This window comes from Enterobacter sp. AG326, from assembly GCF_004362415.1.
Taxonomy (GTDB): domain Bacteria; phylum Pseudomonadota; class Gammaproteobacteria; order Enterobacterales; family Enterobacteriaceae; genus Enterobacter; species Enterobacter asburiae.
Genome location: NZ_SNXG01000001.1, coordinates 698,201 through 755,871, shown reverse-complemented (window position 1 = coordinate 755,871; position 57,671 = coordinate 698,201). Strand labels below are relative to the sequence as shown.

49 protein-coding genes (1 of these 49 cut by a window edge) are annotated in these 57,671 nt (G+C 57.6%); 34 read left to right on the top strand and 15 right to left on the bottom strand.

Going from position 1 to position 57,671, the window contains the following annotated elements:
- The 3 genes in view from minE to minC are tightly spaced (at most 23 nt apart) and all read right to left on the bottom strand, a layout consistent with a single transcriptional unit that may run on beyond the window.
- On the bottom strand, positions 1-199 hold the 5' portion of the coding sequence (gene minE / locus DFO52_RS03570) for a cell division topological specificity factor MinE (RefSeq protein WP_008500504.1). The gene continues 71 nt to the left of window position 1, outside the view; only the first 199 of its 270 coding nucleotides appear in the window; its start codon is at positions 197-199; its stop codon lies beyond the left edge, outside the window.
- Between the two features lie 3 nt (positions 200-202).
- Positions 203-1,015: a septum site-determining protein MinD gene (minD, locus tag DFO52_RS03565; protein ID WP_023312187.1), complete on the bottom strand. Its 813-nt coding sequence runs from the start codon at positions 1,013-1,015 to the stop codon at positions 203-205.
- Positions 1,016-1,038: 23 nt separating this feature from the next.
- On the bottom strand, positions 1,039-1,746 hold the full coding sequence (gene minC, locus DFO52_RS03560; protein WP_059346912.1) for a septum site-determining protein MinC: 708 nt from the start codon (positions 1,744-1,746) through the stop codon (positions 1,039-1,041).
- Positions 1,747-1,869: 123 nt separating this feature from the next.
- Here minC and DFO52_RS03555 point away from each other — a divergent pair, with 123 nt between their 5' ends.
- From DFO52_RS03555 to DFO52_RS03545, 3 genes are all read left to right on the top strand, one after another.
- Complete coding sequence (locus DFO52_RS03555) at positions 1,870-2,145, top strand: YcgL domain-containing protein (protein ID WP_029742143.1); 276 nt, start codon at positions 1,870-1,872, stop codon at positions 2,143-2,145.
- A gap of 47 nt (positions 2,146-2,192) precedes the next feature.
- Positions 2,193-2,852 carry a fumarylacetoacetate hydrolase family protein gene (locus DFO52_RS03550; RefSeq protein ID WP_121932080.1) on the top strand — a complete coding sequence of 220 codons (660 nt, stop codon included), beginning with the start codon at positions 2,193-2,195 and terminating at the stop codon, positions 2,850-2,852.
- A gap of 93 nt (positions 2,853-2,945) precedes the next feature.
- A complete protein-coding gene (locus DFO52_RS03545; protein WP_047652292.1) occupies positions 2,946-3,386 on the top strand; it encodes a YcgN family cysteine cluster protein in 441 nt (146 codons plus the stop codon).
- Positions 3,387-3,509: 123 nt separating this feature from the next.
- On the opposite strand, the gene dsbB is transcribed toward DFO52_RS03545, so the two are convergent.
- Together dsbB and nhaB are read right to left on the bottom strand one after the other, a co-directional pair.
- Positions 3,510-4,040, bottom strand: coding sequence for a disulfide bond formation protein DsbB (gene dsbB / locus DFO52_RS03540; RefSeq protein ID WP_024909807.1), 531 nt, complete (start codon positions 4,038-4,040; stop codon positions 3,510-3,512).
- A gap of 143 nt (positions 4,041-4,183) precedes the next feature.
- Positions 4,184-5,722, bottom strand: a complete 1,539-nt coding sequence (nhaB, locus tag DFO52_RS03535; protein ID WP_059346911.1) for a Na(+)/H(+) antiporter NhaB — start codon at positions 5,720-5,722, stop codon at positions 4,184-4,186.
- Between the two features lie 200 nt (positions 5,723-5,922).
- Between nhaB and fadR the strand changes: the two genes are divergently transcribed.
- Positions 5,923-6,642 (top strand): fatty acid metabolism transcriptional regulator FadR, encoded by a 720-nt coding sequence (gene fadR / locus DFO52_RS03530; RefSeq protein WP_023312180.1) that lies wholly within the window; start codon positions 5,923-5,925, stop codon positions 6,640-6,642.
- Between the two features lie 70 nt (positions 6,643-6,712).
- Here the strand turns inward: fadR and DFO52_RS03525 are convergent, their stop codons facing one another.
- Positions 6,713-8,245, bottom strand: a complete 1,533-nt coding sequence (locus tag DFO52_RS03525) for a SpoVR family protein (RefSeq protein WP_023293929.1) — start codon at positions 8,243-8,245, stop codon at positions 6,713-6,715.
- Positions 8,246-8,566: 321 nt separating this feature from the next.
- Between DFO52_RS03525 and DFO52_RS03520 the strand changes: the two genes are divergently transcribed.
- Together DFO52_RS03520 and dadX are read left to right on the top strand one after the other, a co-directional pair.
- Positions 8,567-9,865, top strand: a complete 1,299-nt coding sequence (locus DFO52_RS03520; protein WP_133549344.1) for a D-amino acid dehydrogenase — start codon at positions 8,567-8,569, stop codon at positions 9,863-9,865.
- 9 nt (positions 9,866-9,874) lie between these two features.
- A complete protein-coding gene (gene dadX, locus DFO52_RS03515) occupies positions 9,875-10,945 on the top strand; it encodes a catabolic alanine racemase DadX (protein ID WP_133549342.1) in 1,071 nt (356 codons plus the stop codon).
- A 92-nt stretch (positions 10,946-11,037) separates the two neighbouring features.
- Here dadX and DFO52_RS03510 read toward each other — a convergent pair whose 3' ends face one another.
- On the bottom strand, positions 11,038-12,771 hold the full coding sequence (locus DFO52_RS03510) for a potassium/proton antiporter (protein ID WP_047647471.1): 1,734 nt from the start codon (positions 12,769-12,771) through the stop codon (positions 11,038-11,040).
- A gap of 97 nt (positions 12,772-12,868) precedes the next feature.
- Positions 12,869-13,783 (bottom strand): muramoyltetrapeptide carboxypeptidase, encoded by a 915-nt coding sequence (gene ldcA, locus DFO52_RS03505; RefSeq protein WP_133549340.1) that lies wholly within the window; start codon positions 13,781-13,783, stop codon positions 12,869-12,871.
- 107 nt (positions 13,784-13,890) lie between these two features.
- Between ldcA and emtA the strand changes: the two genes are divergently transcribed.
- A complete protein-coding gene (gene emtA, locus DFO52_RS03500) occupies positions 13,891-14,502 on the top strand; it encodes a membrane-bound lytic murein transglycosylase EmtA (RefSeq protein WP_023312175.1) in 612 nt (203 codons plus the stop codon).
- Between the two features lie 37 nt (positions 14,503-14,539).
- Here emtA and DFO52_RS03495 read toward each other — a convergent pair whose 3' ends face one another.
- A complete protein-coding gene (locus tag DFO52_RS03495; RefSeq protein ID WP_109845078.1) occupies positions 14,540-15,271 on the bottom strand; it encodes a flagellar brake protein in 732 nt (243 codons plus the stop codon).
- Positions 15,272-15,479: 208 nt separating this feature from the next.
- On the opposite strand from DFO52_RS03495, the gene DFO52_RS03490 reads away from it, so the two are divergent.
- Positions 15,480-15,734 (top strand): GlsB/YeaQ/YmgE family stress response membrane protein, encoded by a 255-nt coding sequence (locus DFO52_RS03490; RefSeq protein ID WP_008502662.1) that lies wholly within the window; start codon positions 15,480-15,482, stop codon positions 15,732-15,734.
- Positions 15,735-15,846: 112 nt separating this feature from the next.
- A complete protein-coding gene (locus DFO52_RS03485; protein ID WP_133549338.1) occupies positions 15,847-17,949 on the top strand; it encodes a TonB-dependent siderophore receptor in 2,103 nt (700 codons plus the stop codon).
- A gap of 64 nt (positions 17,950-18,013) precedes the next feature.
- Here DFO52_RS03485 and DFO52_RS03480 read toward each other — a convergent pair whose 3' ends face one another.
- Both DFO52_RS03480 and DFO52_RS03475 read right to left on the bottom strand, forming a co-directional pair.
- Positions 18,014-19,699, bottom strand: coding sequence for an alpha,alpha-trehalase (locus DFO52_RS03480; RefSeq protein WP_133549336.1), 1,686 nt, complete (start codon positions 19,697-19,699; stop codon positions 18,014-18,016).
- A gap of 102 nt (positions 19,700-19,801) precedes the next feature.
- Positions 19,802-20,758, bottom strand: coding sequence for an AraC family transcriptional regulator (locus DFO52_RS03475; protein WP_029740088.1), 957 nt, complete (start codon positions 20,756-20,758; stop codon positions 19,802-19,804).
- Between the two features lie 115 nt (positions 20,759-20,873).
- On the opposite strand from DFO52_RS03475, the gene DFO52_RS03470 reads away from it, so the two are divergent.
- Positions 20,874-22,061, top strand: a complete 1,188-nt coding sequence (locus DFO52_RS03470) for an MFS transporter (protein WP_047647475.1) — start codon at positions 20,874-20,876, stop codon at positions 22,059-22,061.
- 41 nt (positions 22,062-22,102) lie between these two features.
- Here DFO52_RS03470 and gap read toward each other — a convergent pair whose 3' ends face one another.
- Both gap and DFO52_RS03460 read right to left on the bottom strand, forming a co-directional pair.
- On the bottom strand, positions 22,103-23,113 hold the full coding sequence (gene gap / locus DFO52_RS03465) for a type I glyceraldehyde-3-phosphate dehydrogenase (protein ID WP_133549334.1): 1,011 nt from the start codon (positions 23,111-23,113) through the stop codon (positions 22,103-22,105).
- 78 nt (positions 23,114-23,191) lie between these two features.
- On the bottom strand, positions 23,192-24,172 hold the full coding sequence (locus DFO52_RS03460) for a helix-turn-helix domain-containing protein (RefSeq protein WP_054830275.1): 981 nt from the start codon (positions 24,170-24,172) through the stop codon (positions 23,192-23,194).
- 149 nt (positions 24,173-24,321) lie between these two features.
- Between DFO52_RS03460 and DFO52_RS03455 the strand changes: the two genes are divergently transcribed.
- On the top strand, positions 24,322-25,293 hold the full coding sequence (locus DFO52_RS03455; RefSeq protein ID WP_133549332.1) for a fatty acid desaturase: 972 nt from the start codon (positions 24,322-24,324) through the stop codon (positions 25,291-25,293).
- Complete coding sequence (locus DFO52_RS03450) at positions 25,286-26,044, top strand: PhnD/SsuA/transferrin family substrate-binding protein (RefSeq protein WP_133549330.1); 759 nt, start codon at positions 25,286-25,288, stop codon at positions 26,042-26,044. The genes DFO52_RS03455 and DFO52_RS03450 overlap by 8 nt, the downstream gene beginning before the upstream one ends.
- On the opposite strand, the gene DFO52_RS03445 is transcribed toward DFO52_RS03450, so the two are convergent.
- Both DFO52_RS03445 and DFO52_RS03440 read right to left on the bottom strand, forming a co-directional pair.
- Positions 26,023-26,919, bottom strand: a complete 897-nt coding sequence (locus tag DFO52_RS03445) for a LysR family transcriptional regulator (RefSeq protein WP_054830277.1) — start codon at positions 26,917-26,919, stop codon at positions 26,023-26,025. The genes DFO52_RS03450 and DFO52_RS03445 overlap by 22 nt on opposite strands.
- Before the next feature lie 22 nt (positions 26,920-26,941).
- The gene (locus DFO52_RS03440; protein WP_133549328.1) at positions 26,942-29,230 is read right to left on the bottom strand and encodes an FdhF/YdeP family oxidoreductase; all 2,289 of its coding nucleotides are present in this window, start codon (positions 29,228-29,230) and stop codon (positions 26,942-26,944) included.
- Positions 29,231-30,231: 1,001 nt separating this feature from the next.
- Here DFO52_RS03440 and DFO52_RS03435 point away from each other — a divergent pair.
- From DFO52_RS03435 to DFO52_RS03330, 22 genes are all read left to right on the top strand, one after another.
- Positions 30,232-30,726 (top strand): hypothetical protein, encoded by a 495-nt coding sequence (locus DFO52_RS03435; RefSeq protein ID WP_029740098.1) that lies wholly within the window; start codon positions 30,232-30,234, stop codon positions 30,724-30,726.
- Between the two features lie 23 nt (positions 30,727-30,749).
- The gene (gene tssJ / locus DFO52_RS03430; protein ID WP_023312162.1) at positions 30,750-31,253 is read left to right on the top strand and encodes a type VI secretion system lipoprotein TssJ; all 504 of its coding nucleotides are present in this window, start codon (positions 30,750-30,752) and stop codon (positions 31,251-31,253) included.
- A gap of 28 nt (positions 31,254-31,281) precedes the next feature.
- On the top strand, positions 31,282-32,625 hold the full coding sequence (gene tssK / locus DFO52_RS03425) for a type VI secretion system baseplate subunit TssK (protein WP_029740099.1): 1,344 nt from the start codon (positions 31,282-31,284) through the stop codon (positions 32,623-32,625).
- 17 nt (positions 32,626-32,642) lie between these two features.
- Positions 32,643-33,881, top strand: a complete 1,239-nt coding sequence (locus DFO52_RS03420; RefSeq protein ID WP_029740100.1) for a DotU family type VI secretion system protein — start codon at positions 32,643-32,645, stop codon at positions 33,879-33,881.
- 2 nt (positions 33,882-33,883) lie between these two features.
- A complete protein-coding gene (tssM, locus tag DFO52_RS03415) occupies positions 33,884-37,504 on the top strand; it encodes a type VI secretion system membrane subunit TssM (RefSeq protein WP_133549326.1) in 3,621 nt (1,206 codons plus the stop codon).
- A gap of 16 nt (positions 37,505-37,520) precedes the next feature.
- Positions 37,521-38,237: a type VI secretion system-associated protein TagF gene (gene tagF, locus DFO52_RS03410; protein WP_133549324.1), complete on the top strand. Its 717-nt coding sequence runs from the start codon at positions 37,521-37,523 to the stop codon at positions 38,235-38,237.
- An 11-nt stretch (positions 38,238-38,248) separates the two neighbouring features.
- Positions 38,249-39,265, top strand: coding sequence for a type VI secretion system protein TssA (tssA, locus tag DFO52_RS03405; RefSeq protein WP_047647486.1), 1,017 nt, complete (start codon positions 38,249-38,251; stop codon positions 39,263-39,265).
- Between the two features lie 75 nt (positions 39,266-39,340).
- On the top strand, positions 39,341-39,865 hold the full coding sequence (gene tssB, locus DFO52_RS03400; protein ID WP_008502644.1) for a type VI secretion system contractile sheath small subunit: 525 nt from the start codon (positions 39,341-39,343) through the stop codon (positions 39,863-39,865).
- A gap of 3 nt (positions 39,866-39,868) precedes the next feature.
- Positions 39,869-41,368 carry a type VI secretion system contractile sheath large subunit gene (gene tssC / locus DFO52_RS03395; protein WP_014884232.1) on the top strand — a complete coding sequence of 500 codons (1,500 nt, stop codon included), beginning with the start codon at positions 39,869-39,871 and terminating at the stop codon, positions 41,366-41,368.
- Between the two features lie 338 nt (positions 41,369-41,706).
- Positions 41,707-42,126 carry a T6SS amidase immunity protein Tai4 family protein gene (locus DFO52_RS03390; RefSeq protein WP_243737935.1) on the top strand — a complete coding sequence of 140 codons (420 nt, stop codon included), beginning with the start codon at positions 41,707-41,709 and terminating at the stop codon, positions 42,124-42,126.
- A gap of 179 nt (positions 42,127-42,305) precedes the next feature.
- A complete protein-coding gene (locus DFO52_RS03385; RefSeq protein WP_008502640.1) occupies positions 42,306-42,788 on the top strand; it encodes a type VI secretion system tube protein Hcp in 483 nt (160 codons plus the stop codon).
- A gap of 593 nt (positions 42,789-43,381) precedes the next feature.
- Positions 43,382-44,371: a hypothetical protein gene (locus DFO52_RS03380; protein ID WP_058841364.1), complete on the top strand. Its 990-nt coding sequence runs from the start codon at positions 43,382-43,384 to the stop codon at positions 44,369-44,371.
- A complete protein-coding gene (locus tag DFO52_RS03375) occupies positions 44,365-44,781 on the top strand; it encodes a hypothetical protein (protein ID WP_081051425.1) in 417 nt (138 codons plus the stop codon). The genes DFO52_RS03380 and DFO52_RS03375 overlap by 7 nt, the downstream gene beginning before the upstream one ends.
- Before the next feature lie 86 nt (positions 44,782-44,867).
- Positions 44,868-46,631, top strand: coding sequence for a type VI secretion system-associated FHA domain protein TagH (gene tagH / locus DFO52_RS03370; RefSeq protein ID WP_133549320.1), 1,764 nt, complete (start codon positions 44,868-44,870; stop codon positions 46,629-46,631).
- The gene (locus DFO52_RS03365) at positions 46,628-47,425 is read left to right on the top strand and encodes a protein phosphatase 2C domain-containing protein (RefSeq protein ID WP_023336024.1); all 798 of its coding nucleotides are present in this window, start codon (positions 46,628-46,630) and stop codon (positions 47,423-47,425) included. The genes tagH and DFO52_RS03365 overlap by 4 nt, the downstream gene beginning before the upstream one ends.
- A 16-nt stretch (positions 47,426-47,441) precedes the next feature.
- On the top strand, positions 47,442-48,440 hold the full coding sequence (locus DFO52_RS03360; protein WP_047647488.1) for a hypothetical protein: 999 nt from the start codon (positions 47,442-47,444) through the stop codon (positions 48,438-48,440).
- Positions 48,441-48,449: 9 nt separating this feature from the next.
- On the top strand, positions 48,450-49,262 hold the full coding sequence (locus DFO52_RS03355) for a type VI secretion system accessory protein TagJ (RefSeq protein ID WP_047647489.1): 813 nt from the start codon (positions 48,450-48,452) through the stop codon (positions 49,260-49,262).
- Positions 49,255-49,818 carry a type VI secretion system baseplate subunit TssE gene (gene tssE, locus DFO52_RS03350; RefSeq protein WP_023312148.1) on the top strand — a complete coding sequence of 188 codons (564 nt, stop codon included), beginning with the start codon at positions 49,255-49,257 and terminating at the stop codon, positions 49,816-49,818. Before DFO52_RS03355 ends, tssE begins: the two co-directional genes overlap by 8 nt.
- A gap of 2 nt (positions 49,819-49,820) precedes the next feature.
- Positions 49,821-51,692 carry a type VI secretion system baseplate subunit TssF gene (gene tssF / locus DFO52_RS03345; protein WP_047647490.1) on the top strand — a complete coding sequence of 624 codons (1,872 nt, stop codon included), beginning with the start codon at positions 49,821-49,823 and terminating at the stop codon, positions 51,690-51,692.
- Positions 51,689-52,732 (top strand): type VI secretion system baseplate subunit TssG, encoded by a 1,044-nt coding sequence (tssG, locus tag DFO52_RS03340; RefSeq protein WP_047647491.1) that lies wholly within the window; start codon positions 51,689-51,691, stop codon positions 52,730-52,732. The genes tssF and tssG overlap by 4 nt, the downstream gene beginning before the upstream one ends.
- A gap of 34 nt (positions 52,733-52,766) precedes the next feature.
- A complete protein-coding gene (gene tssH / locus DFO52_RS03335) occupies positions 52,767-55,382 on the top strand; it encodes a type VI secretion system ATPase TssH (protein ID WP_133549318.1) in 2,616 nt (871 codons plus the stop codon).
- A 24-nt stretch (positions 55,383-55,406) separates the two neighbouring features.
- Positions 55,407-56,828, top strand: coding sequence for a serine/threonine-protein kinase (locus DFO52_RS03330; protein WP_133549316.1), 1,422 nt, complete (start codon positions 55,407-55,409; stop codon positions 56,826-56,828).
- Positions 56,829-57,671: the final 843 nt, after the last annotated feature.

Here is a 57,671-nt window from a genome sequence, read left to right as displayed (position 1 = left end):
GTTCCAGCTGCACCGTGACCATCTCCGGGTCAATCTGCACATACTTACAGATCACTTCCAGGATGTCCTTGCGCAGCTGCGGCAGGTAGTGAGGCTCGGCGTCGCTACGACGACGCTCCGCAACGATAATTTGCAGACGTTCTTTTGCGATGTTGGCGGTGTTCTTTTTCCGCGAGAGAAAAAAGTCCAGTAATGCCATAACTTATCCTCCGAACAGGCGTTTGAGGAAACCTTTCTTCTCTTCTTCAATGAAGCGGAAAGGACGTTCTTCTCCCAGCAGACGGTCAACGGTATCGGCGTAAGCTTTACCTGCATCTGCCATTGTATCAAGGATCACTGGCTCGCCCTGGTTAGACGCGCGTAACACGGACTGATCTTCCGGGATAACGCCTACCAGCTTAATGCGCAGGATCTCCAGCACGTCTTCCATGCTCAGCATGTCACCTTTGTTCACGCGGCCCGGATTGTAGCGGGTGAGCAGCAGGTGTTCTTTAATCGGGTCTTCGCCATTCTCCGCACGACGGGATTTAGAGGCGAGGATGCCCAGAATGCGGTCTGAGTCACGCACGGATGAAACTTCAGGGTTGGTGGTGATGATCGCTTCATCAGCGAAGTAGAGCGCCATCAGGGCACCGGTTTCGATGCCCGCAGGGGAGTCGCAGACAATGAAGTCGAAATCCATTTTTTTCAGATCGTCGAGCACCTTTTCCACACCTTCACGGGTCAGGGCGTCTTTGTCACGCGTCTGAGAAGCCGGGAGAATGTAGAGGTTCTCGGTGCGCTTGTCTTTGATCATCGCCTGGTTAAGCGTGGCATCGCCCTGAATGACGTTTACAAAGTCATACACGACGCGACGCTCGCATCCCATGATGAGGTCGAGGTTACGCAGACCGATATCGAAGTCGATAACGATGGTTTTCTTTCCCTTCTGGGCCAAACCAGTAGCGATGGCCGCGCTGGAGGTGGTCTTGCCAACGCCTCCTTTACCCGAAGTAACAACAATAATGCGTGCCATAGAAATTCCTTGTTAAAAAGGGATCAATTCAACGGTTGAACGGTCAACGCGTCGTCTGCCAGAAGCAGGCGAGCCGCTTTGCCATAAAATTCGGCTGGGATCTTGTCGCTCAGCCAATATTCACCTGCGATGGACACCAGTTCCGCCGTCAGGTGAGTACAAAATATTTGCGCATCTCGATCGCCACTTGCACCTGCGAGCGCACGTCCACGCATCATACCGTATACGTGAATATTGCCATCTGCAATCAGCTCAGCGCCAGCACTGACGTGGCTTGTAACAATCAGATCACAGTTTGGTGCATAAATGCGCTGACCGGAACGAACCGGCACATCAATCATTCGCGTTTTTGTGACGGTAGTAACGTTTTGCACCGCAGGAGGGGGCGTTTGCACGGCAGCGGGTGCCGCACGCGAGGCTTTTTCTTTGCCCTCATTCAGAAGGGGCAGCCCCGCACGCTCAATTTCCGCTTTCAGCTCAGCATCTTTGCAGCCGCTGATGCCCACGATTCGCAGTCCGGTCGAGGAGACGGCCTGCTGGAGAAGTTTCCAGTTAACCGGAGCCTCAAGACCGCTGACGTTGATAACAACAGGGGCGTGCTTCAGAAAGGCGGGAGCCTGGGCGATTTTGTCTTCTAACGCCTGACGAATAACCTCGGGTTTTGCATCATGCAAATGTACCACTGATAAGGTGAAGCTACTGCCTTTAAGCTCGATGGGCGTGTTTGACATCCTGGCCTTACTCAATTTGCTATTAACCGCAACCACTCGCTGCGATATTCCGAAGAGTATCAGGCATGTTATAGTCAGGAGTATATTGAGGCAAGCAACCACCCATTAATTCAGAGTAAAAACATGTTTTGTGTGATCTACAGAAGTACAAGCCGTGACCAGACCTATCTTTATGTCGAAAAGAAAGACGATTTTTCACGCGTGCCTGAAGAATTAATGAAGAACTTTGGCCGACCACAGCTGGCGATGCTGCTGCCGCTTGATGGTCGTAAGAAACTGATTAATGCCGATCTGGATAAAGTGAAAACGGCCTTAGCCGAGCAAGGCTATTATTTACAGCTTCCACCGCCACCCGAGAATTTATTAAAACAGCATCTTGAGGCGAACGGTAAAAAATAGTCTCAACTGTTTTTGGGCACAACACATCAACCGTTTAGGGGTCGACCATGTATCAACATCATAACTGGCAAGGTGCATTACTGGATTATCCCGTCAGCAAAGTGGTTTGCGTGGGCAGCAACTATGCAAAACATATTCAGGAGATGGGCAGCGCGACGCCAGAAGAGCCGGTCCTGTTCATTAAGCCTGAAACGGCGCTTTGCGATATCCGCCAGCCGCTGGCGCTGCCGCAGGGGCTGGGCTCGGTGCATCACGAAGTTGAGCTTGCGGTGCTGATCGGCGCGACGCTGCGCCAGGCCTCAGAAGAACATGTTAAAAAAGCGATTGCCGGATACGGCGTGGCGCTGGACCTCACCCTGCGTGACGTGCAGGGCAAAATGAAAAAAGCAGGGCAGCCGTGGGAAAAAGCCAAAGGGTTTGATAATTCCTGCCCGATTTCGGCGTTTGTGCCGGTGAGCGAATTTACCGGCGATCCGCAGGACACGCCGCTCAACCTGAAGGTCAACGGCGAGATCCGCCAGCAGGGCACCACGGCAGACATGATCCATAAGATTGTGCCGCTGATCGCCTACATGAGCCGCTTCTTTACCCTTAAACCAGGCGATGTGATCCTGACCGGGACCCCAGAAGGCGTTGGTCCGCTACTCAGCGGTGACGAGCTAGAGGTCGGTTTTAACGGCCTGTCGCTGAAAACCCGCGTGCTGTAACCCCATCTTGCCGCCTGAAGAGGGCGGCAAAACTTGCAACAACGTGCCAGACTCGTTATAAGGTGCGCTTTCTTTTGACGTGTGGACATCCTGATGAACGACATCCCTTTCTGGCAAAGCAAAACTCTCGACGACATGACTGACGCGGAATGGGAATCATTGTGCGACGGCTGCGGGCAGTGCTGCCTGCACAAGCTGATGGATGAAGATACGGACGAAATCTACTTCACCAACGTTGCCTGCAAGCAGTTAAACATTAAAACCTGCCAGTGCCGCAACTATGAGCGCCGGTTTGAATTTGAGCCTGACTGCATCAAGCTAACCCGGGATAATCTGCCAACGTTTGAATGGCTGCCGCATACCTGCGCGTATCGCCTGCTGGCGGAAGGGAAAGATTTACCGAACTGGCACCCGCTGCTGACCGGGTCAAAAGCGGCGATGCACGGTGAACGTATTTCTGTGCGCCACATTGCGGTGAAAGAATCCGAGGTGCGTGACTGGGAAGATCACATCATGAACCACCCGACCCGTTGAGAATAAAAAACCCGCCGAGGCGGGTTTTTTTGTGCTTGTGCGGCCTGATGCCCTCACCCCAACCCTCTCCCATGGGAGAAGGCGCAAACGCTAAAAACGGCAACCGAGGTTGCCGTTTTGCTTTTACCTTCCGAACAGATCGCGTTTCTTCGGTTTGAACGGCTGGGCAATCAGCACCAGCAGCGCCACGACGAAGTAGGCGGCAAAAATACCCACCAGCCACTGCGGCATCTCCAGCGTCAGGAATTCCCACTGACGAACGGAGCAGTCACCGGATGCGACAAACACCTGCGGCAGCCATTTGTCCAGCGGCAGCCAGCTCGGGAAGCGGGCGGCGAAATCACAGGTCATAAACGGTGACGGATGCAGTTGCATCATGGTGTGCTGCCAGGAGAGTTCAATTCCTTTCCAGGCGCTGTAGATCCAGATGGCAATACCGGCATAGCGAAGCGGCGATTTTGGGGCAATCGCGCCGACGAGGCCCGCACCCATAATGCCGAACAGCGCGCAGCGTTCGTAAATACACAGCACGCAAGGTTTCAGTCCCATTACGTGCTGGAACCACAGCGCGACCATTTCCAGCGCAAAGGCGGTCAGGGCCATTAGCAACCACGCTCCACGACCGCGGGAGCACTGGTTTAAAAATCTCAACATAATCATTTCCCTGGAACATGCTTAGAAAGCGCAGTGTAAACGAATTCGTTTTTCGCGCCACCTGTACCTGGCGAAATAAAACGTAATTGGATGTTTATCGTGCGAAAAGGCAAACGGGCAGCGAACTGCCCGAGATGCATAGTTTACTGCGCCGCAAGTATACCCGCTTGTACCAGCCATTGCGTACAGGGAATGAGGGTAATTTTGACGCAAAGCAATCCGACGATCGTGAGCACCAGCGTATAGGGCAGCGCCATCCACACCATCCTGCCATAAGAAAGACGTATGAGCGGCGCGAGGGCGGAGGTCAGCAGGAACAGGAAGGCGGCCTGGCCATTTGGCGTCGCTACCGACGGCAGGTTGGTGCCGGTATTGATCGCCACGGCAAGCAGCTCAAACTGTCCGGCGCTGATAACGCCTTGCTCCATGGCCGCTTTGGCCTCGTTGATGTAGACCGTCCCGACGAAGACGTTATCTGAGATCGACGAGAGCAGGCCGTTAAACAGGTAAAACAGCGAGAGCTGAGCATCCGGTGATGCCTGTAGTACAAAGGCAATAATCGGCGCGAAAAGGTGCTGGTCGATAATCACCGCCACGACGGCAAAGAACACCGCCAGCAGGGCGGTAAACGGCAGGGCTTCGGTAAACGCCTTGCCGATGGCATGTTCGTCCGTCACGCCGGTAAAGGTGGTGGCGAGAATAATGACTGACAGGCCAATCAGCCCCACTTCGGCAAGATGGAACGCCAGCGCCGCGATAAGCCAGACGCCAATGATCCCCTGAGCAATCAGTCGTAGCGTCTCCTGGCGCGTCCGCTGGCTTCGGCTCTGCACATCGAATTTATGCAGTTCCTGACGTACCGGCTCCGGGAGCTGCGCTCCATAGCCGAAGAGGCGAAACTTCTCCACCAGCAGACAGGTCGCCAGCCCGCAGATCAGCACCGGTACGCTCACCGGGGCCATTCTCAGGAAGAACTCACCGAAGTGCCAGCCCGCCGCTTTGGCAATGATCAGGTTTTGCGGCTCGCCCACCATGGTCATCACGCCGCCCAGCGCGGTACCCACGCCGGCATGCATCATCAGGCTGCGCAGAAACGCGCGGAACTGTTCCAGCACGTCACGGTTATGCGCCTCGACATGGCTGTCATCCTGCAGGTCCTCATTTGGGCGAGAGGAGGCCACGCGGTGATAAATACCGTAGAACCCAACCGCAACGCTTATCACCACCGCGACGACCGTCAGCGCATCCAGGAAGGCCGACAGGAAGGCGGCGGCAAGGCAAAACGCCAGAGAGAGGAACATTTTCGACGGAATGCTGAGCAGCAGGCGCGTGAAGATGAACAGCAGCAGCTGTTTCATAAAGTAGATGCCCGCCACCATAAAGATCAGTAGCAGAAGCACTTCGAGATTTGACGCCAGCTCTGCTTTGACATGCTCGGCGCTGGTCATACCGATGACGACGGCTTCAAACGCCAGCAATCCGCCCGGCAGCAGGGGATAACATTTCAGCGCCATGGCCAGGGTGAAGATAAACTCCGCCACCAGCAGCCAGCCGGCGATAAAGGGATTCACGCTAAAAATGATGGGATTTACGACCAGGAAAACCAACAGTATCAGTTTATACCAGTCAGGAGACTGACCTAAAAAATTGCGCCACAGCGCGCGCCCAAAAGAAATTTCCACAACAGACGTCCTTCCCGTCAAGTAAGACAAAACATCAGTATACGCAAAAATCGCGGCCTGGAGGCGGATAAGGCTGCATTGTAAATTTCACAAAAATGAAACGGCGATCCCTCTTTTCTCTCTTTGCCGCGCTACCTGCCACTGCGTGCCTCTGGTATGATGAGTCCAATTTGCTAAAGCTGTGTAATGGAAATCTCACTATGGTCATTAAGGCGCAGAGCCCGGCGGGTTTCGCGGAAGAGTACATCATTGAAAGCATCTGGAATAATCGTTTCCCTGCGGGGTCCATTCTTCCGGCTGAACGCGAACTCTCTGAACTGATTGGCGTCACTCGCACCACGCTGCGTGAAGTGCTCCAGCGGCTGGCGCGCGATGGCTGGTTGACGATCCAGCACGGTAAGCCTACGAAAGTGAACAACTTCTGGGAAACGTCCGGGCTGAACATTCTTGAAACGCTGGCGCGTCTCGACCATGAAAGCGTGCCGCAGCTCATTGATAATCTGCTCTCCGTTCGCACCAACATCGCGACGATCTTTATTCGTACCGCTTTCCGTCAGCATCCTGAAGACGCCCTTGCGGTGCTGGCCACAGCGAACGAGGTGGAAGATCATGCCGATGCTTTTGCCACCCTCGATTACAACGTGTTTCGCGGCCTGGCGTTTGCCTCCGGCAACCCGGTGTACGGCCTGATCCTCAACGGTATGAAGGGGCTTTACACCCGCATTGGCCGCCACTACTTTGCCAATCCGGAAGCGCGTAGCCTGGCGCTGGGCTTCTACCATAAGCTGAGCAAGCTCTGTACCGAAGGCCTGCACGATCAGGTTTATGAGACGGTGCGCCGCTACGGTCACGATTCCGGTGAAATCTGGCACCGTATGCAGAAAACGCTGCCGGGTGATTTAGCGATTCAGACCCGCTAAAAGAAAAAACCTCTCATACGAGAGGTTTTTTTTCGTCCGGTAAGCGTAGCGCCACCGGGCAAAAACGTCACTAAAGCGTATTCAACCGCGCCGGGCAACGTTCCAGCAGCTCAACGCTCCCGTCTTCATTCTGCTGCTCCAGCTGCACGTCAAAACCCCACAGGCGATGCACGTGCTTCAGCACCTCTTTACGCCCTTTATCCAGCGGCGCGCGATTGTGCGGGATATAGCGCAGCGTCAGGGAGCGGTCACCGCGCAAATCGACGTTCCACACCTGAATATTCGGCTCAAGGTTGCTCAGGTTGTACTGGGAAGAGAGGCGAGAGCGGATCTCACGGTACCCCTCTTCGTTATGGATCGCGGAAATCTCCAGATAGTTGTTGCGGTCGTCGTCCAGCACGGTGAAGAAGCGGAAATCACGCATGATCTTCGGCGACATAAACTGGCTGATGAAGCTCTCATCCTTAAAGTCGCGCATCGCAAAGTGCAGCGTTTCCAGCCAGTCAGAACCGGCGATATCCGGGAACCAGTACTTGTCTTCTTCCGTCGGCGACTGGCAGATGCGCTTAATATCCTGGAACATGGCGAAGCCAAGCGCATACGGGTTTATTCCGCTGTACCACGGGCTGTTGTAGGGCGGCTGGAAAACCACGTTGGTATGGCTGTGGAGGAATTCCATCATGAACCGCTCGGTAACTTTCCCCTCGTCGTACAGATGGTTGAGAATGGTGTAGTGCCAGAAGGTTGCCCAGCCTTCGTTCATCACCTGCGTCTGTTTTTGCGGGTAAAAATACTGGCTCACCTTGCGCACGATGCGCAGGATCTCACGCTGCCACGGCTCCAGCAGCGGGGCGTTCTTCTCCATAAAATAGAGCAGGTTTTCCTGCGGCTCGGACGGATAGCGACGCGCTTCGGCGATCGTTTTTTCCTCCTCACGCTTCGGCAGGGTACGCCACAGCATGTTCACCTGGCTTTGCAGGTACTCTTCTCGGCTTTTCTGCCGGGCTTTCTCCTCCTGCAGGGAGATTTTCTGCGGACGTTTGTAGCGATCCACGCCGTAGTTCATCAGCGCGTGACAGGAGTCGAGCAGTTTTTCCACTTCGTCCACGCCGTAGCGCTCTTCGCAGTCGGTAATGTATTTGCGGGCGAAGATCAGGTAATCGACGATGGAGCTGGCGTCCGTCCAGCTGCGGAACAGGTAGTTATTCTTGAAAAAGGAGTTGTGCCCGTAGCAGGCGTGCGCCATCACCAGCGCCTGCATGGTAATGGTGTTCTCTTCCATTAAATAGGCGATACACGGATTGGAGTTAATCACAATCTCATACGCCAGCCCCTGCTGGCCGTGCTTATACAGCCGTTCCGTTTCAATAAATTTTTTACCAAACGACCAGTGCGGATAGTTAATCGGCATCCCGACGCTGGAGTAGGCGTCCATCATCTGCTCGGACGTAATGACTTCAATCTGATGGGGATAGGTATCCAGACGATACAGCTTTGCGACCCGGTCGATTTCGGCGAGGTAAACATCCAGCAGCTCGAAGGTCCAGTCGGGTCCATCGCTCAGACGTGTGTTGTCCTTGTTCAGGGAATCAATAGTAGCCATTAGCGCGCCCTCGTTGTGGGTGCTCTCTCTGTCTGGAGAGCCTCCTTTCAAGCATAGATCAACGTGTTAAAAAGCGTGCTGGGGCAGAAATTTTTTCTTTGCGATTTCGCGTTTTTGATACGGCAAAAAAACAGTATGTCTCAGCAGATTATGCTGGTTAAAAATAACGCGCAGCAGGAGATCCCAAATTAGCACTATCCCCTGATGCTGGGGGATGTGTGAGGTAAGTCACCATAAAAAAGTCGTATGTTGAATAATATTTTTAACTAGGTTATCAATCTGTAACTAGAAGATTGTTCTTTTGCACATAATGGAGTGGCTATGCGTGTTGTCATACTGGGAAGTGGTGTCGTTGGGGTAACCAGCGCCTGGTATTTAAGTCAGGCGGGACATGACGTAACCGTTATCGATCGTGAATCCGGTCCCGCGCTTGAAACCAGCGCGGCGAACGCCGGGCAAATCTCTCCGGGGTATGCGGCGCCGTGGGCTGCGCCGGGCGTTCCGCTGAAAGCGATTAAATGGATGTTCCAGCGCCATGCGCCGCTGGCCATCAGCCTTGACGGCACGCAGTTCCAGCTGAAGTGGATGTGGCAGATGCTGCGCAACTGCGACACCCGCCACTACATGGAGAACAAAGGGCGCATGGTGCGCCTGGCGGAATACAGCCGCGACTGTCTGAAAGCGCTGCGCGCGTCGACGGGGATTGAGTATGAAGGCCGCCAGGGCGGGACGCTGCAGCTGTTCCGCACCGAACAACAGTACGAAAATGCCACCCGCGATATCGCCGTGCTGGAAGATGCCGGCGTACCGTACCAGCTGCTGGAAGCCAGCCAGCTTGGCCAGGTTGAACCGGCGCTGGCGGAAGTGGCGCATAAGTTGACGGGCGGCCTGCGCCTGCCGAATGACGAAACCGGCGACTGCCAGCTCTTTACGCAACGTCTGGCGCAAATGTGCGAGCAGGCGGGAGTGAAGTTCCGCTTTAACACCTCCGTCGACAAGCTGCTGTCGGAAGGCGAAAAAATTTACGGCGTGAAGTGCGGCGATGAGGTGATCAAAGCCGATGCCTACGTGATGGCGTTTGGTTCGTACTCCACCGCCATGCTGAAAGGTATTCTCGACATTCCGGTTTATCCGCTGAAGGGCTACTCGCTGACCATTCCGGTGAAAGAAGAGAGCGGCGCGCCGGTCTCGACCATTCTGGATGAAACCTACAAAATCGCTATTACCCGCTTCGACAACCGCATTCGCGTGGGCGGCATGGCGGAGATCGTGGGCTTCAACACCGAACTGCTGCAGCCGCGTCGAGAAACGCTGGAGATGGTCGTGGGCGATCTCTTCCCGCGCGGAGGTTTTGTTGAGCAGGCAACGTTCTGGACCGGCCTGCGTCCGATGACCCCGGACGGCACGCCGATCGTAGGCCGCACGCCGTACAAAAACCTGTGGACCAATACCGGACACGGCACGCTCGGCTGGACGATGGCCTGCGGATCGGGCCAGCTGCTGTGCGACCTGATTTCCGGGCGCACGCCGGCAATTCCGTTTGACGATTTAAGCGCCGCGCGCTATCAATCGGGGTTTACGCCTTCGCGTCCACAGCACCTGCACGGCGCGCATAGCTAAGGAGTTGTCATGTCCCGTCCTGTTCTGGCCCAGCTGAATCTGCAGGCCCTGAAGGATAATCTGCAAATTGTTCGTCGGGCGGCACCGGGTTCGCGCGTCTGGTCGGTGGTGAAAGCGAATGCCTACGGCCACGGTATCGATCGTATCTGGAGCGCGCTGAGCGCGACCGACGGTTTTGCGCTACTGAATCTGGAAGAGGCCATTCTGCTGCGCGAGCGCGGCTGGAAAGGGCCGATTCTACTGCTGGAAGGGTTCTTCCACGCGGACGATCTGCCGCTGCTGGACAAGTACCGTCTGACCACCAGCGTTCACAGCAACTGGCAGATTAAGGCGATCCAGGATGCGAAGCTCCATGCTCCGCTGGATATCTACCTCAAGGTGAACAGCGGCATGAACCGCCTGGGCTTTCAGCCTGAGCGAGTGCATACGGTCTGGCAGCAGCTGCGCGCGATGAAGAACGTGGGCGAAATGACGCTGATGGCGCATTTTGCCGACGCGGAAAAACCCGACGGTATTGCCGATGCCATGGTTCGCATTGAGCAGGCGGCAGAAGGGCTGGATTGCCCGCGCTCGCTGTCGAACTCGGCGGCCACGCTGTGGCATCCCGAGGCGCACTATAACTGGGTGCGTCCGGGGATCGTTCTCTACGGTGCGTCTCCCTCAGGCCAGTGGCAGGACATCGCCAACAGCGGCCTCAAGCCGGTCATGACCCTGCGCAGTGAAATCATTGGCGTGCAGACGCTGAAGGCCGGGGACACGGTGGGCTACGGCAGCCGCTACCGGGCACAGGGCGAGCAGCGGATTGGCATCGTGGCGGGCGGCTATGCCGACGGCTACCCGCGCATCGCGCCGACCGGCACGCCGGTCTGGGTCGATGGGGTCCGCACGGGAACGGTGGGCACCGTATCTATGGATATGCTGGCCGTTGACCTGACGCCATGCCCGCAGGTGGGCATTGGTTCACCGGTCGAGCTGTGGGGTAACGAAATCAAAATTGATGACGTGGCTGCCGCGGCGGGCACGGTGGGGTATGAATTGATGTGCGCGCTGGCACCAAGAGTGCCGGTTGTGACGGTGTAACCTATGTTCGCCGGGTGGCGCTAACGCTTACCCGGCCTACGTTCGAGGGTTTTGTAGGCCGGGTAAGGCGAAACCGCCACCCGGCAAAAAAACTACTCCGCTTCCTCTTCCATCGGCCTTAAACCGACTTTCCGCACCGCGTTATCTTCTTTTTCGGCAACGGTCCAGATCATCCCGGCAAACTCAACCTGATCGCCCACGACCGGGGCTGCGCCAAGCCGCTGCTGGATGATTTCACCCAGCGTTTGCGGGTTTTCACCGTCTTCAGCCCCTTCATCCAGACCGTAAATCAGCGCCACATCCGCAAACTTGGCGCTGGCTTCCAGAATAAAATCGCCGAAGAAACGCTGATCCAGCGCCACCGGAGGCGACTGGCTGAACAGCTTGCCCAGCGCGGGCAGGTCGCGCTCGCGGCCAATCACGCAAAGAATATCCCCCTCGCGCAGGCGGGTGCTGCCGGTAGGGTGCAGCAGGACATTATCGCGGAACAGGGCGGCAATGCGCGTTTCGGTCGGCATGTGCAAATCGCGCAGCGAGGCTCCTACGCACCATTTGTCGGCGCTCAGCTGATAGACAAACTGTTCCCATGGGTTCTCCGGATGAATATCGAGCCCCACGCGGGAGACCGGCCAGCCCACGGGCGGGACCACCACTTTGGCTTTTTTCGCCGCCCACCCGAGCGAGGTTCCCTGGAACAGCAGGGAAATCAGCACCACGAAGAACGCCACGTTAAAGAACAGCCGCGCGTTATCCAGACCGGCCATCATAGGGAACACAGCAAGGATAATCGGCACCGCGCCGCGCAGGCCCACCCAGCTGATAAAGACCCGCTCGCGCAGGTTGAAGCCGCGAAACGGCAGCAGGCCTGCAAATACCGACAGCGGACGGGCGAAGAAGATCATCCACGCGGACAGCAGCAGCGCCGGAACGGCGATCGGCAGCAGGTCCGATGGCGTAACCAGCAGGCCCAGCACCAGAAACATGCCGATTTGCGCCAGCCAGGCCAGACCGTCAAAGTTCTGCAAAATGGCATGCCGGTTGCGAATAGGGCGGTTGCCCATCAGGAACCCGCAGAGGTAGACCGCGAGGATGCCGCTGCCGTCAAGCGCGGTGGTGACGGCAAAAATGAGGATACCGCCGCTCAGCGCCAGCAGGGGGTAAAGCCCCGCGGGCAGCGAGATGCGGTTGATCGTCTGCTGTAGCAGATAGCCTCCCGCCAGTCCGATGACAATCCCCAGACCGAACTGCTGCAGGATATGTAACGCAAACATCCAGCTCAGCCCGCTTTCATGCTGCTGAATCATCTCGATAAGCGTAATGGTGAGAAATACCGCCATCGGATCGTTACTGCCGGATTCAATCTCCAGCGTGGAGCCAACGCGTTCGTTAAGCCCTTTTCCGCCGAGCAGGGAAAACACCGCTGCCGCATCGGTTGAGCCCACGATGGCGCCAATCAGCAAACCTTCCATGATATTAAGATGGAAAAGCCACGCGGCCATCATCCCGGTGAGGCCAGAGGTAATCAACACGCCGACCGTGGCGAGCGACAGCGCAGGCCCTAAGGCCACGCGGAAGGAGCTTGCCTGGGTGCGCATCCCGCCGTCCAGCAGGATCACCGCCAGCGCGAGGTTACTCACCATGTAGGCGAAGGGGTAGTTATCGAATGGGATACCACCAATGCCATCAATGCCGGCGAGCATGCCGATGGCGAGAAAAATGACAAGAATAGGTATGCCGAGACGCGATGAAAATGAACTTAATAAAATACTGCTGGTTACAAGGACGGAACCCAAAATGAAAAGGCTGATTATCGCTGCGGCATCCAATGTTCTCTTACTCCCACCTCAATGTTAACGCTGTTACTAAAACCCTAACATATTAACAACGGCAACAGCGTTTTATTAAGGGGGTATAACGGCTTTTTTATGCCTTTATGACAGGATGACCGCTGATGGTCAGCCGACTGCCGGAATCATTGTGGATCAGGGTGGCGTGCGCCCCCAGCGCCAGGGTCACGGTTTGCTGCTCATGGCCGAAATCGAGACCGGTGATGACCGGAATATCCAGCCGCGAACGAACGAAGTCGACCATGGTCTCCAGGGAGTAGCCCGCGTCATAGTCATTCGGAGCAGAGCCGCTGAAGCTGCCCAGCACAACCGCGGACTGGCGTTCAAGAATACCGGCATGATAAAGCTGCAATAGCATGCGTTCGACGCGGAACGGATGTTCGTTGATATCTTCCAGCACCAGAATGCCGTCCTCGATTTGCGGCATCCACGGCGTGCCGATGAGCGACACCAGCATCGCCAGATTGCCGCCCCAGAGCTGACCTTCACATTCCCAGTGCGGTCCATTGCCTTGCCACTCCACGCTGTAGGTGGAATTGCGCAGCGCGCGCCAGAAATGTTCCACGGTAAACGCATCCAGCTCCGGTGCGCCAAAATTACCGGCCAGCATCGGACCGCTGAAGGTGATGACGTTATGCAGGGCCAGCAGCCCGAGCTGGATGACGGTGAAATCGCTGTGACCGCAGATCAGCAGCGGATCCTGCTGCTGGCGCAGTGCCAGCCCCTGCCAGTCAATGCTCTCCAGCAGCCGGCTCGCACCATATCCGCCGCGTACCGCAAGCACAATCTGGTTTTCGCCCGTCAGGTTCACCAGGCTATTGATATCATTCAGCCTCTGCGCTTCGGTACCGGCAAAACGCTGCTGGCGGCGGGGGATAATCGTCTGATTTTCTACCTGATGGCCAGATTCCAGCAAACGCTGAACGCCCCGCTGCGCCGCGTCCTGGTTAATGCAGTAGCCCGACGGCGCGATAAGATGAAACTGAGACATGGCAATTCCTTGCTGAATGAGAAACTAATTGTCTATATCATGCCGCTTATACGCTGCCTGCTTCAAGTGGCGGCGCACCGCGATGACCGGCTATAAGGATAGATGACGTGAAATTGAGATGGTTTGCTTTTTTGATTGTGTTACTCGCTGGCTGTAGTTCAAAACATGATTATCAAAACCCGCCCTGGAACCCGGAAGTGCCGGTGAAACGGGCCATGCAGTGGATGCCGATCAGTGAGCAAGCCGGGAAGGCCTGGGGCGTCAGCCCGCGTCTCATCACGGCGATCATTGCGGTGGAGTCCGGCGGTAATCCCACGCTTGTCAGCAAATCCAACGCGGTGGGGCTGATGCAGCTTAAAGCGTCAACGGCGGGGAGAGAGGTTTATCGCTACATGGGCTGGAGCGGCCAGCCGTCGACCAGCGAGCTGAAAAACCCGGAACGCAACATTTCAATGGGCACGGCCTATCTGAGCATTATGGAGCATGGCGTGCTGAAGGGGATTAAGGATCCAGAGGTGATGCAGTACGCGCTGGTGGTGTCTTACGTTAACGGTGCCGGCGCGTTGCTCAGAACCTTCTCCTCTGACCGCAAAGAGGCGATAGAAGAGATTAACGACATGGACAAAGACGAATTCTTTGAACATGTGGCGAAAAATCACCCGGCACCACAGGCGCCTCGTTATATCTGGAAAGTACAGAAAGCGATGGATGCCATGTAATGCCGCAGACGGGCGGCGGTCACGCTGCCCGATTTATTCACAGGACTTTATTTGCGCGTTCCCGCGCCTCCCTCTCCAGGGAGTAGATAATACGCTGAAGCTCACGCTCTGCGCCGGGCCCGACGTTCAGGAAACGGAAGCTCAGACGCGGCGTGGTGATGGTTTCATTTTTGCTGTCCACGACGGTGCGGTCGCTGATGGCAATCAGCTGCGCATCGAAATAAAAACGACCCCAGCCCCCCATATCCAGTTCAATTTGCGTAAACCGCATGCCCTCTACCAGCCCGTCAGGTTTCGGCGTATCCATCAGCGCGCCCATGCCGCCCAGCGACAAATCGAAGAGGCGGAAACGGATCTCTTTTTTGTCCGGCATTTTGGCCTTACAAAAATAGGCGGGGTGGAGCGGGGCGCTGATGCGGAAATATTCACGACGCTGAACAAACCAGAGATTGGTCGGAAGCGGGGTAACAAAAGCCGGCAGTCCCTGATATTCGCTCAGTTCCAGGCGCGACAGGACAAACTCTACTTTGGCGCCCTGCGTTTCGGCCATCACCGCGATATTCTCCGCTTTCAGCGCCGCGCGGTTTTCATACTCCTGACTGCCTAAATCAATCACCAGCCGCTCCTGCGAGGCATCAAGGATCTTGCTGATGAACTGATTATTCGACCAGCTGATGCGCAGCGGCACTTCACCTTTTTGCAGGTCGCGTAACACCCCTAATACAGCCAGCGGATTTTGCTTGAGGAACTGCTCACTGTAATGACTCACGCCGGATGGCTCCTTGATAGATGACAGACTGTCTTAGCGTTATCGGCAATCTGCAATGAAACTTAATACAAACCGGTGAGTTTTTTTTGCCTGTTTAAGCAAAGATAAGTCGGTGAGATGAAAATGGTTTTACGGCGATGACCTATACTTAAGTTAGCTGTGCAGAAGGTTTTCTGCGCACGCGTTAAACCTGCAAGAGGGCATCGCTATGGGTATCATCGCCTGGATTATCTTTGGTCTTATTGCTGGCGCTATCGCTAAACTGATCATGCCGGGAAACGATGGCGGCGGCTTTATTTTGACCTGTGTACTCGGGGTCGTTGGTGCGGTTGTGGGCGGCTGGCTGGCGACGATGTTTGGCTTTGGAGGCAACATAAGTGGTTTCGACCTGCACAGTTTTCTGGTCGCTGTCGTGGGTGCCATTGTGGTGCTGGGCATATTCAGGTTACTGCGACGAGCATAAATTGACGTGAACGGCTCTCTGCGGAGGGCCGTTTTTTTGCCGGAGTATTGATTTGTTAATCTAAATGATAATAATTGTCGTTCCGTATTGCATCTAACAACAAGACGACATTATGAATACCTCACGTTTTACGCTTTGCGCCCTGGCAGGGGCCGTCACGCTGGCATTGCAGGTCCCGGCGCTCGCCGAAGAATCCACCATCGTCGTCACAGGTTCAGAGCAGGGCAGCGCGCTGCCGGCCTGGACGAACAGCGCCACGAAATCGGCCGTTGCCGAAAGTAAAACGCCGCAGGTCATCACGACCCTCTCTGCGCCGGAAATTGAAAAGCGTCACGCGAATTCGCTGAATGAAATCCTGCGCTATGCCCCGGGCGTCTCAACCGAGGTGCGGGGCAATACCTCCTACATGAGCGAATATAAAATTCGTGGCTTTACCGTCGACCAGGAGTTCTACAACGGGCTGCAGCTGCCCTATAACGTCACCGGCAATACCAAAGCGCGCATCGATCCGCTGCTGATTGACAGCGTTGATATCCTGAAAGGCCCCTCATCGGTCCTTTACGGCGGCGGTTCGTCGGGCGGGCTGGTGAATATTCAAAGTAAAAAACCGCAGCGGGAAGCCCGAACCGAAATCGGCGTTAACACCGGAAACCGTAATCTGAAAGAGGGCTATCTCGATTCAACCGGGCAGATTGCCGACAGCGACTGGAACTACCGTCTGCTGGGCAAAGCCACGGAAAACGACGATCAGCCGCACACCACCCGGTATGAAAACTACCTGGTTGCTCCGTCCGTCACCTGGCAGCCGGACAGCAAAACCCGCCTTACCCTGGACGCGCTGGCGCAAAACACCCCGAGCCTGACGCCGTCTAACCCGCTGCCGCTCGCCTACCTGCGCTCGAAATATGCGGGCAAGCGCGATTACGCCGGAGACGAGTGGAGCGGGTTTAAGCAGCGTCAGTGGATGCTGGGCTACAGCTTTGAACATGAATTTGACAGCGGCTGGGGCTTTAACCAGAAGGCGCGCTATTTCGACGTCGATACCCACCAGCGCAGCGTCTACGCCACAGGGACGGGAAGCGAGGTGTATCAGCTCAACCGCTTTGCCTACACCACCGATGAAGACCTTAAGAGCTTTAACATCGACAACCAGGTGACTAAAACCGTTGCGCTGGGCGAGTGGAAACACCATCTGCTGGCCGGGTTTGACTATCAGAAGCTGAATTCCCATTTCCACTATCGCTACGCGTCGGCCACGCCGGGTATCGATATGCGGCATCCTGACTATTCGCAGATCCAGGAAAGCGCGCTGGGGCTCTATACCGCCCAGAAAAATCGTCTCAGCTATCAGCAGAACGGCTATTACTTACAGGATCAGGTAGAGTTTGGCGGCCTCAACCTGCTGGGCAGCCTGCGCTACGACGATTACCGCTTCGTCACCACCAACTACCTGCAAAACGGTGATAAAGCCTGGGTATCGCAGGACCGCGTCACCAAGCGCCTGGGCGCGCTTTACGCCTTCGATAACGGGATTTCGCCGTTTATCAGCTATTCAGAAGGTTTTGCGCCGGTGTCACCGCAGGGCACGCTCGTGGCGAAAGACGTCAAGCCGACCACCAGCAGGCAGGTGGAAGGCGGGGTGAAATATCTGCTGGCCGACTACGCCACCACCTTTACCGCTTCGGTGTTTAACATCCGTCAGAAAAATGTCGTCACCTCCGATCCGGGCTTCCTGAACTATCGTCAGACCGGGGAAGTGGAATCCAAAGGGGCAGAGCTCTCCGCCATCAGCCGTCCGACGGACAACCTGACGCTGATTGCCAACTATGCGTACACCCACGCGATCAACCGGGAAGATGACAAGTACAAAGGTAAACGCCCAACGCAGGTCCCGGAGAATGCCTTCAACCTCTGGGGGGATTACACCTTTGATAACACGCCGCTGAAAGGACTGATGCTGGGAGCGGGCGCACGCTACACCGGGCCGATGGAAATCTCTCCGGCAAACGATGCGGGTAAACTGGGCGGCACCACGCAGTACGATCTGGCGGCCTCGTACCGGATGGGCGAAATCCTGCCCTCGCTGGCAGGGCTAACGCTCAAAGCCAGCGCGCAGAACATCACCAATAAAGAGACGCTGACCTGCTACGATGCGACCAACTGCTGGATTGGGCGTGACAGGACGTATCAGCTAGGGGCGAGTTACAGTTTCTAAGTAACTCCCTGTGAGTTCAAAATGTAGGCCGGGTAAGGCGTAGCCGCCACCCGGCAATACACCTTTACTGCGCCGCAGCTTTCACCGGCGCAGCCTCCTCATTCGCCGCAGGCTGATTCTCCGGCACGCTGTCGCACGGTTTTTCTTTCGGGCAGACCCGATCCAGCATCTTCAGCGTCACGCCGTTGCTCCAGCCGAAGCCGTCCTGCAGCGGATACTCGCCGCCGCCGCCGCCCGTACCGGTTGTCGACACGTCATATTTCTCGACCAGTTTCTTTTCGCGGTCGTAAGTATGCTGCACGTTCTTCAGGAAGCGCCAGGTCACGTCCATCGAGACCTTCTCCTGCCCGTAATTCTGCAGTCCTTCCGCGGCCACCCATTGCAGCGGGGCCCAGCCGTTTGGCGCATCCCACTGCTGGCCGCTATTGACCGTGGTGGTCGCAATACCGCCCGGTTTCAACAGGCGCGATGAAGTTGCCGCGGCGACTTTATCGGCCCGATCCTGCGCCGCCGCCTTCACGTAAAGGGGGAACAGGGCTGCCGCCGTGAGCTGATTGCGTACCTTCTTGCTTTTCAGATCGTAATCCGCGTACCAGCCCTCTTTATCATTCCACAGGTGGCTCTCGATGGCTTTCTGACGCGCCGTTGCCAGCGCCTCGTATTTGCTTGCGCCGGCGGCGTCGCCACTCTCCTGGCTTGCCCGCGCCAGCAGTTTTTCCATCTTGAACATCAGGGCGTTCAGGTCCACGGGGACAATGCTGGTGGTCCGGATGGTGCCGAGCTTTTGCGGGTCGTCCATCCAGCGGGAGCTAAAGTCCCAGCCCGAGGCCGCAGCGGAACGCAAATCACGGTAGATCTCGGTCGCAGGCCGGTTAGGGTTACTTTTGGCGGTATTCACGTCGTCAAGCCAGGACTCCGGGCGCGGGGTATCGCGGTCGTCCCAGTAGCGGTTGAGGATAGCGCCGTCGTCCAGCTTCACCACGCGTTTGTTAGCCTGCCCCGGCTGAAGGGCGTCGACGCCGTCCATCCAGTAGGCATACTCTTTCTCCATCTGCGGGCGGTACTTCTTCAGCGCATCGCTGTCGTGGGTCGCCAGCAGTTCAACCATCATTGAGAAAAACGGCGGCTGGGACCGGCTCAGGTAATAGCTGCGGTTGCCGTTGGGAATGTGGCCGAAGGTATCAATCTCATACGCAAAGTTATCCACCATGTCGCTGATTTTGTCCCAGTGATCGCTCTCTGCCAGGCCCAGCATGGTGAAATAGCTGTCCCAGTAGTAGACCTCGCGGAAACGTCCGCCGGGCACAACGTAAGGTTTGGGTAACGGCAGCAGGGAATCCCATTTGTTGCTGGCTTTATCCGTGGTGCGCGTCAGTACGGGCCAGAGATCGTCGATGTGCTCACGTAAACTTTGTCCAGCAGGCGGAACATATTTTTCCCCTTCCGCAGGGAGCGTAAAGTTCATCTCGACAAAGTGGCGTAAGTCAAAGCTGGACTGCGCGTGCTGCATCCGGTAATCCGCCAGAATCATCAGCGGGTCGCTTTTGGGGACGGCATCAGCGAAGGTTTTCTGGTCGGGAAACAGTTTGGCGCTTTGCACATCATTAAACAGCGGGCCCAGCAAAATATCGGGTGAGGCTGTCTGGGCTGCGGGGCTATCGTCGGCATAGCCGAAAGTCGTGACGCCGAGCAGCGCGCCTCCTAACGCAAGGGGTAAGAACGCGGGGCGTAGTGTACGAGGTCTTATCATCAGTTCGTCTCCTGTCTTCACTAAACAGCGTGACCGCTGTTGTCAATCACCTGAAAACCTTAGACGAATATTGCCCGCTTCGCGTTAAATATTGCTTGCCAGTCAGACCTCTTCCGGCGTCTGGCTGGCTTCCCGCAGCGTGCCCGGCGCATGTCCAATGATGCGCTTAAATGCCCGGCTAAACGCCGCCAGAGAGCCGTACCCCAGCCGCAGCGCGACGGTTTCAATCGGCTGATTTTCGTGGCGAATGTACTGGATGGCCAGCCGCATCCTCAGCTCGCTGAGATATTTTGCCGGGGTGGTTCCCGTCGCGGCCAGAAACCGTTCGGCGAACACGGAACGGGACGTGCCCGCTTCTTTTGCCAGATCCGCCACGCTCCAGTTCAGGCCGGGTTGCTGGTGCATAGCGTAAATGGCCCGGCTCAGGCGCGGGTCGCGCAGAACCTGCACCCAGCCGGTGGCTTTACCACAGCCGCCTTCAACCCAGCCGCGCACGATTAACGCCGCCACCACGTCGGCCAGGCGCGCGAGGATCCCGGCGTACCCAGCCTGACGCGCCACGGACTCCCGCTCCATCGCCGCCAGCAGCGGGTGGATCTCCGGCCAGGTGGACATCAGCCGGCTGACCATCATCACTTCCGGCATCGCCTTGATCAGCGGCTGCATCCCGCCCAGCTCAAAATCCATGCACCCGCTAAAGATGATGGTGTTCTCGCTTTCCGGGCAGGGCTCGCAGGTGATGGCGCAGACCGAGCTGCAGATAGGCTCGCTGGGAAAGTCGCTGACCGGGGTAATGGTGGCCCGCTCGTCGGAGAGCAGGGCATGGGAATTGCCGCCTGGAATAAAGAGGGCGTCTCCGCTGCTCAGCTGAAAGGCTGCACCGCTCTCCATTCGCAGCAGGGCGCTGCCGTGGCTCACGAAATGAAACTGCGCTTTGCCGGGGGCGTGATGGAACGCGACGCCAAACGGCGAGCTGGCTTCAATCCGCCGGTATTTCACCCCTGACAGGCGCATGCCGCGTAAAAGTTCGCTGATCAGATCGGGTGACTGTACGGTCATGGCGCAACTCCGGACGAATAATCAATAAGTGGAGATTATATGTCATAGATCGTCCAGGGTGAACCTTCTATGCTTTTGCGACAGTTGTCACATTTTTATAACGGGAGAAAAACAGATGAATTCATGTGTCGCGGCGAGCGAGGCGGTAGCGCCTGCAAAACCCGCCTGGCGGGCCGTCTATTCACTGGGGCTGGGGGTGTTTGGGTTGATTACGGCAGAATTTCTGCCCGCCAGTCTGTTAACGCCGATGGCCGCGAGCCTGGGCGTGAGTGAGGGAATGGCCGGACAGGCCGTCACCGCCACCGCGCTGGTGGCGCTGGTAACCGGACTGCTGATTACGCCGGCGACCAAAAGCATCGACCGCCGCTGGGTGCTGATGTTTTTCTCGGTGCTGCAAATTATCTCCAGCCTGCTGGTAGCCTTTGCGCCGACGCTGCACGTCCTGCTGATGGGGCGCCTGCTGCTGGGTATCGCCATCGGGGGATTCTGGGCGATGTCGACGGCGACGACGATGCGTCTGGTTCCGGCGGATAAAGTGCCGAAGGCGCTGGCGGTGATCTTCTCCAGCGTATCGATTGCCACGGTGGTCGCGGCGCCGCTCGGCAGCTATCTGGGCAGCCTGATCGGCTGGCGCAACGTCTTTGTGCTCTGCATCCTGCCTAGCATGCTGGCGCTGCTGTGGCAGCTCTGGGTCCTGCCGTCCATGAAGCCGGAGAGCAGCGGCAGCCTGAGTACGCTGTTCCGCGTGCTGCGTCGTCCGGGTATGATCGGCGGCATGCTGGCGACCATCCTGATCTTCAGCGGTCATTTCGCCTTCTTTACCTACCTGCGTCCGTTCCTGGAAACGGTGGGGCAGGCGAGCGTTGAGACCATTTCGCTGATCCTGCTGGGTTTTGGGCTCGCCAACTTTGTCGGCACCTCCGTTGCCGGGCATCTGCTGGCGCGTAATCTGCGCCTGACGCTGGCGCTGGTGCCGTTCGCGATGGGCGTTCTCGCGCTCACGATGGTGGCGTTTGGTCATCTGGCGATGCTGGACGGGTTCCTGGTCGCGCTGTGGGGCTTTGCATTTGGTCTGGTTCCGGTGGGCTGGTCAACCTGGCTTGCCACTACCGTTCCGGATGAAGCCGAAAGTGCAGGCGGGCTGCTGGTGGCCTCAATTCAGCTGGCAATCAGTGCCGGTGCGGCCGGGGGCGGCGCGGTATTTGATCTCAACGGCGCCAGCGGCGTATTCGCGGGCAGCGGGCTTCTGCTGGTAACGGCGATGGTGATTGTGTTTATGGGCGTGAAAGTGAAAGCGGAGTGAATTATTTGCCGGGTGAACGCATGCGCCACCCGGCTTCAGGCTTACAGCCCTTTCTTATCCATCCACACCGCCAGATCCACCAGACGGTTAGAGAAGCCCCACTCGTTGTCGTACCACGCCAGGATCTTCACCATATTCCCGCCAATCACCAGCGTGGAAAGCCCGTCGATAATTGAGGAGCGTGGGTCGCCCTGGTAATCGCTGGAGACCAGCGGTTCATCGCTATAGCCCAGAATACCTTTCAGTGGCCCGCTGGCGGCCGCGTTGCGGAACGCGTTATTCACCTCTTCGACGGTTACGTTACGGCTCAGCGTTACCGTTAAATCCACAATCGACACCACCGGCACCGGCACGCGCAGGGAGTACCCGGTCAGTTTACCGTCAAGGGAAGGGATCACTTTCCCCAGCGCTTTCGCCGCGCCGCTGGAGTAAGGCACAATCGACAGCGCCGCCGCGCGCGCGCCGCGCAGATCTTTCTCCGGCTGGTCGTGCAGCGCCTGGCTGTTGGTGTAGGCATGCGTGGTGTTCATCAGGCCATGCTCAATCCCGAACTGCTGATGCAGAACCTGAGCGGCCGGCGCCAGACCGTTCGTGGTGCAACTCCCGTTACTCACCACCGCGTGACGGGCAGGATCGTACTGCTCGTGATTAACCCCCATCACAATCGTCAGGTCGTCGTTCTTCCCGGGGGCGGAAATGATGACGCGCTTAGCGCCGCCGTGGGTAATATGCACCGCCGCTTTTTCCCGCTCGGTAAAGAAGCCGGTGGCCTCAATCACCACGTCAACGCCGACGTCACGCCACGGGATATTCGCCGGATCGCGTTCGCTAAATACGGCGATCCGCTGCCCGTCTACCTGCAGCGCGCCGTCTGCCGCTTCAACGGGCGCGGGCAGCTTGCCCAGAAGGGAATCATGCTTCAGCAGGTGGGCGAGGGTTTTACTGTCCGTCAGATCGTTAATGGCCACAATCTGCAGATCCGGGTTACCCAGCGCCGCGCGCAGGAAATTACGTCCGATACGGCCGAAACCGTTAATACCGACCTTAACCATGGTGCACTCCTTATCTCTGTTGTCTGGAGTCACTGTAGGCGTCGGGCCGGTTGGCGTAAACGACAAAAAAGGATCAGATTACGCCATCTTGCGGCAGTGGAATCGCTGGCGGTACTCGCCGGGCGTGAGGTGAAGCTGTTTCTCAAAGATGCGGCGCAAATTAATGCTGGTGCCAAACCCGCTTTGCTCGGCAACGCGTTCAAGGGAGTCATGGGTCTGCTCAAGCAGCTGTCGGGCCGCGGCCAGACGCGCTTCGGTCACGTAGCGGGCCGGAGAAACGCCCGCGTCGCGGGTAAACACGCGGGTGAAATTACGCGGGCTCATTGCCGCTTTCTCGGCCAGATTTTCCACGCACAGGTCGGCGGTGAGGTTTTGCAGGATCCAGGTTTGCAGCTCGCTTATCGGACCGGATGTGCCGGGCTGCTGCAGGCTGTAGCGGCTGAACTGCAGCTGGCCGCCGGGACGGCGCAGATACATCACCATATCCTGCGCCACGTCGCGGGCGAGGGTAAATCCATAGTCGTCTTCCACCAGCGCCAGGGTCAGATCGAACCCGGAACTCACGCCGCCGGAGGTCCAGATGGGGCCATCCTGAATATACAGCGGACCGCCTTCGACGTGGATAGCCGGATACTGGGTTTGCATCGTCTCCAGCAGCCGCCAGTGGGTGGTCGCGCGGCGACCGTCCAGCAGACCGGTCTGGGCCAGCAGCATCGCGCCGCCGCAGATAGAGGCTACCCGCCGGGCGTGCGGCGCAGCGAGGTGCAGCCAGTCCACCACCGCCGTGCTCTCCTGCTCGTTCATGCCGCGTCCGGTGATGATAATGGTATCCAGCGGTTCACGCGGATCCAGCTCCGGCAGGCGATAGTCCGCCAGCAAATTCAGGCCGGACTGGCCGTGGATCACCTGGTGAGGCTGGGTGGTGGCAATGATAATCCGGTAGCGGGGGTGGGAAAGCCCTTCCGGATGCAGCCGGTTGGCCTGCATCAGAATGTCGGCGATACCGGCGGCTTCAAACAGCATGCCGCCGTCGGGAACAATAATCAGGATTTTCTTCATGTCCTGAAAAGTACCTTTATCACAGAATAAGTCAAGCGACGCGTGCGCTCCACGTTTCTGGCAAAGCAATGCGATTTAAGTTCTTTGTTATTTCAGGCGTTATCCCCGATCGTCAGATAATTATCTCTGGCGAAACGGCGTCTGAAGGAATGAGTCAACGAAGCTCCCTCTATTTACATCCGCAACAACGCGAACAAATCCGCCACCTTGCATCGGGTTTTTTATGGCGAAGCGAACTGCCCACGTGGCTGTTGATTATCACTATTTATGCAGGCTGGTTTGCCACGCTGGCGTTCTGGCAAACGCTCGGCCTGCTGCCCGCCACGCTGCTGCTGATCGGGTTTACCGCCTGGTACATGTCCCTGCAGCATGAGCTGATCCACGGACACCCCACGCGTTTTGCCTGGCTCAACCAGCTGTTTGGCACGCTCCCGCTGGCGGTCTGGTATCCGTATGGCCTGTACCGGGACTCCCATCTTGCCCATCATCGGCACCATAGCCTGACCCATCCGGTGGATGACCCGGAGTCGTACTATTTTACCGACGAGAGCTGGGCGCGCTTTTCTCCGTGGCAGAAACGCGTCATCCGCGCCCGGAATACCTTCGCCGGGCGGCTGATGCTGGCGCCGCTGCTGGATATCCTGCAGACGCTGGGCAGCGCCGTGGCGGCATTTCGTCACCTTCACCTGCGGGCGATGGCGATGTGGCTGGTTCACGTTTTGCTGCTGGTGGCGCTCTTCGCCTGGATGACGCATACCGGTTTTTCACCCGTCTGGTTTGTGCTGGCTGTCAGCTATCCGGCGCTGGCGCTGACCAAGGTCCGATCGTTTTTCGAACATCGCGCGGCGGACGATCCGCTGGCGCGCTCCGTTATTAACGAGGCCGGGTTATTCTGGCGGGTGCTGTTTTTGAATCTCAACTACCATTCAGTCCATCACGATCTGCCGGGCGTTCCCTGGTACGGGCTGAAGACGATCTACCAGCAAAACCGGGAGGCGTACCAGCAGCGAAACCACGGTTTTCTCGTCAGGGGCTATGGTGAATGGCTGCGTCAGTTCTGGGCCAGGCCCGTCGACGTCACCGTTCATCCCGCAAAACAACAGGGGGAAGGGTATGAGTAACCTGCTGGCGTTTCCCATGTATGCCGTGGATCGCGCCGACACCCGCGCGCTCTGGCTGGCGGTAAAGGGGCTGCTGGCCGCGCGCGGTGTGTCCGTCGATCGTGACCCCGGCTGGCCGGAATCTGACCTGCTGACCCACTGGCAACAGCCTGCGCTTATCCTCAGCCAGACCTGCGGTTATCCGCTGGTCACGCAGCTCCCGGACGTGCAGGTGGTCGGCTGTTTTCACTACGCGGCGCCGGGCTGCGAAGGGATCCAGTACCGCAGCTTTCTGGCGGTGCGCGAAGAGGATCGGCACCTGACGCTGGCGGATTTTCGCGGACGCCGGGCGGTCTGTAATTCCCCGGATTCCCAGTCCGGCTACAATGCGCTGCGAAAAATAGTGGCTCCCCTGCTGAGCGGCGGTCCATTTTTCGCGCAAACGTCCTTTAGCGGCAGCCATCGCCAGTCGCTGATTGATGTGAAACGCGGGGCAGGGGATATCGCGGCCATCGACTGCGTAACCTGGGCACTACTGCAGCGCCATGAGCCGGAACGGCTTGCGGGGCTGGCGGTCATTGACCGCACCCCGCTGACGCCGGGACTGCCGCTGATTACCTCGCATAACACCTCACCTGAAACGCTTAACGCCATTCGCGATGCGCTCCGCGAGCTGGTGGATGCACCGGAATACCGGGAGGTGCGCGACGCGGTACTGATCGGCGGTTTTAGCGAGGTGACGCGCGAGGCCTACGCCTCATTGTCCGCGTGATAAATCTCCTGCGCGTCGGTAAAGCAGCGTAGCGCCAGCGAGGAGACGGGCTTCTGTCTGCGCATAATCAGGCCGACGGGGGCCTCAATGTTCGCATCTTTGATGGGGACAATCCTGAAGTTGCTGTTCAGCGCTTCCAGCCCGTTGTTCAGCGGCATGACGGCGCAGCACACGCCGCTCTGAACCGCCTGAATGATCTGGAACGTCGAGTCGCTCTCGAAAACGGACGTCGGTTCGATGCCTGCAGATTTAAAGCTGGCCTCCATATGCGCCCGGTAATGCATCCCTTTGGTCAGGAACCCCAGCGGAAAATCCGTCAGGTCGTGCCACGTCAGCGTTGCCTGGCCGAGCTGGAAATGGCGGACGTCGTGCAGCAGGCCCATCTTCGTTTTTGGCAGCTGGATAATGTCAAACAGGCTGGTGTCGATGCTGTTGAGGTAGCAAATGCCCAGCTCAAGCTGATTGCGGCTGACGCCGTCGGCAATCTGCGCTGAGGACATGGAATAGAGGCTGTAGGTCAGCTCCGGGTATTTTTGCGTCAGCAGACGAATAAAGATCATCGGATCCACGCTCGCTAGCGGCACCATCCCCAGACGTAATTCGCCTACCACCTGGCCTTTACACAGCGCGGCTTCCGCCTGTAGCCCGTCATGCGCGGCAAGCAGGGCGCGGGCCCACGCGAGGATGCGTTCCCCCTCCGGCGTAAACCCTTCAAAGCGCTGCCCGCGCACAATCAGCACCAGCCCCAGCTCCTCTTCCAGGCTGCGGATGCGCATGGAGAGGGTCGGCTGGGTGACGTTGCACTGCGAGGCCGCTTTACCAAAGTGACGGGTCTCGTCGAGCGCGATTAAATATTTTAACTGTTTAATATCCATCATATTCTCTGCGCGAGCAGCCTTACAGCATGCGGATCTCTTTCGAGCGCAGGGTGATGCGAACCGGAACGGATTTATACGACGGCGTACCGCTGTCCTTATCCAGATAATCAAGCGGTACCAGCACGTTGGCCTCCGGGTAATAGGCGCCGACGGTGCCCGGCGCGATGTTATACGCCACCACGGTGATGTCTTTCAGACGCTGAACGCTGCCGGGGAGGGCGGTTTCGATATCCACGCGGTCGCCGTGTTCCAGGCCTGACTGCGCCATATCGTTTTCGTTCATAAACAGCACGTCGCGGCGGCCAAACACGCCGCGGTAGCGGTCGTCCAGGGCGTAAATGGTGGTGTTGTACTGGTCGTGGCTGCGCAGCGTGATCAGGCGCAGAACGTGTTCGCCTTCACCGCTGGCGTTCTCGTGAACGCCGTCGAACACCGAGAACATCGCTTTCCCCGTCGCCGTTGGCCAGATACGCTGCGTTGGCGGCAGCGGCATGCGGAAGCCGCCGGGAACGCGGATCCGCGCGTTGTAGTTCTCAAAGCCCGGAATGGTCTGCTCGATCAGATCGCGGATCCGGTCGTAATCCTCAACCAGCGTCAGCCAGTCCACGCGGGTTTCCGGCAGCGTGGCTTTCGCCATGCCGGCGACGATAGCCGGTTCCGAGAGGAGTAACGGTGAGGCGGGCTTCAGCTTGCCGGATGAAGCATGCACCATCGACATGGAGTCTTCGACGGTAATGGACTGACGGCCGGTGGCCTGGAGATCCAGCTCGGTACGGCCGAGGCACGGAAAAATAAAGGTCTCTTTGCCCACCAGCAGATGAGTGCGGTTGAGCTTGGTGCCGACGTGCACGCTCAAATCCAGGTTACCCATCGCCGGAAAACCCCGCTCGTGATCGGGCATCGCGACGGCAAAATTACCCCCGAGGCAGATGAGCGCCTTCGCGCGACCGTCGATCATCGCCTGCGTGGCCTGCACCGCATCGTGTCCGTGGTGAGACGGCGGCTCAAAGCCGAAAACGTCCTTCAGACGGTTCAGAAAGGCCGGGGTAGGCTTCTCGCTAATCCCGACGGTGCGGTTCCCCTGAACGTTAGAGTGGCCGCGCAGGGGGCAGATACCCGCGCCGGGCTTGCCGATATTCCCGCGCAGCAGCAGCAGGTCAGCGATCAGGCGGACGTTCGCCGTGCCTTTATTGTGCTGGGTAATGCCCATTCCGTAGGTAATGATGGTGGCATTTGATTTCGCATAGGCGTCGGCCACCTTCCCGAGCGCCGCCCGGTTCAGGCCCGACTCGCGCTCGATCTCGTCCCAGCGGGTTTGCGCGATATCGGCGGCGAAGTCATCAATGCCCTGGGTGTGTTCGGCAATAAATGCGCGATCCAGCACGTCACCGCGCTCGGCCTCCATTTCGAGAAGGTGTTTGGCAATGCCTTTCAGCGCGGCGGCATCGCCCCCGGCCTTCACCTGGAAATAGGTCGAGGCGATATCCGTTGAGCCGTAGGTTGCCATTTCAATCACGCTTTGCGGGTCGGCGAAACGTTCGAGGGCGCGCTCGCGCAGCGGGTTAAAGACGATAATCGGCACGTTGCGACGGGCCAGCTCGTGGAGAGTCCCCATCATTCGCGGATGGTTGGTGCCGGGGTTGTGGCCGATGGAGATCACCAGCTCGGTCTTATCGAAGTCGTCCAGCGAGACGGTGCCTTTCCCGATGCCAATCGAGCGCGGCAAACCGACGCTGGTGGCCTCGTGGCACATATTCGAGCAGTCGGGGAAGTTGTTGGTGCCGTATTCGCGAGCGAACAGCTGGAACAGATACGCCGCTTCGTTAGAGGCGCGTCCGGAGGTATAGAACTCGACCTGGTCCGGTTCGAGCCCGCGCAATACTTCGCCGATGCGTTGAAACGCCTCGTCCCAGTCGACGGGCCGGAAGGTATCGCTTGCCCGGTCATAGCGCAGGGGATGCGTCAGTCGACCGTAGCCTTCCAGTTCAAAGTCCGATTTTGCCAGCAGCGAGGAGACGCTGTTTTCGGCCAGAAACGCGGGGGTAACGCGTTTGCTGGTGGCTTCCCAGGTCACGGCTTTGGCGCCGTTCTCACAGAACTGGAATGTCGACTTATGTTCTTTATCGGGCCACGCGCAGCCCGGGCAGTCAAAACCGTCAGGCTGGTTGGTGCGCAGCAGCGTGGCGGGAGCATCAAGGGTATCCATTTGGGTACGTACCGCGATAGCCGTCGCTTTTAACGCGCCCCAGCCTCCGGCAGGACCGTCATAGTGTCTGATACCCGGCACCGAGCGTCTTTTCTTATTCATACCCACTCCTGATTTCTTCGGTCACACAACGTCTGAACCCATAAAAACGCTGCAAAGGACAATAAGTGAAAGCAATGACGACCGGATGGCTATGCGCATGCGGCGTGGAAAAACGCTTTATCTTAAATTCTTTTTATTACAGCGATTTATCAGATCTGATGCTTAAATATTTAAAGAAATTATAACGAAATTTTATCATTTTAATAATAAATCTTATCTATCAAACGGTAGGCAAGATAGATGGGGCGAGCAGGAGAGGATGTAGCAGCAATAAAATTTCGAATGAAGCCTGTGAGCTGCAGCAATAAACACTGTTAGCGGCTGGCGGGTCATCGCAAGCATTTTCGACAGCGAAAATGTCAGGAAGGTTAACTCTGGCTTAATGATTAAAGGATAAAATTCAGGCCTGACCGGGTCATTGTCACAATGCGAAATATAAAGTTATTTTGAGTCGTGAAATTAACGTCGTGCAACATAAGTGAAATAGTCACACTCTCGTTGTCGCATGCATTCAATATTAAAGATACCCTTCTAGTGCAACAAATAATTCAGCGTTCATATATTCTGCTGACCTCACCAATACGCGAATTCTACTAATTATGGTAGTGGCGATAATAGCAGTATTGCGTTAATGAAAGTGGTTCTCTTTTGTGTTTTTTGTATATAAAACATGTTCTTGCGTGACGTTGTGGTGGGGAAATAACAGAGTGTAGGTCATATCGGGTTTTTTCATAGGATTAATCCTATAATTTTCCGACTGCTTCATTTACCAACAGTTACGTAGCGGTAAATATTGAATTGATGCGAAGCTCATGTAAACTTGTTTACCGTTTGTCAAAATATGTCAGGAAGACACTGGGCCTTATTCTGAAGGGCTCGTGCGGTAGCTATGCCCTTAAAATAGTAACGCCCCGAAAATATCCTGGCTATTTTAACAATAGCACTTAAGTCAAACTTCACTCCCTTATCTTCATCATCGAAATATCGCTACGGAAAAGCATATGAAAATGCGCGTACTGTTTTCACTTCTGTTTGTAATGGCGGTGGCGGGCTGTAAAGCGCCGCAGAAACCTGTGATCAACGACGATACGATCGAGACCAGCCAGGTCAACGGCGTGACCTTAACCCACCGTCACGCTGTTACGCCGCCGGCGGAGTTCAACCCGGTCAACGAACCGTATCGCGCCATGTATCCGGCTTCCCTGATGAGCCGTCCTGACTTCGGCGGCAAAGTTATCCGTAATCTCGAGACCGGAAAAACGTACGTGGTGCTGGGGCAGGTTGAACACTACTGGATGGCGCTTGCCGATGAAGGTAACGATCAGCTGATTGGTTACGTCCCGATGCGCGCCGTGATCAAGGCCGACCTGTACGACGCCGCAGTGCGTAAACAGGCTATTCGTCCGAAGGTGCGTAAAAAAGCGACCTGTGTCGATGTCGATGGCAACAGCAAAGCCTGCAAAGACAGCGCTAACGGTACTTGGATCCTGAACTAAACGGCTTTCATGAGCGCATTTTTATGAATAATAAAAATTTTCATAAGCTGTGGTTATTCTTTTACGCGGTGATTTTTGCCCTGGTCAGTGGTTGTACGTCGTCTTCACACAGCGACCCCTCCCGCTACAATCTGCAGTTTCAGGCTCATCCACAAATCAACGAATCTGCGCCGCTTAAGGTCCGGGTGTTGTTGCTGAAATCCGATGCGGATTTCATGTCCAGCGACTTCTACTCCCTGCAGAACAACGCGTCAGCCACGCTTGGCGCGAATCTGCTGAACAGCGACGTGTTCTTCCTGATGCCGGGACAGCTGTCCAAAACCCTCAGCGGGCAAAGCTCTCCGGAGGCCCGCTACATCGGCGTGATGGCGGAGTATCAGATGCTGGATGGCAAAAAATGGCGCGTTTCACTCCCTCTGCCTGTGCCTGGCGAAAATCATATCTACCAGTTCTGGAAATGGTCCGCGGATGAACTTCAGGCCAACGTTTTTCTCGACGTGAACGGCATTCGGGTCATCAGCCAGTAACGCGCTTCAACACAGGAAACACATCATCATGACGAAAGCAGAAAAGGTCGTCTGGACCGAAGGCATGTTCCTGCGTCCACACCATTTTCAGCGGACTGAAAGTTATCTGCTCAACCATGTTCGTGAATGGGGTGCGCTACAGCGGTCATATCTCTGGGGCTTTCTTGACGTTGAACTGGATGAAGCGATGCTTCGTCAGGGATGCATTGCCCTGAGCTACTGCAGTGGTTTGCTGCCGGACGGCACCTTTTTCCAGGTGCGTAACGGGCGCAACGGTCCTGTACCGCTGAAAATTCCTGACAACCTCACCAACGAAAAGGTGGTGCTCGCGCTGCCGGTTCGTCGCGGCGAGCGAGAAGAGGTGATTTTTAGCGAAGAGCCGGCCTCGCTGGCGCGCTTCATCGCTTTCGAGCAAGAGGTGGAAGACGACAACGCCATGTCGGTGGGGGATGCCACCGTCCAGTTTGGCCGTCTGCGTCTGACCCTGATGCTGGAAAAAGACCTCACGGCAGAATGGACCGCCATCGGCGTGGCGTTTGTGACGGAGAAACGTAACGACAACCACGTGCGCCTCGATAACAGCTACATCCCGCCGATGCTCAACGCCAACAACAGCCCGCAGATCTACAGCATGATCAACGATCTGCACGGTCTGCTGGTCCAGCGCAGCCAGCAAATTGGCGGTCGTCTGCGCCAGCCTGGCCGCTTTAACACCTCCGAACTGATTGAGTTCACGCTGCTGTCGCTGGTTAACCGTCATCTGGGCGAGGTTTCTCATTTAAAAACCCTCCCGCTGCTGCATCCGGAAACGCTCTGGCGCAGCTGGCTGCCGTTTGCGACCGAGCTCGCCACCTGGACGTCGCAGCGTACCGCCGAAAGCGTGCTGCCGATTTACGATCATGACGATCTGGCTAACTGCTTCAGCAAACTGATGCTGATGCTGCGTCAGGGGCTGTCGCTGGTGATGGAAGACCACGCGATTCAGCTGCCGCTGAACGAACGCTCTCACGGCCTGAACATCGCTACGGTGCCTGAAACCAGCATGGTGCGCGAGTTCGGCTTCGTGCTGGCGGTAAAAGCCAACGTGCCTGGCGAACACCTGCAAACCCATTTCCCGGCGCAGATGAAGGTCGCGCCGGTGTCGAAAATCCGCGATCTGGTTCAGCTTCAGCTGCCGGGCATTATGCTGCGCGCCATGCCGGTCGCGCCGCCGCAGATCCCGTGGCATGCCGGCTACAGCTACTTTGAACTGGAGAAGGGCAGCGAGCTGTGGCACGAGATGGATAAGTCCGGCGCATTCGCCCTGCATCTTGCAGGGGAATTCCCGGGGCTGGATATGGAGTTTTGGGCCATCCGTAGCCCGACAGAATAATAAAGCGAGCGCTTAATATGCAGGAACGACAGGACACCGGCAGTGATGCCGGGTTTACCGGAGCCAGTAGCAACAACCAGCTGGTGGCGGCCGCCAATCCGCTGCTCAACGCGATTCCGCAGATCCGTCATTCGGTCTCCCATGACGATCAGGTGGCGTTACGCCAGCGCCTGATCGATGAGATTCGCCGTTTCGAAGTCCGCTGCCAGCAGGCGGGGCTGCCCTACGAAGTGATCGTCGGGGCGCGTTACTGCCTGTGTACGGCGCTCGATGAGGCCGCCGCGCTCACCCCCTGGGGCAGCAGCGGCGTCTGGTCAAGCAACGGTCTGCTGGTGACGTTCCATAACGAAACCTGGGGCGGCGAGAAGTTCTTCCAGCTGCTGGCTCGCCTGTCGCAGAACCCGCGCGAGCATATTCTGCTGCTGGAGATGATCAACTACTGTCTGCTGCTGGGCTTCGAAGGACGCTATCGGGTGCTGGATAATGGCCGCACGCAGCTTGAAACCATCAAGCAGCGGCTGTGGCAGATGATCCGTGGCGTGCGCGGCAGCTATCCGCCGCCGCTTTCTCCCCATCCGGAAGATCGTCCGGTGCTGCGCAAGCTCTGGCGGCCGATGGTTCCCCTGTGGGCCTGCGTGGCGCTGGCCGGGTTTATCGCCTGTCTGTTTTATATCGTGCTTAACTGGCGCCTTGGCGATAACACCAACCCGGTGCTGGCGAAGATTTATCAGTCCCAGCTGCCGGAAACCACTATTCAGCAGCCGGCCCGTCAGCTACCGGCGGTGCTGAACCTGCGCGGCTTCCTGAAGCCTGAAATCGAGGCTGGCCTGGTCGCGGTGAAAGACGAAGCGGATCGCAGCGTCGTTATCCTGAAGGGCGACGGGCTGTTTGCCTCTGCCTCTACCGTCGTGCGTGACCGCTATGAACCGGTCATCAACCGCATTGCGCAGGCGATGAATAACGTGAGCGGCAAAATTCTGGTGGTGGGCTACAGCGACAACGTGCCGATCCGCAGCGCGCGCTTTGCCTCTAACTATGAACTCTCTCTGGAACGCGCCCGCTCGGTACAGAAAATGCTGCAGGGAAGCCTCTCTCAGCCTGGCCGCGTGAAAGCGGAAGGGCGGGGCGAGATTAACCCGGTGGCGCCGAACACGACGCCTGAAAACCGCGCCCGTAACCGCCGTGTGGAAATTACTCTGCTGGTGTCGCCTGAAAACACTCAGGCTGAGCTGAACGGATTGCCGCAAGGAAACTAAGGATGCTGACTACACTTCTTTCCATCTTGACCAACCGCATTCTGTGGAGCTTCCTCGGCGTAACGGCGCTTGCGGCGGTGATCTGGATGATTGGTCCCCTGTTGTCCATCGTGGACACCCGACCGCTTGAGTCTGAACAGAACCGTATTATCAGCATTGCCGTGGTCTATCTGCTCTGGGCGCAGGGCCACATTCTGCCGCGCCTGTACAATGCCTGGCTGAACCGCAAGCTGATGGACAAGCTCAAAGAGAACACCGCCAGCCCGGAAGCGGCGGACCCGCAGAAGCGACTGAACAGCGAGGAGCAGATCCTCGCCAGCCGTTTTGATGAAGCCGCGCAGATGCTTAAAAAAGCGCACTTCAGCAAAGCGGGCCAGGGCGCCCAGTGGACGCAGCGCTTCAGCACGCAATATCTCTATCAGCTGCCGTGGTACGTCATTATCGGCGCGCCGGGCTCCGGTAAAACCACGGCGCTGGTTAACTCCGGGCTGCAGTTCCCGCTGGCCGATCGTTTCGGTAAGACCGCGCTGCGGGGCATTGGCGGCACGCGTAACTGCGACTGGTGGTTCACCAATGAGGCGGTGCTGCTGGACACGGCGGGCCGCTATACCACCCAGGAGAGCGAGCAGGTGCAGGACGCCGGCGAATGGCTGGAGTTCATGGGGTTACTGCGTAAGTATCGCCGCCGCCAGCCGATCAACGGCGTCATCATCACCATCAGCATTTCTGACCTGCTCACCCAGTCCGCCGAGGCGTCCCGCCAGCAGGCGGTGAACCTGCGCCAGCGTCTTTCCGAGCTGCATGAACAGCTGGGTATCCGCTTCCCGGTGTACGTGATGGTGACCAAGGCCGACCTGCTTAAAGGCTTCCGCGCCTGGTTTGCCGACTACGATAAAGCGCAGCGCGACCAGATCTGGGGCTTCACGCTGCCGTGGGAGCAAACCAAACACGCCGATTACGACCTGATGGGCAACTTCCAGCAGGAGTTTTCTCTGCTGCAGCAGCGCCTCGATGCCGGGCTGCCGGAAACCATGCTGAAAGAGCATGACGCGAAAACCCGCGCAGAAGCGTATCTCTTCCCGCAGGAGTTCGCCGCGCTGCGTCCGCTGCTGGCGGACTACCTGAGCACGGTCTTCGCCCGCTCCAACTTCGAAACCGAGTTCTCTCCGCGCGGGATCTACTTCGCCAGCGGGACGCAGGAAGGCATGCCGTTCGACCGCGTGATGGGCGAACTGAACCGCGCGCTGTCGCTGCCGGAAGGGGGAGAGGCGGATAACTGGGATTCGGTCAGTAAAGAAGCGCCTATCCCGGGGGCAAAAGGTCAGAGTTTCTTCATTAAGAACCTCCTGCAAAACGTCATCTTCCAGGAAGCCGGGATCGCGGGCGAAAACCGCTGGTGGGAGCTGCGCAACCGGGCGGTGATCTGGTCCGGCTACGCGGCGCTGCTGGCCCTGCTGGCGATCCTCGGCGGTCTGTGGCTGACCAGCTATGCCAAAAACAAGGCCTATCTGGAAGAGGTGGATGCGAAGGTGCCGCTGCTGGACCAGCAGAGCAAGGCGTTACAGAACCAGACCCAGCGTGACCTGTTCGATCTGCTGCCGCTGCTGAACGGTCTGGTTGACCTGCCGAAAAGCGACGACTTTGATGTCAACGATCCGCCCGTATCCCGACGTATGGGTCTCTATCGCGGGGATGACGTCAGCGATGCCGCGCAGTCTCTGTACCAGAAAGCGCTAGATCAGATGCTGTTGCCTGCCGTCGCCATGCACATCACCACCTGGCTTCGCAACGACAACGGCAGCGACGTGGAATACAGCTATGAAGCGCTGAAAGCCTATCAGATGCTGTATCAGCCGAAGCACTACGACGGTAAATTCCTGCATTCGTGGGTGATGCTCAACCTGCAGCGAAATCTGCCGCAGAACGTCACGAAGGCGCAGCTGCAGCAGCTTGAATGGCACCTGACGCAGCTGCTGGAACCGAAAATTCAGGCCTCGCCGTACGCGCAGGATGAATCCCTGGTTGCCCGCGAAAGAGCGATGATCGGCCAGCAGCCGCTCTCCACGCGCGTATACGGCCGCCTCAAACGCCTGCTGGAACACGATGACAACCTCAAGCCGGTCTCCCTTTCCGACCTGGGCGGACCGCAGAGCGAGCTGGTGTTTTCACGCAAAAGCGGGAAGCCGGTGAGCGAAGGCGTGCCGGGTCTGTATACGCCGGACGGCTACTGGAAAAGCTTTAACGGCCAGATTGACAGCGTAACCACCGCCCTGCACGAGGACGACGCCTGGGTGCTGGGGGCCGCCACGGCGAAGGAGGATAAACAGCAGATCGATAACGCCGTGCGCCAGCTCTACATGCGCGATTTTATCGCGAACTGGGATCGCTTCCTCGCCGACATCCAGCTCAATAACAGCGCCGATCTTTCCCAGCGCATCAACACCGCGCGCCTGCTCTCCGGCGCAAACTCGCCGCTGCGCCGTCTGGTGCAGAACCTGAGCCAGGTCCTGACGCTGTCACGCAATGCGCCAGCGCCGGAAGATGCGGATAAAGCGCAGGCGCAGAGCAACCGCGCCACCCGCACGCTGGAAGCGCTATTCAGCAACAATGACGCTGCGCCGACCCAGGCCGCCGTGGTCACCCAGGCGCCGGAACAGCTGGTCACCGACCACTACGCGCCGATGATTGAGCTGGCGCAGCCGCTGGAGAAGGGCGGGAAGACCATCGTGTTTGATGATTTTCTCAAGCAGGTGGATGAGCTCTATCGCTACCTGACCGCCGTCCAGGACGCGGCCAACAGCGGCATGCCTGCACCGGGCGGCGAGGCGATCAGCCGTCTGCAGGCCAGCGCCGGTCGCCTGCCGGGCGGGCTGCAAACCATGTTCAGCAATATGGCGGTGGGTGCCAGCAGCGATACCCAGCGCCGCGACCTCGAAAACGTGCGTAAGCGGATTAACGTTGAGGTGGGCGGATTCTGCCGTCAGGCGATCGCCGGTCGCTACCCGCTGGTACGCAGCGCCAGCACCGAGGTCACCCCTGACGATCTCGCGCGCATGTTTGCGCCGGGAACCGGGCTGATGGACGCTTTCTTCCGCGACAATCTGACCAATAAAGTGGATACCACGCAGGCAAACTGGCGCTTTATGCCGGGCATCGACGGTAAAACGCTGCCGGGAAGCGAAGGGCTGCTGAGACCGTTCCAGCAGGCCCAGTCGATTCGCGACGCTTTCTTTGCTAATGGCGCCACGACGCCGTCCTTCAAGGTGACGGTTCGCACCGTGCGAATGGATAACACCATTCTGAACCTGACGCTGGATGTTGACGGCCAGCTGCTGCGCTACAGCCACGGTCCGCAGGCCGTGCAGATCATGAACTGGCCGGGGCCGGGCGGCACCAACCAGGTACGCATGCAGCTGGGGCTGGCTAACGGCAGCACGGCGACGCTGGTCACCAACGGCGCCTGGGCGCTCAACCGCTTCTTCGATAAAGCGAGCACCAGCCCGGGCGCGGGTAGCCTGAGCCGTCAGGCCACCTTCAGCGTCGACGGACATCAGGTCACGCTGGAGTTTGCGCCTAACAGCATTCGTAACCCGTTCCAGCTTCCCCGTTTCTCATGCCCATAACCGCAAGGACAGCCGTATGACGAATACCCCTGCGATGAACCGCTACAGCTGGTATGGCAAGTTACCCAGCGCCGGAGATTTTTTGCAGCGTCGCTTTCCTGACACTTTACAGCGCCAGTGGTCACACTGGTTCCAGGTCGGTCTGCTGGCCTGGCAGCAGGAAGAGCAGCGCAGCGGCGAGCGCCAGTTCCAAAAAGCGCCAGTCTGGAATTTTGTGGTACCGCCCATGCTGGGCAGCCAGATGATCCAGATGGGCTGTCTGCTGCCCGGCCGCGACAGCGTTGGCCGCCAGTATCCGGTTTGCCTTCAGCTGAGCTTCGCCCCGTCAGAGTGGTCGACCAGCCTGCTCAGCCAGGCCGAAAGCTGGTACCAGCAGATTGGGCGCCTGGGGCTGCACGCGGTGCGCAACAATTTTTCCGCCTCGCAGCTGGATGAGATGCTGATGACCATCCCGGCACCGCAGCCCGTCGAGCCGCAAAAGCGTTCCGACATCCTTGATGTGATTGGCTATGACGAGGACGGCCAGAGCACGCTGGGCTGGCCGCAGGCGGCCGAGTGTTTTGATCCGCTGCGTCAGACCAGCTACTGGTGGACCAACCGCTGTGACGGCTACCCGCTGTACACCCACGTGCACAGCGGTAACTTTACCGGGCAGCTTTTCACCCTGCTGTTCGACCCGGCAGGGGGCGCCCGTCCGGGGCGTCACGGTCTTTATCCGCCCATGTTTGAATAAGCAGGGATCTTATGAATATCGAAGAATTTCTCGCCCCAATAAGCCCCGAAAAACCCTGCGGCGAAAACCTGGAGTACGACGCCGACTTCCAGATCATGAATCAGGCCAGTCAGGGGAAAGCGGAACAGCAGTTTGGCGACACCATTATCCCGGCAGAGCCAGCTGACTGGAACACGGTGGAAAAATATGCCACCAGCCTGCTAACTCGCACCAAAGATCTTCGCGTACTGCTGGCGTTAACCCATGCCTGGACGCGCCGGCGCGGGCTTGCGGGCTACGCGGACGGTTTGTTGCTGGTGCAGGAGGCGATCGCCCGTTACTGGGAGACGCTCTATCCGCTGCTGGAAGAGTATGGCGAAACCGATCCGTTCTATCGCATTAACGCCCTAGCAGGGCTAAGCGATAAATCCGACCTCACCGTCGCCGTGCGAAACGCCTCGCTTCTGCGTTCAAACGGCGATGAAATTTCGCTCCGGGATGCCCAGGCTCTTCTGGACGGCAGCAAAACGGAATGCCCGGACTATCCCGGCGGCCGTCCACGGCTGATTGACGAACTGGCCCGCGGCGACCAGCCGGGAACCGACGCGGTTATCGTCATTAACGAACGTCTGCTGGCGATTCGCGAGCTGCTCACCGGGCATCTCGGTGAAAGCGGCGTGCCCGAGATGGAGCAGCTGCTGAAAACCGTCGGACTGGTCGCCAGCGCGTGTCAGGTAACCGACATCAGCAAGCTGCTGCCGAACCGTGAGGCGCAGGCAGAACCACAGGCCGAGCAGCAATCGGCGACAGCGCAGCCCGCTCAGCCGGTCACCGACTGGCGCAGCGTCCAGGTCACCAGCCGCGCCGACGCGCAGCTGATGCTGGAAAAAGCGAAGCAGTATTTTGCGCAGTACGAACCGAGCCACCCCGCACCGCTGATGATTGAACGGGTGCAGCGGCTGTCAGAACTTAACTTTATGGACATTATTCGCGACCTGGCGCCAGACGGCGTTAACCAACTTGAAAACATCTTTGGGCGCCGCGAATAACGCGTCCAGGCATTATGACGACAGGCATGGAGCCTGCCGTTTCACCTTCACCGCGCATCTTTGATGGAGAACATCATGGCAATGAGTAACAGTGGGCAGAAATTCATCGCACGTAACCGTGCCCCCCGCGTGCAGATCGAGTACGACGTAGAGATCTACGGTGCAGAACGTAAAATTCAGCTGCCGTTTGTGATGGGCGTCATGGCCGATCTGGTCGGCAAACCGGTAGAAAATCTGCCGGCCGTCGACGAGCGTAAATTCCTCGAAATCGACATCGACAACTTTGACGAACGCATGAAGGCGCTTAAGCCGCGCGTGGCGTTCCAGGTGGATAACACCCTGACCGGCGAAGGTAAGCTCAACGTGGATCTGACCTTTGACAGCATGGACGACTTCCTGCCGGATGCGGTGGCCCGCAAGGTCGAGCCGCTGAACAAGCTGCTGGAAGCGCGTACCCAGCTCTCCAACCTGCTGACCTATATGGACGGCAAAAACGGTGCGGAAGAGCTGATCGCTAAAATTCTGCAGGATCCGACGCTGCTCAAATCCCTGAGCCAGTTGCCGAAAAATGACGAAAGCGCGAAAGGTAGCGAGGAATAATCGATGAGCAACCAGACTCAACAACACGAGCAGCAGGCGGGTCAGGCGTTCAGCCAGGATGAATTCAGCGCGCTGCTGAACAAAGAGTTCCGCCCAAAAACCGATCAGGCCCGTTCAGCAGTAGAAAGCGCGGTTAAAACTCTGGCGCAGCAGGCGCTGGAAAATACCGTCACTTTCTCCAACGACACCTACCGCACCATTCAGAACCTGATCGCCGGTATCGACGAGCAGCTGTCGCAGCAGGTAAACCAGATCATTCACCACGAAGAGTTTCAGAAGCTGGAGAGCGCCTGGCGCGGTCTGAGCTACCTGGTGAACAACACTGAAACTGACGAGATGCTGAAGATCCGCTTTATGAGCATCTCCAAGCAGGAGCTGGGCCGCACCCTGAAGCGCTTCAAGGGCGTGGGCTGGGACCAGAGCCCGATCTTCAAGAAAATCTACGAGCAGGAGTACGGTCAGTTCGGCGGCGAGCCGTTTGGCTGCATCGTGGGCGACTACTACTTCGACCACAGCCCGCAGGACGTTGAGCTGCTGGGCGAAATGGCGCGCATCGGCTCTGCGGCGCACTGTCCGTTTATCACCGGTACCGCGCCGGGCGTGATGCAGATGGAGTCCTGGCAGGAGCTGGCTAACCCGCGCGACCTGACCAAGATCTTCCAGAACACCGAATACGCCGCCTGGCGTTCGCTGCGTGAATCCGAAGATGCCCGCTATCTGGGTCTGGTGATGCCGCGCTTCCTGTCGCGCCTGCCGTACGGCATTCGCACCAACCCGGTCGACAGCTTTGACTTTGAAGAGCAGACCGACGGCGCGAACCACAACAGCTACTCCTGGGCTAACGCCGCGTATGCGATGGCCGCCAACATCAACCGCTCCTTCAAAGAGTACGGCTGGTGCACCTCGATTCGCGGCGTGGAGTCGGGCGGGGCGGTTGAAAACCTGCCGTGCCACACCTTCCCGAGCGATGACGGCGGCGTGGACATGAAATGCCCGACCGAGATCGCCATCAGCGATCGTCGTGAAGCCGAGCTGGCGAAAAACGGCTTTATGCCGCTGGTTCACCGCAAAAACTCCGACTTTGCCGCCTTCATCGGCGCGCAGTCGCTGCAGAAACCGGCCGAGTACCATGACCCGGATGCCACCGCCAACGCGCGTCTGGCCTCTCGTCTGCCGTACCTGTTTGCCTGCTGCCGTTTTGCGCACTACCTGAAGTGCATCGTGCGCGACAAAATCGGCTCCTTCCGCGAGCGCGAAGAGATGGAACGCTGGCTAAACGACTGGGTCATGAACTACGTCGACGGTGACCCGGCTAACTCCTCTCAGGAGACCAAGTCCCGTAAACCGCTGGCGGCAGCGGAAGTGCAGGTGCAGGAGATTGAAGACAACCCGGGCTACTACGCCGCGAAGTTCTTCCTGCGTCCTCACTACCAGCTGGAAGGTCTGACCGTTTCCCTGCGTCTGGTTTCTAAACTGCCGTCGCTGAAGACGAAAGACGCGTAATGAGTGTAGCCGGCCCATTGGGTCGGCTACTTTTCGGTGAATATGAGATAGCTAATGAATTTGACTCTGACAGCGTTAATACGAAAATTCATCAGCTATTTAGCCATTTATACGTTGCTAATAATTTCATTCATGCTGTTTGTGACGGTATCCGGCTACTATCTGTTTATCTTTGACTGGCCGGAAGATGTCCCGCGAATCGCAATGCATGGATTCTTATGCACTGGATTTAATGCATTAGCGATAGCGATATACGTTGTGGCAGAGAAATGGAAAGAAAAAAGTTAGTATTTTACGCGGACTGATGCGCTGCGGATCCTAAGGCAAAGGATATTAAGGTGAAACGTTTCTGTTTTTTCCTCGTATTTCTGACCTTTTATGTGTGTGCCGGAAATAACTATCCTGATTTTTATCATCAGCAAACATACCGGCAGGTTTTAAAAGATATTGTTCTGGCGCGCTGCCTGGCGCAGGTAGCAGATAAAGGCAGCCAGTTTTCTGCTGATGCTGCCCGCAGTGCGAGTGCATTCATTGAGTGGATACCTTTTGATGCCGAAAATGGCACTGATAAAGTGGATGCCCTCATCGGAAAATATAAAAATCAAATTAACGGTTTTCATTCAGAGCGAAAACCTGATGTCAAAGGCGTAACCTTAAACTGTTTACGTCTTTATCATAGCGATGAGCTGAACAAACTGGTTCCGCAGGTCATCATAGGCGATCCTGACCGCACCTGGATTCAGGATAACCCGCAGTAGTAAAGACTTCACATTCTTTCCGTTCATTCAGGGAGAATGTAAGACTGTCAAATGACACGGGTCATTTGATGTGAGGCAGAGGTAAAATATGGACGGTTTTATTCAGCCCCATGCTTTCCTGTTTGCCATATAAGTGCTTTTTCGAAAGCAATATTGTTCATCCACGAAGAGTAGATATTATGGCTATTGATATGTTTCTGAAGGTCGAGGGTGTTACGGGCGAATCTAAAGATTCTAACCACACCGGCTGGACTGATATTACCTCCTTCTCCTGGGGCGCTTCCCAGCCAGGTAATATGAGCGTTGGCGGTGGCGGCGGTGCCGGTAAAGTTAACTTTAACGACCTGCACGTTAACGCGCTGATCGACAAATCCACCACCGCTATCCTGAAACACTGCGCCAGCGGTAAACACCTGACCAAAGTTGAGCTGTCCGTCTGTAAAGCCGGCGGCCAGCAGGTGGAATACTCCCGCATCACGCTGGAAGATGTGCTGGTCACCTCTGTTCAGTACACCGGTGCAGACAACGGCGATACCGTTGGTGTGACCTATGCATTCCAGGCTGCGAAAGTGAAACAGCAGTACTGGGAGCAGACCACGTCTGGTGGTAAAGGTGCTGAAAGCAGCGCTGGCTGGAACATCAAAGAAAACAAAGAAGCGTAATTGCGTATGTGGCCGGGGAGTTTTCCCCGGTCATTATGATTGCTTCACTATTCGGCGCGTATTTGCGATGGAAAGAGCGTTAACGGTTATACCCATTGTATTATCATGTAGCGCCTGCATATCCCACCCTGCTCAGTTTCAGAGTTTAACTGTTAAGGTGGAAAAAAATGCACCCTGTTTTGGCGTTTCGAATGACACTGAACCAGGTGACTCTGTGCTAGTTTATGAACCCTCGATATCTCGACGTGTAGGTAACGAATGGGAAAGCATCTTCTCTCCAGGAGCATTTCCTTCCAGCCGCTTTTTGAAATCTGAAGAGTGCCTACGCTGGGATAAAGTAGACTGGCAGTCAGGGGAGTATGATGTGGTATTACAATCGAGAAATCATAATACTATTGTTCGATATGCGACTCGCTTTATTCTCAGTGTAAATTCCAGAGGCGAATTATCGCTGGCAAGAATAGAATAGGAGCGTTTTCAAATGTTGATGTTTTTAAGAAAGTGTCAACCTTTGGATATTAATTTAACTCCGTTTTTATTTAAATGGGTATGCTTATTTGTGAGCGTTTTTGTAAAAATCAAAGGGAATGAATATGGCTAGCCAATCATTAGTTAATCCGGGATATTGTATTGTTCAGCAACCCGGAACCCTGGATTTCCAGACAAGGCTTTTATTCAACGATCCAAATAGTGATGCTGCACGTTATTTCATGCAGGTTAATAGTGATGTGCAGTGGTCAAAACCTGGGCAGATGTTGATTCTTGGTGCACCAGGAAGTAATAATTCTGTGCAGCTTAAGCAATTACAGCTCGCTAAAAAGAAAGTCAACGGTGCTCTGGCCGATCTTAACTCTGGTGAAGCGAATTTCTTTAATCAACATTTTAGTACCATAGCTGCAGTCACTAATTTTATGGATAAGTCCCTTGGTGTCGTTGCTGATGCAGGTGAAAAATATTTTAGTGAAATAGAAAAAAAACTTAAATCCATTGAATTGGCTTACCAGAATCAGTACAGAGCACAAGGGACATTGATAAGCCAACAGTTTTTTGTTGAACGTCAGCGCCTCTTTTCTGAGTTGGATGGTTTATTAAACAAATTGTCCCGACTGACCTTAAAGATGAAACCCTATAACGAATTGAAGCATGCATTAGGCTTGTCAAGCAGATCCATTGTACATGAATGGAGTACAGCCGGGGTCGCCTCTATTCGTGGTTATTCAACTTATATCGATAATGCCTCTAAGGCCGCTCGTTTTCTTAAAGCGGGAGGGTGGCTTGCAATAGGTTTTGCAGGTGCAAATACCACTAATGAAGTTTACAATGCCTGCACCGTAGGACGAGAGCAGAGTTGCTCTAAAGTCGCTGTGAAAAAATACAGCAGCTTTGGTGCAAGCCTGGCAGGGGGTATTTACGGTGGTAAATACGGAGCAATGGCAGGTGCTGGTGTATGCGTTGCGCTTGGTGTTGCGACGGGGGGTGTAGGACTGCTCGCCTGCTCCATTGTCGGGGCTGCTGCAGGAGGATACGTTGGTGGCGAGATAGCGGGCGGAGCGACTGAGTATATGATGGATAAAATATGGTGAATATAGAGAATTTATCATTATTTCTTATCGTGGTTTTATTGCTGGTTGTTGTAATTATGGATTTGTTCAGTTCTCGTTATTTCAAAAAGCACGAGGCTGATTATAATCAGTTACTTTCAGACTATCGGCGCAAGGGATATGATCTGGATCTTGTAACCGACTATGCTTCTTTTTTTGGTTCGCTGGCCAATTATCAAAAAATAATCTGGTTTGTTCGCCTTTATAAAGGCGTTAAAATGAAATTTACGCGTGAAAGGCTTGTTCAGGAAGATGCTTATAAATATGTACAGTCGTTACCTGAAGAAAGAATTGGTTGGATACTAAAGTTACATCGCCGCTATAAGTTACAGGCGTTAATATTCACTCTATGGCTCATTGTTGGATTATATTTTATCATCTTCATTAAATAGTTTTGATATTCAATTTCTCAAACGCCGCCGTTCTCGCTCCGAGAGCGGCAGCGTTTGAGCGCTAATCATACCAGCAGGAATACGCCATGCGATTCACGATTATTTCTACGAAACCCGGTCATCAGCCGCCGCAAAGCAGCTGTGATTTTTACGCCCCGGGCGGCACCATTGGGCGCGGTACGGATAACAATCTGGTGTTGCCGGATAATGACCGCACCATCTCTCGTCTGCAGGCGATTGTTCACGTTGACGCCCAGGGCGAATGCCGCGTGACCAACCGTGGCAGCGTCACCCGCGTGGTATTAAATGACATTCCGCTGGAGCGAGGGCGTCAGGTTGAACTGCAGGATGGCGACATTCTCGGTATAGATGACTACCGTATCGAAGTCACCGAACTGATCCACGATACCCAGCCCGTGAGCCGTATGGCGGCCAGCATGCATCAGCAGGCGCGTCCGGCAGCCGCGTCCGCGCCCGCTGCGCAACCGAAGCCGGCGAGCGCCGCACCGCGCGGGAAAGCCGAACCGACCGCCGTGCCAACGGAGATCTGGGATAGCCTGATGCAGGAGTTCTCCATCTCCGACAGCATCTCCAGCAACCGTACAAAACCGCAGCCTGCTGCATCGCACGATCCGTTCTCCCAGCCTGCGGCTCCGGAGCGTAACGCTGAAGATCCGCTGGCGATGTTCAACGACAGCGATCCAAAGCTTGAGCGTAAGAATGTCGACCCGGACACGCTGTTCAGCGACGAAGCGTTGTTCAAAAAAGAGAGTATTTTTGACGACGTCACCCCGTCAACGCTGGTGCCGCCGGGCGAGACGACCCCCGCTAAGCCAGAAGACGAGGCGACGGACGAACTCGATCCGCTGGCCCTGTTTGGCGGTAAGGCCAGTGCGCCAGCCGCACGTAATGACGACCCGCTCGGGCTGATGGGCGGCGCACCGTTAACCCATCCGGATGACATTCTTGCCGAAAAGCCTGCGCCAGTGCCGGAACCCGAGCAGGAAGAGGACGTGCTGGCCGATTCTCCGCTGTTCGCCCCTGAGCCGCAGGAAGAACCGCGTGCTGAAGAAGAGCCCGCGCGACCGGATTACGCAGGCTTCACCATGCCTACGCCACAGGCCGTTGCGCGCAGCAGCGCTCAGGCCCCGAAGGGCCGACTGCGCATCGACCCGGTCAATAACGCCTCCGCCCCAACCGCCACGGCGAACAGCGGTGAGAAGGGCGAAGTGCTGCAGGGCGAGCTGCTGGAGGCGCTGCTGGAAGGCATGGGGCTGAGCGAAATGCAGCCCGTCCCACAGTTTGACCGTGAAAACATGCGTCAGCTGGGGCAGATCCTCGGCATGTTCTCTCAGGGAACCGTGGCGCTGCTCTCCTCACGCTCCATCCTCAAGCGTGGCGTGAAGGCCGATATGACCATGGTGCTGGACGATGCCAACAACCCGTTCAAGCTGTTGCCGACCGGCAAAACCGTGCTGATCCAGATGTTCGGCACCCCAATGCCGGGCTTTATGCCGCCGACCAAATCCGTGCGCGACGCGCTGATCGATCTGCAGGCGCACCAGCTGGGCATGATCTCCGGTATCCGCGCCATCATTGCCGCGATGCTGCAGTCCTTTAACCCTGAGCAGCTGGAAGAGCAGGCGAAGCAGAACGGGATGACCTCTCGTCTGGCGCTGCCGGGTAGCCGCAAAGCCGCCCTGTGGGACTATTTTGTTCGCAGCTATGGCGAGACGGCTGGCGAGATTGAGGATGACTTCCACACCCTGTTCGGCGAAGCCTTCCTTCATGCGTACGACATGGAGGTGAATCAGTACAAAGACTCACAGAGCGGATCGGAAGACAAATGAATATCGCAACGGCTTCTCTCTCCCGCCAGGGGACGCGCGCCAGCAACCAGGACCAGACGGGAGAAACCATAGGGGAACGTTCGGCCTGCTTTGTCGTCTGCGACGGCATCGCGGGCCTGCCGGGCGGTGAGGTGGCTGCAGAGCTGGCCCGCAACAGCATTATCTCCCGCTTCGATGGCGACAAACATCTTAACGCGCAGCATATCCGCGACTACGTGCAGACGGCGAACCGCACCATCCTCAGCGAACAGCAGGCCGTTCAGGACTATCGCCGGATGGGCACGACGCTGGTCAGCCTGTTCATTGACCGCGATTACGGGCTGGCCTACTGGGCGCACGCCGGGGATAGCCGCCTGTATCTGTTTCGCCGGGGATGGCTGTGGCACGTGACCACCGACCACAGCCTGGTGCAGCAGATGAAAGACGCCGGGCATCAGACCGACGATCTCAACAGCAACCTGCTGTACCTCGCGCTGGGGATTGAAAACGGCGGGCCGGAAGCGAGCTACAGCGACGTGGTGCAGGTGGAAGACGGCGATGCATTCTTACTCTGCACCGACGGGTTCTGGCACGGCGTTAGCGAAGAGCAAATGAAGCAGTCGCTGCATATGGTCAATACGCCGCAGGAGTGGCTGACCTTAATGAACCAAATCATTCAAAAGAATGGCGAACAGGAGGGGAATGCTCAGGATAACTATACTGCCCTGGCGGTATGGATGGGCAACCCTCAGGACACCACTTTGCTGCACACCCTCTCTGACGCAGCACAATTTCTTCCCTGCGGAACTGATTAGACACACAAGGAACGATATGAAACTTTGGCTATCGGGTTTGGCACTTCTGGCGGTCACCTCCACCGCGCAGGCTGAGAATTTCCGCATCGTGCAGTCTCCTGCGCAGAAGCTGGATATCTGGATCGACAACATCAAAGACAACACGCCGCAGAGCTGGTGTAAACCTGAGGTGGCGCTGCGCATTGTGGCGAACGGCAAGAAAGACGTCTCCGTGCTGGAGAGCTTTGTGCCGCGTCTTGGCTCCCTGCTGGAACACCAGTGCAGCAAAGTGAATAAGCTTAGCTGGACGCTCAACGATCCGGCGGGTACCACGCTGGCGCAGGGTACGGCAGGCAAAGCGCAGGACTGGGCGCTGGTGGTGAAACAGGAGCAGGCCGCGCCTGCTGCGACCGTCACCGCAACCCCAGCCAGCGGCGCGTTGTTGCCGCCGGACCAGAACGTGGCTTCCCGCACGGTTGCCGCTGACCGCACGCCGTGGCAGGAATTTACCCTGCAGGACGGCTGCCACCTGCGCACCTTCTGGGAAGGTGGCGCTTCCGCTCCGGCGCTCTTTATTCCGGATTCTGACACCACCCGCTGCGGTAACGGCAGCTGGCTTAGCGGGCACACCGTGGTTTCGCAGTCCCGCAACGGCGGACAGAAAGAGATGGCGGTGACGTACATCCATGGCTTCCCGGTGACGGGTCTGAATCAAAGCGCCGATCCTGAAAACGCGCTGATCACCTCCGTCAACAAAGAGCGCATGGTGTTCAGCACCCCAGACAGCGACCAGAGCTGGATGATCCTGCCTTACGATAACGCCCTGAACAGCTGGAAAAGCAACGGCACCGTAGCGGTGGAGATCTCCCGTGAAATCGCCAGCGATGATGCAAAACTGCAGGCGCGTATTGCGGCGGTGAAAAAAACCTGGAGCGCCTGGGTCGCACCCGGCACGCCGCTGAATATCGTGCTGATTGATACCCTGCGTCCTCAGCTGCGCGATCCGGCCGTCGGCGCATGGCGCGCGGCGAATTAAGGAGTGGCTATGAATACGCTCTATCAACACCTGGCGGGCGAGCCGCTCAGCGATGCGCTGGCGCGCCTTGAAGCTGAAATCAAAGCCCGTCCGGCGGATGCCGACCTTCGCGCCGCGTTCGTGCAGTTTTTAACCCTCAGCGGCAACTGGACGCGCGCGCTGACCCAGCTGAAAAGCTGGCTGGCGCTGAAGCCTCAGGCGAAGCCCACCGTCACGCTGCTGGAGCAATCCATTCAGGGCGAGCTGCAGCGCGCGCAGGTGATGGCGGGACAGGCGCGTCCGGCCATGCCAGAAACCCAGTGGCCGTGGCTGACGACCCTGGCCTCGGCGCTAAGCGAGGAGGGCGAGCGCGCCCGGGCGCTGCGTCTGGACGCCCTCGATCGGGCTCAGGCCACCCCCGGCCAGATTATCCTCGAAAACGAGGAGACGCAGGCTTTCGAGTGGCTGATGGACGGCGATGCCCGTCTCGGCCCGGTCTGCGAAACCATCGTAAACGGCCGTTATTTCTGGCTGCCGTTCAGCGCCATCGCGGAGATCCGTTTCCAGGCGCCCGCCAGCGTGACCGATCTGGTCTGGCGTCACGCGCTGGTGCGCCTGACCGACGGTACGGAGCAGGTGTGTCAGATCCCGGCGCGTTACCCGTTTGCTGCCGATGCCACCGATGCGGTCAAGCTGGGCCGCACCACCGATTGGCAGCCTCTCGACGAAGACGGCACCCTTTACGAAGGCAGGGGCCAGAAGGCCTGGCTGAGCGAGCAAAGCGAATACCCGCTGCTGTCCTTAAGCCTCGTGACGTTTGCGACGGATGGAGCCGATGAGTAATCCCGCTGGCGAAGGCGATCTGCTGCGCAGCGGCTGGCAAGCCCGCAGCAGGCAGGAGAAGGTGGGGGCGCGCGACAAAATGCAGCCCTCGCTGCTGGATCGCCTCACCGATAACGACCCGGAAAAAAAACGCGAGTCGGCCAACAGCAATCTGATCACCCACGCCGCCCTGCGCCGCAACGTCCTGCGCGATCTGCAGTGGTTGTTTAACACCATCAACCACGATGCCTCCGGCGATTTGAGCGCCTTGCCGCACGTGAAGCGCTCGGTGGTCAACTTCGGCGTCGCGCCGCTGGCCGGGAAAAGGATGTCGGATATCGAATGGCACGACATTCAGCGCAAGCTCACCGAGGCCATCATCAATTTTGAGCCGCGCATTTTGCCGCAGGGGCTGCAGGTCCGCTGCGTGTCGGATACCTCCTCGCTGGATCTGCACAACGTGCTCTCCATCGAGATCAAAGGGCGTTTGTGGTGTGTGCCGTACCCGCTGGAGTTTCTGTTTCGTACCGATGTCGATCTGGAAAACGGCCATTTTGAACTGAAAGATGCGGGGTAATCATGGAAAGTAAACTGCTCGAATATTACAACCGCGAGCTGGCCTACCTGCGAGAAATGGGGGCCGAGTTTGCCGAGCGCTACCCTAAGGTCGCCGGACGGCTGGGCATGCGCGGCATCGAAGTGGCAGACCCGTATACCGAACGTCTGATGGAGGGCTTCGCCTTCCTGACCTCCCGCGTGCAGATGAAAATGGACGCGGAGTTTCCGCGTTTCTCCCAGCGTCTGCTGGAGATGATTGCGCCTAACTATCTTGCGCCCACGCCGTCGATGGCGATCGCGGAGATTGAGCCGGACAGCAGCCGGGGCGACCTGAGCAAGGGCTTCATTGTGCCGCGCGGTACCATGATGGACAGCCTGGCGCTGAAAAAAACCGGCGTGACCTGCAGCTATACCACGGCGCACGAGGTCAACCTGCTGCCGCTGAAAATCGACAAGGTCGAGCTGGGCGGCGTGCCCGCCGATCTGCCGCTGGCGCAGCTGGGGCTGAGCCAGCGGGGGATCGGCAGCGCCTTGCGGATCCGCATCGCCTGCGACGGCCCGCAAAACCTCGGGCACCTGGATTTCGACCGTCTGGAATTTTTCCTCGGTGGTCCGGACATTGAAGCGCTGAAGCTGCTGGAGCTGGTGATGGAGCACCACGCCGGGATCGTCTGTCAGACGGTCAGCCCGCAGCCGCAGCGACAGCTGCTGGCGTCGGACGCGCTGCGCCAGGAGGGCTTTGAGCCTGACCAGGCCCTGCTCCCTGACGATCTGCGCAACTTTGACGGCTACCGCCTGCTGCAGGAGTATTTCGCGTTTCCGGCCCGCTTCCGCTTCATCAGCCTGAGCGGCCTGAGCACGCTTATCGAACGCTGTGAAGGCGAAAAAGCCTTCGACATCTTCATTCTGCTGGATAAGTCGGATGAACAGCTGGAGCGCGTGGTCGATGCCAGCCATCTGGCACTGCACTGTACGCCGGTCATCAACCTGTTCCCAAAGGTCGCGGCGCGTCAGAAGCTGAATGAAGGCCAGCATGAATACCATCTGGTGGTCGATAACATTCGTCCGCTGGATTATGAAATTTACGCGGTCAAAAAAATCTATGGCAGCGCGGACGGCCAGCGCGATGACCAGACGTTTCGTCCATTCTGGAGCACCTGGAGCGGCGATGCGGGCAACTACGGGGCCTATTTTTCCCTGCGCCGCGAACAGCGCGTGCTGTCCGAACACGCCCTGCGCTACGGTACCCGCACCGGTTACATCGGTTCAGAGGTGTTTGTTTCGCTGGTGGATGAACAGCACGCCCCGTGGCAGGAAAACCTGCGCTATATCTCTGCCGAGGTGCTCTGCACCAGCCGCGACCTGCCGCTGATGCTGCAGCAGGAGCTCGGGCAGTTCATTATGGCCGACTCCATGCCGGTGAAATCCCTCACCCTGCGCAAAGGCCCGACGCCGCCGCGCCCGGCGCTGGCGGAAGGGTTCAGCACCTGGCGACTCATCAGCCAGCTGCAGATGAACTACCTCAGCCTGATGGACAGCGAAAACGAAGACGGCGCGGCCGCGCTGCGCCAGCTGTTAGGGCTGTACGCCAACCTGGCAGAAACGCCCGTTGCGCGTCAGGTTGAGGGGGTACGCCACTGCGTGCTGGAGCCGGTTCACCGCCGCGTGCCTGAACCCGGCCCGGTCGTTTTCGCCCGCGGGATCGGCATCACCCTGACTGTCGATGAGCGAGCCTTTTCCGGCGCCAGTCCGTGGCTCTTTGGCAGCGTGATGGAGCGTCTCTTTGCCCGTCTGGTTTCCATCAACAGCTTTACGGAATTCACCCTGAAGAGTCAGCAGCGCGGCGAGATTGGCTACTGGGCGCCGCGCATGGGTAAAAGGGCGCTGATATGAGTGACGCTGCCACTGCACCGCTGCGCGTGCATCGCCTGACCCGGCTGCCGGACGCGTTCTGGCACGGGGTCCGCGAGACGCCCTGGCGCTACGATCTGTTTCAGCTGTTAAGGCGCATCGATGCCCAGGGCGGCGAGCGCTACCCGCTGGGACGCGCGCCGCTGCCGAAATTTGAGCCGCTGCGCATCGGCCAGCAGCCGTCGATGAGTTTTGCACCGTCGACGCTGGCTCAGGTACGCCAGCGGGAGGAAAGCGGGCTGCACGAGGTGTCTATCCTCAGCTTCGGCCTGTTTGGCCCGAACGGCCCGCTGCCTGTCCACATGACCGAATACGCCCGCGAGCGTATTTATCATCATCAGGACACCAGCCTCAGCGCGTTTGCCGACCTGTTCCATCACCGCCTTGCGCTGCTGTTTTATCGCGCCTGGGCGGATGCGCAACCGGCCGTCTCTCTGGACCGCGCCGACAACAGGCGCTTTGAGGGGTACCTGGCGTCGCTGATTGGCATGGGCCAGCCGGGGCAGATGAACAAAGGCAGCCTGAGCTCGCATGCTCGCTTTACCCACGCCGGACACCTGACCCGTCACGGGCGGGATCCGGAGGGGCTGGAGAAGATCCTGCGCAACTATTTTAAAGCGCCGGTTAAGCTGGTGAGCAACGTGCCGCAGTGGATGCCGCTTTCCGCGCGCGAGCAGGCGCAGCTTGGCGCAGGACGCCGCATGCCGCGCATGGGGGAATCCGCCTTTCTCGGCGTCGCCGTCCGCGATGTGCAGCACAAGTTTCGCATCGAAATTGGCCCGCTGAGCGCGGAGGAGTACAACCGCTTTCTGCCGGGAGAAGCGTGGGTCGCCGAACTGCGCGACTGGGTGCGTCAGTACGCCGGGGTGGAGTTTGAATGGGAAACGCGGGTGATCCTGCGTGAAGACGCGGTGCAGGGTACCACGCTCGGCAGCAATGGGCGATTAGGCTATAACACCTGGCTGGGCCTTCAGCCGCAGCCTGTCCCGCGTGGCGATCTGGTGTATTGCGCAGAGCGATAATTTTTCTAACGCATTGTTATCAATGGAACCGAACATGTCAGAAATTAGCCGTGCCGTGCTTTTCGGCAAACTGGATACGCTGTTATTTACCTCTCTGGAAAGCGCCACTGCGTTCTGCAAGCTGCGCGGCAATCCGTACGTTGAGCTGGTGCACTGGCTGCATCAGCTGATGCAGCAGCAGGATGGCGATCTGCAGCAGGTCATCCGCCATTTTGCCCTTGATGAACAGCAGCTGACCCGCGATATCGTGGCCGCGCTGGACGTCCTTCCGCGCGGGGCGAGTTCCGTTTCCGATCTTTCTGAACACATCGACAGCGCCGTGGAGCGCGCCTGGGTCTTCGGCTCGCTGAAGTTTGGCGTCAGCCGTATTCGCGGCGGCCATTTGCTGATCGGCATGCTTAAAACCTGGAACCTGGCCAACGTGCTGAAAAGCATTTCGTCGCAGTTCACCCGCCTTAACGTCGAGGTGCTGATTGAGCAGTTCGACGCCATCTGCGCCAACAGCAAAGAGACGCAGCAGGCCGCTGCCGCCGTCGACGCACCGGCGGGTGCGGTACCGGCTGCGCAGGGGACGCTGGCCCAGTACGGCCAGGACCTGACCGCCCGCGCCCGCGACGGGAAGATTGACCCGGTTGTCGGGCGCGACGAGGAGATCCGCCAGATGGTGGATATCCTGATGCGTCGCCGCCAGAACAACCCGCTGCTGACCGGAGAAGCCGGGGTCGGGAAAACGGCGGTGGTGGAAGGGCTGGCGCTGCGTATCGCCGACGGCGACGTTCCGGAGCCGCTGCAAAATATTCAGCTGTGGCTGCTGGATATCGGCATGCTGCAGGCTGGGGCAGGCATGAAAGGCGAGTTCGAGGCCCGGCTGCAGGCGCTCATTAATGAAGTCCAGTCCAGCGCCACGCCAATCATTCTGTTTATCGATGAGATCCACACCCTGATTGGCGCAGGCGGCCAGCAGGGGACCGGCGATGCGGCGAACCTGCTGAAGCCCGCGCTGGCGCGCGGACAGCTGCGCACCATCGGCGCCACCACCTGGGCGGAATACAAAAAGTACATCGAGAAAGACCCGGCGCTGACCCGTCGTTTCCAGACGGTGCAGGTGCACGAGCCGGACGAAGCGAAAGCCATTCTGATGCTGCGCAGCACCGTGTCGCCGCTGGAGACGCACCACCAGGTGCTGCTGCTCGACGAAGCGGTCAGCGCGGCGGTGAAGCTGTCGCATCGTTACATCCCGGCGCGTCAGCTGCCGGATAAAGCCGTTGCGCTGCTCGACACCGCCTGCGCCCGCGTCGCGGTCAGCCAGAGCGCGCCGCCTGCGCAGCTGGAAGACTGCCTGCGCCACCTTGCCGCGCTGGACGTGGAAATTGAGATCGCTGAACGCGAAGCGCGCGTGGGAGCCGGTGACGCCGATCGCGTGACCGCTTTACTCGCCGAACGCGACGCGTATGAAACCAAACGCGAAGCCCTGTCCCGGCGCTGGGAAGAAGAACGCAGCCTGGTGCAGGAGATTATCCGCCTGCGCGCGGCGCTGTTCGCGGCGAGCGATGAAGATAGCGCCGAGCTGCGCGGCCAGCTGGCGGAACAGCAGCAGGCGCTGAACGCCCTGCAGGGCGATGAACCGCTGCTGTTTGCGGCGGTGGATGAAAACGTGGTTGCCGCGGTGGTCTCTGACTGGACCGGGATCCCGCTGGGCCGGATGGTGAAAAACGAGATCGACGCGGTGCTCAACCTCGCCGACACGCTGAACCAGCGCGTTATCGGCCAGCGTCACGGTCTGGATCTCATTGCCCGCCGCGTGAAAACCTCGCGGGCGAAGCTCGACGATCCCAACAAACCGGTGGGCGTCTTTATGCTGTGCGGCCCGTCCGGGGTCGGTAAAACCGAAACCGCGCTGGCGCTCGCGGAATCCCTGTACGGGGGCGAGCAGAACGTTATCACCATCAACATGAGTGAGTTCCAGGAAGCGCACACCGTTTCCACCTTAAAAGGTGCGCCTCCGGGGTACGTAGGGTATGGTGAAGGCGGCGTGTTAACCGAGGCCGTGCGCCGCCGCCCGTACAGCGTGGTGCTGCTGGACGAAATTGAAAAAGCGCACCCGGACGTTCACGAGATCTTCTTCCAGGTCTTTGATAAAGGCTGGATGGAAGACGGCGAGGGGCGCCACATTGATTTCCGCAACACCATCATTATTCTGACCTCCAACGTCGGCACCGACCTCATTAGCGCCATGTGCGCCGATCCGGAGCTGATGCCGGAGCCTGATGCGTTAAGCGGCGCCCTGCGCCAGCCGCTGCTGGAGGTATTCCCACCGGCGCTGCTGGGCCGCCTGCTGGTGGTGCCGTACTACCCGCTCAGCGACGAGATGCTGGGGCAGATTGTTCGCCTGCAGCTCAAGCGCATTCAGCGTCGCCTGGAAGAGAATCACAGCATTATTTCTGAGTTTGACGACAGCGTGGTGGAACAGATTGTTCAGCGCTGTACCGAGGTGGAGTCCGGGGGCCGCATGGTGGATGCTATTCTGACCAATACCTTGCTGCCTCAGATGAGCCAGATCTTACTTACCGCCAGCCGCAGCGACGAGCAGTACCGACGTCTGCACGTCACCTGCGAGCAGGGCGAGTTTCACTGTCAGTTTGCCGCGTAATAATCATCAAGAGAACTGTAAAAGATGACGGATAATGATAACAATCGGACTGTCCCAAACGCGCTCCCGGTCGGGTACCGCTTCAACGAGTTTGAAATCAAAGAGGTGATCGGCGGCGGCGGTTTTGGCATCGTCTATCGCGCGTGGGATCACCAGCTCGAACGCACTATCGCTATCAAAGAATTTATGCCTTCCTCGCTCGCCGTGCGCGGCGACGACATGACCCTGGTGCTGCGCAGCGAGCGCTTTGGCAAAGCGTTTTCCGCAGGCCTGAACAGCTTCATCCAGGAAGCCCGTCTGCTGGCGCGCTTTAACCACCCGAACCTGCTGCACGTCCTGCGCTTCTGGGTGCAAAACGACACGGCCTACATGGGGACGCTGTTTTACAGCGGGACCACGCTTTCGCGCCTGCGCGAAGAAAAGCCGGAGCTGATCAACGAGGCCTGGATCCGCCGCACGCTGCCGATGCTGTTCGGTGCGATCAAGACCATTCACGACGAAGGCTATCTGCACCGCGACATCTCCCTGGATAACATTCAGATCCAGGATAACGGCCTGCCGGTGCTGCTCGATTTCGGCTCCGCGCGCCGCACCATCGGTAACCTCTCCGACGAAACGGAAACCATGCTGCGCCCGGGCTTTGCGCCGATTGAGCAGTATACCGACGACAACGAAAGCGAGCAGGGCCCGTGGACGGATATTTACGCCCTCGGCGCGGTGCTGCGTACCCTGATTGTGGGTTCTCCGCCGCCGGTCAGCGTGGTGCGCTCAATTCAGGATACCTGCAAACCGCTGGTGGAAATCATGCCGCAGGGCTATTCGATTCCGCTGCTGCAGGCCATCGACCGCGCGCTGGCGCTGCACATGGAGGATCGTCCGCAGTCAATCGACGAGTTCGCCGCGCTGATAGAGATGCCGGTCGCCGGTATCAACGATGTGCTGACGGCGAAAAAGCCCGGCACGATGCTGGTACCGGTGGAGGAGGAACAACCGGCTTCGCTACTCGACTGGCGCCGCTACAAGATCCCGGGCTTGGTTGCCGCAGGCGTGCTGGTGGGCGTTGTCGCCGGGGCGATGATTTTCAGCGGCGGTAACGATGCGCCCGAGCAGGCTGCACAGCCACCGGCAGAGACGCGTCCGACTGAAACCGCCGCTAACACGCCGGACGTGAAGCCAGAAACGGCGAAGGTTAACGAGCAGGCGACGGCCCAGCAGACTCCGCCGCCTGTCGACGCAAGCCCTGTTGCGCTGGTCTATATCCGCATCCTCGACGGCGAAACGCTGAAAGTGAACGGCGAGCCAAAAGCGCTGCGTCCGGCGACCAACGGCTATGCATCGCTCAAGCTGCCGGCCGGCGAGGTGAAGATTGAACTGCAGGGCAACGGAAGAACGCGTGGCCAGACGCTGGATATCACCAAGCCGGGCACCTGGCTGGTGAATCCTTAGGAACGTACGATCTTCGAGGCCAGGGACTTATTCTAGAGGTGTTAGATGATTGTTTCCCCTCTTTACGTACAAAATCTCATTAGAATTAAATGCTCAATAGGGCTCAGGAGAGGTGGTCTTAATTGACCACCCTCAGTGAAAAACAACCGTGCCCTTTTTCTCCGACCTCGGAGAGTTAGATGAAGCGAAGATGCGGAATTGCATTTTTGTAAATGATAATAACGCTCGTTAACATAAATAATATCGCGCATTTAAGGAGTGAAATAGGGTATTTCTGGGGAAGCATGGATCTTCTCGCAATTTTACTTTATTGCGTGAATTCAGTTCGCAACAACAGAATCCCATTCATTTCTGATGCAAAAGCATTTAGTGCTTCATTGCATTATTACGCAGGTGATGGTTTCAGCATTTTGGTCATGCTTTTTTTTTGTGCTTGACTTACTTTTATTACTCTCTTTGTTTGCTTCGGCCTGGCTACTCTTCAAGCGAAAAATCGGAGCGGTTAAATTTGCCCTTGCTCAGGAATTATTTCGCTTGATTTCATTCAGATGTTCGGTCTCATTTTTCCCTCTTTTAGTAAGTATGTTTGATATCTCAAACATCTGGTTGAATGTAGGCTTATTTGTTATATCAGAGTCACTGAAAATCTACTCTCTTGTTTTTTGGATGAACAAGAGGGAAAAGCCCCTTTCTTGAATGACGCTTTATCACAGATGCGAACCTCTTTTCTTAATCGCATAAGCTAGATGGAATAAAGATTATGCTCAACCGAATTACCGTTCAGCTCCCGGTGGAGGGGCTTCTGTTCTGGAAACTGACGGGCCGCGAGGCGATGTCCGAGTC

Bases quoted from the DNA above. Each gene is read 5' to 3' on its own strand.
- minD (WP_023312187.1), bottom strand. From the start codon at position 1,015: ATGGCACGCATTATTGTTGTTACTTCGGGTAAAGGAGGCGTTGGCAAG.
- minC (WP_059346912.1), bottom strand. From the start codon at position 1,746: ATGTCAAACACGCCCATCGAGCTTAAAGGCAGTAGCTTCACCTTATCA.
- DFO52_RS03555 (WP_029742143.1), top strand. From the start codon at position 1,870: ATGTTTTGTGTGATCTACAGAAGTACAAGCCGTGACCAGACCTATCTT.
- DFO52_RS03550 (WP_121932080.1), top strand. From the start codon at position 2,193: ATGTATCAACATCATAACTGGCAAGGTGCATTACTGGATTATCCCGTC.
- DFO52_RS03545 (WP_047652292.1), top strand. From the start codon at position 2,946: ATGAACGACATCCCTTTCTGGCAAAGCAAAACTCTCGACGACATGACT.
- dsbB (WP_024909807.1), bottom strand. From the start codon at position 4,040: ATGTTGAGATTTTTAAACCAGTGCTCCCGCGGTCGTGGAGCGTGGTTG.
- fadR (WP_023312180.1), top strand. From the start codon at position 5,923: ATGGTCATTAAGGCGCAGAGCCCGGCGGGTTTCGCGGAAGAGTACATC.
- DFO52_RS03525 (WP_023293929.1), bottom strand. From the start codon at position 8,245: ATGGCTACTATTGATTCCCTGAACAAGGACAACACACGTCTGAGCGAT.
- DFO52_RS03520 (WP_133549344.1), top strand. From the start codon at position 8,567: ATGCGTGTTGTCATACTGGGAAGTGGTGTCGTTGGGGTAACCAGCGCC.
- dadX (WP_133549342.1), top strand. From the start codon at position 9,875: ATGTCCCGTCCTGTTCTGGCCCAGCTGAATCTGCAGGCCCTGAAGGAT.
- ldcA (WP_133549340.1), bottom strand. From the start codon at position 13,783: ATGTCTCAGTTTCATCTTATCGCGCCGTCGGGCTACTGCATTAACCAG.
- DFO52_RS03490 (WP_008502662.1), top strand. From the start codon at position 15,480: ATGGGTATCATCGCCTGGATTATCTTTGGTCTTATTGCTGGCGCTATC.
- DFO52_RS03485 (WP_133549338.1), top strand. From the start codon at position 15,847: ATGAATACCTCACGTTTTACGCTTTGCGCCCTGGCAGGGGCCGTCACG.
- DFO52_RS03480 (WP_133549336.1), bottom strand. From the start codon at position 19,699: ATGATAAGACCTCGTACACTACGCCCCGCGTTCTTACCCCTTGCGTTA.
- DFO52_RS03475 (WP_029740088.1), bottom strand. From the start codon at position 20,758: ATGACCGTACAGTCACCCGATCTGATCAGCGAACTTTTACGCGGCATG.
- DFO52_RS03470 (WP_047647475.1), top strand. From the start codon at position 20,874: ATGAATTCATGTGTCGCGGCGAGCGAGGCGGTAGCGCCTGCAAAACCC.
- gap (WP_133549334.1), bottom strand. From the start codon at position 23,113: ATGGTTAAGGTCGGTATTAACGGTTTCGGCCGTATCGGACGTAATTTC.
- DFO52_RS03460 (WP_054830275.1), bottom strand. From the start codon at position 24,172: ATGAAGAAAATCCTGATTATTGTTCCCGACGGCGGCATGCTGTTTGAA.
- DFO52_RS03455 (WP_133549332.1), top strand. From the start codon at position 24,322: ATGAGTCAACGAAGCTCCCTCTATTTACATCCGCAACAACGCGAACAA.
- DFO52_RS03450 (WP_133549330.1), top strand. From the start codon at position 25,286: ATGAGTAACCTGCTGGCGTTTCCCATGTATGCCGTGGATCGCGCCGAC.
- DFO52_RS03445 (WP_054830277.1), bottom strand. From the start codon at position 26,919: ATGGATATTAAACAGTTAAAATATTTAATCGCGCTCGACGAGACCCGT.
- DFO52_RS03440 (WP_133549328.1), bottom strand. From the start codon at position 29,230: ATGAATAAGAAAAGACGCTCGGTGCCGGGTATCAGACACTATGACGGT.
- DFO52_RS03435 (WP_029740098.1), top strand. From the start codon at position 30,232: ATGAAAATGCGCGTACTGTTTTCACTTCTGTTTGTAATGGCGGTGGCG.
- tssJ (WP_023312162.1), top strand. From the start codon at position 30,750: ATGAATAATAAAAATTTTCATAAGCTGTGGTTATTCTTTTACGCGGTG.
- tssK (WP_029740099.1), top strand. From the start codon at position 31,282: ATGACGAAAGCAGAAAAGGTCGTCTGGACCGAAGGCATGTTCCTGCGT.
- DFO52_RS03420 (WP_029740100.1), top strand. From the start codon at position 32,643: ATGCAGGAACGACAGGACACCGGCAGTGATGCCGGGTTTACCGGAGCC.
- tssM (WP_133549326.1), top strand. From the start codon at position 33,884: ATGCTGACTACACTTCTTTCCATCTTGACCAACCGCATTCTGTGGAGC.
- tagF (WP_133549324.1), top strand. From the start codon at position 37,521: ATGACGAATACCCCTGCGATGAACCGCTACAGCTGGTATGGCAAGTTA.
- tssA (WP_047647486.1), top strand. From the start codon at position 38,249: ATGAATATCGAAGAATTTCTCGCCCCAATAAGCCCCGAAAAACCCTGC.
- tssB (WP_008502644.1), top strand. From the start codon at position 39,341: ATGGCAATGAGTAACAGTGGGCAGAAATTCATCGCACGTAACCGTGCC.
- tssC (WP_014884232.1), top strand. From the start codon at position 39,869: ATGAGCAACCAGACTCAACAACACGAGCAGCAGGCGGGTCAGGCGTTC.
- DFO52_RS03385 (WP_008502640.1), top strand. From the start codon at position 42,306: ATGGCTATTGATATGTTTCTGAAGGTCGAGGGTGTTACGGGCGAATCT.
- DFO52_RS03380 (WP_058841364.1), top strand. From the start codon at position 43,382: ATGGCTAGCCAATCATTAGTTAATCCGGGATATTGTATTGTTCAGCAA.
- DFO52_RS03375 (WP_081051425.1), top strand. From the start codon at position 44,365: ATGGTGAATATAGAGAATTTATCATTATTTCTTATCGTGGTTTTATTG.
- tagH (WP_133549320.1), top strand. From the start codon at position 44,868: ATGCGATTCACGATTATTTCTACGAAACCCGGTCATCAGCCGCCGCAA.
- DFO52_RS03365 (WP_023336024.1), top strand. From the start codon at position 46,628: ATGAATATCGCAACGGCTTCTCTCTCCCGCCAGGGGACGCGCGCCAGC.
- DFO52_RS03360 (WP_047647488.1), top strand. From the start codon at position 47,442: ATGAAACTTTGGCTATCGGGTTTGGCACTTCTGGCGGTCACCTCCACC.
- DFO52_RS03355 (WP_047647489.1), top strand. From the start codon at position 48,450: ATGAATACGCTCTATCAACACCTGGCGGGCGAGCCGCTCAGCGATGCG.
- tssE (WP_023312148.1), top strand. From the start codon at position 49,255: ATGAGTAATCCCGCTGGCGAAGGCGATCTGCTGCGCAGCGGCTGGCAA.
- tssF (WP_047647490.1), top strand. From the start codon at position 49,821: ATGGAAAGTAAACTGCTCGAATATTACAACCGCGAGCTGGCCTACCTG.
- tssG (WP_047647491.1), top strand. From the start codon at position 51,689: ATGAGTGACGCTGCCACTGCACCGCTGCGCGTGCATCGCCTGACCCGG.
- tssH (WP_133549318.1), top strand. From the start codon at position 52,767: ATGTCAGAAATTAGCCGTGCCGTGCTTTTCGGCAAACTGGATACGCTG.
- DFO52_RS03330 (WP_133549316.1), top strand. From the start codon at position 55,407: ATGACGGATAATGATAACAATCGGACTGTCCCAAACGCGCTCCCGGTC.